Source organism: Thauera sp. 28 (assembly GCF_000310145.2).
GTDB lineage: Bacteria > Pseudomonadota > Gammaproteobacteria > Burkholderiales > Rhodocyclaceae > Thauera > Thauera mechernichensis.
Genome location: NZ_AMXA01000011.1, coordinates 1 through 57,671 on the forward strand (window position 1 = coordinate 1; position 57,671 = coordinate 57,671).

Consider the following 57,671-nt stretch of genomic DNA (forward strand, 5'->3'; position numbering starts at 1 on the left):
CGGCTGGCGCCGCTCCTACGGGGGACCCCCGCGGCGGCTGGCTTTGCTGTAGGAGCGGCGCCAGCCGCGAGCTGTTGAAGTCAATGCGTTCATCATTCAAGCTCAAGCGACGAGGCTTCCCCGCCGGCCCTTACCGGAACTCGGCCAGCGCCGTGTGCTCTACCGCTAGTCTCTTCTGTGAGCTGCTCATCATGTCCCCGACGATCCGCGCCAGCGCCCTCATTCTTACCGCTGGCCTTCTGGCACTGGCCTCCTCCGCAGCCCTTGCTCAGCCGGATGGTTCATGCCTTGCACCCGGCGCCTGGACCAGGCTCGATGCCGCACAGCCCGAGCGGGCCGAGTCGAGCGCGCTGCTTGCTGCCATGGCGCGGCGCGATGTCGTGCTGCTGGGCGAGCAGCACGACGACATGGATCATCACCGGTGGCAGTTGCACACGCTTGCAGCGCTGCATGCGCAGCGGCCGCACATGGTGATCGGCTTCGAGATGTTCCCGCGCCGGGTACAGCCGGTGCTTGACCGCTGGGTAGCGGGCGAACTGAGCGAAGCCGAGTTCCTGACGGCGTCCGACTGGGGCAAGGTGTGGAGCATGCCGGCCGAGCTCTACCTGCCGCTGTTCCATTTCGCGCGCCTGCATCGAATCCCGATGGTGGCGCTCAATGTCGAGGCCGCCTTGACACGCAACGTGGCGCAGAAGGGCTGGAATGCAGTACCCGAGGCCGAGCGCGAGGGCGTGGGCACGCCTGCGCCCGCCTCACGCGACTACGAGGACTTCCTGTACGAGATCCATCGCCAGCATGCCGGCATGCGCGGCCACGGTCCGCGCACGAGCAGCCGGCGCGATGCCGCTTTCCGCAACTTTGTCGACTCCCAGCTCACCTGGGATCGCGCAATGGCGGAGGCCTTGGCGGCGGCGCGCAAGGCCCACACCAAGCCGGATGGCGACAGCCCGCTGGCGGTGGGCATCATGGGCAGCGGTCATGTCCGCTTCGGGCATGGCGTCGCGCACCAGCTCGATGATCTGGGCGTGGGCTCGATAGGGCAATTGCTACCGATGCCGGCAAGCACCGATTGCCGGCTCCTGGCGCCGCGCCTGGCTGACGCCGTGTTCGCGGTACCCGACGCTGTCCAGGCGCCACCGCCCCCGCCGCGGCTTGGTGTGTCGCTGGATGAGCAGGCCGACGGGGTGCGTATCGCCGAGGTCAGCGCCGGCAGCCTGGCTGAACGCAGTGGGCTGCTGAACGGTGATGTCATTACCGAAGCCGCCGGTGCGCCGGTCAGGCGCAACATCCACCTGATTGCTGCCGTGCGCCAGCAACCGCCGGGCACCTGGCTGCCGCTCAAGCTCAGGCGCGGCGATGAGGTGCTGGAGTTGGTGGTCCGCTTCCCGGCGCAGGCGCGCTGAGGGCGTGGCGGTGCAGGTCGCGCGCGCCCTGTGGCTGCTTGTGCTGGGCTGGTTGCTGGTCGCGCCTCTTGCGGCATCGGCGGCCACTGGCACCGCCGCGCTGCGTGACGGTCAGCGCGGCAGCGAGGCCGATGCCTTCGAACTTAGGCTGGATGTCCGCCTCGATCCGGCGGCGCGCATGCTCGTCGTGCGTGCGGAGGTGCAGCCTGCCGAGCGCGACTTTCGCTTCGTGCTTCATGAGAGCCTGATGCCGCGGGCTGCAAGTGCGGCAGGCAGACCGTTGAAGCTGCAGCCCGCCGGGCAGCGCGGCAGCCTGCGAGGGTGGCGGGTACAGGTGCCCGACGGTGCGCCCCTGAGCATCGAGTACTCGGGCACGCTCGCTGTGCTCGAAAGGGGCCGCGACCATCGCGGCGTGCTGCAGGGCATGCCCCCAATGGCGGCGCCCGAGGGCAGTTTCCTGCCCGCCGGCAGCGCCTGGTATCCGCGCCCTGCCGAGCTGTTCTCCTACCGGGTCGAGTTGTCCGTGCCTGGAGAGCAGCGTGCACTTGTCGCCGGGCGTCTGGTGGAGGAGGCGCTGCCCTCGGCTGCCGACCCGCGCTACCGCGCCGTTTTCGAGTTCGACCAGCGCAGCGACGGTATCGACCTGATGGCCGGGCCTTGGGCAGTGCGCGAGCACAAGCATGTACAGGCTGATGGCAGGCCCCTGCGCCTGCGCACCTATTTCCCGCACGCGCTCGACACCGAGACGGGGCTGGCGGAAGGCTACCTCGCCGACAGCCTGCGCTACATCGAGCACTACAGCGAGCGTATCGGCGCCTATCCCTTCACCGAGTTCTCGGTGGTTGCAAGCCCGCTGCCGACCGGTTTCGGCATGCCGACGCTGACCTACATCGGCGAGCAGGTGCTGCGCCTGCCGTTCATCCGTGCCACCTCGCTCGGCCATGAGGTGCTGCACAACTGGTGGGGCAACGGCGTGCTGGTGGATTACATGCGCGGCAACTGGTCCGAGGGGCTGACGACCTTCATGGCCGACTACGCCTACAAGGAGGCCGAGTCCGCTGAGGCGGCGCGCGAGATGCGCCTGGGCTGGCTGCGCGACTTCGCCGCGGTGCCGGCCGGTGGGCACCAGCCATTGGCGGCCTTCCGGTCGCGCACCCATGCTGCGGCGGCGGCGGTGGGCTATGGCAAGGCGGCGATGGTGTTCGTGATGCTGCGTGACCGACTGGGCGAGGAGGTATTCGAACGTGGCATTCGCCTGTTCTGGGCGCAGCAGCGTTTCCGCATTGCCGGCTGGGCTGAGCTGCAGGCGGCGTTCGAGCAGGTGTCGGGGGAGAGCCTGGAGGGCTTCTTCCGCCAGTGGGTCGCCTTGCCCGGCGGGCCGCAGGTGCGCGTCGTCGCGGCGAGCATCGTCGATGCTGGGGGTGGGCAGGCGAGGGCGGATGATGGCTTGGCGGGCGGCCGTTCTCAGGATACGTCCGGGGCTCGGGTGCGGATCAGCCTGGCGCAGGACGAGCCCCTGCATACGCTTGACTTGCCGCTCGTGGTCCACGGCGAGTCCGCGCGCGAGATGCGCTGGGTGAGGCTGGAGGCTGCGTCGGCCGATGTCGAACTTGACTTCGACTTCGAGCCGGTGCAGCTGCATCTCGACCCCGAGTTGCGGGTTTGGCGCCTGCCCGAGGCCGAGCAATTGCCACCGATCCTGCGCCAATGGGTGCTGGCGCGCTCGCCACACCTGGTGATTGCCGATGCGCAAGCCGATATGGTGCAGGCGGCCAGCGCGCTGGCGCAGCGCATCTTCGAGCGCTCGCCCAAGGCGTCCGGGGTAGAAGCGTTGACGCGTGGTCGCGAGCCGGTGTTGCTCGTCGGCAGTCATGACGCCATCGATGCCGTGCTCGCCGATCACGGCCTGCCTGCCCGGCCGGAGGCCTTGCGGGGCAGGGGAACTGCCCAGGTATGGACGCTGGCGCAAGGCGACGGCCCGCCGCTGGCGGTGGTGTCGGCGCAGGATCCCGCCGCACTCGAGGCCCTGTTGCGTCCGTTGCCGCATTACGGCGGCCAGAGCTGGCTTGTCTTCGAAGGCAGCCGTGTCGTGGCGCGCGGCGTGTGGGATGCACCTGGCCGGGCGGTGGCGGTCGGGCGCTGATATAGACTGCCATGTGCGCTTGCCCGTCCCTCGGCCGGTAATGTCCCGCATGCCTCACCGCTCTTGACCCTTCTGCGCACCATGCGCCCCTTTCGACAGCAACGGAATGTCCATGCGCCGCTCCATTCTCTCCTCCGCCCTGAGCCTCTGCTTGCTCTCCACCGCTACCCCCGCGCTTGCTGACGAGGCTGCCTTTGCCGCCTGCCTCTCGGGCTTGCGTGCCGAGGCGGCCGCAAAAGGGGTGAGTCGCACAACCTTTGATGCGCACGCTGCGGGGCTGGCACCGGACATGGCGGTGCTCGGCTTCCTCGACGCTCAACCCGAGTTCATCACCCCGATCTGGGACTACATGGCTGGCCTGGTGGATGAGGAGCGCGTGGCCGACGGCCGCGCCATGCTCGCCGAATGGCGTGCGGTGCTCGCACGCGTCGAGGCCGAGTATGCGGTTGATGCCGCTACCGTCGTTGCGGTGTGGGGGGTGGAGAGCAACTACGGACGCAACTTCGGCAGCCGGCCGCTGCTGACCTCGCTGTCGACGCTGTCCTGCTTCGGCCGTCGGCAGGCCTTCTTCCGCGGCGAGTTCTTCACCACGCTCAAGATCATCCAGGATGGCCACGTTGCGCCCGAGCGCCTCACCGGCTCGTGGGCCGGTGCGTTTGGCCACACCCAGTTCATGCCCAGCACCTTCATGCGTCTGGCGGTGGATTTCGATGGCGACGGACGCCGCGACCTGGTCGATAGCGTGCCCGATGCGCTCGCCTCGACGGCCAACTTCCTCAAGCGCGCGGGCTGGCGCAGCGACCAGCCCTGGGGCTTCGAGGTGAGCCTGCCGCGCGGCTTCGACACCGCGGGCGCGGGCCGGCGCAACAAGCAGCCGATGAGCGACTGGGCGGCTCGCGGCGTAAGGCGGGTCGATGGTTCGCCGTTGCCAGCCGGCGCAACCCCGGTCGGCCTGCTGCTGCCTGCGGGGCAGCCTGGGCCGGCCTTCCTGGTGACGCGTAATTTCGATGCGCTGTATTCCTACAACGCCGCCGAGAGCTATGGACTGGCGATCGCCCATCTCTCCGACCGGCTGCGCGGCGCGGGCAGTTTCGTGACGGCGTGGCCGACCGATGATCCTGGACTGTCGCGTGCCGAGCGTCGCGAACTGCAGCAACTGCTGATCGAGCGTGGGCATGACATCGGTGCCGCCGATGGCATGATCGGCGCACGCACCCGCGAGGCCCTGAAGCTGGAGCAACTGCGACTGGGGCTGACGGCAGACGGTCGTGCCGGCCAGCGTGCGCTGGTCGCGCTGCGCGCGCAGGCCGGGCGCCAGTAGGTGCTGGTGATGGAATGCTGATCGCTGAGCCGGAGCAGGGCCCTCGGCCCGTCAGGGCCGTCGTAGGGGGCGTTGCCGGCTCGACCGGTGGCGATCGCGCCGGCTGAGGGTCAGGCTGTTGCCTGCCGACGCTGGGCGCGGGCGACGCGCTGAGCTTCGTCGCGTGTCTCGGCCAGCACTTCCTGAACATAGTCGAGATGGGCGCAGGCGATCTGGCGTGCATCCTCGGCACGGCGGTCCATGATTGCCCGGTACAGGGTGCGGTGCTGGTCGAGCAGGGCGTCGCGGATGTCGCTGCCCAGGGGGATCATGCCGCCGATGTTGGTCACCACGTTGCGCTCGAGCAGGTCGAACAGACTGCGGATGGTGTGCAGCAGCACTGCGTTGTGGCTGGCTTCGGCGATGGCAAGGTGAAAGTGGGCGTCAGCCGCGCCTTCTTCGGCGCGACTGACCCGGCCCTTGCGCAGGTAGCAGTCCTGTACGCGCTCGAATGCCGCGCTCAGCCGCTCGCGGTCGGGCTCGGTGGCGCGCAGCGCCGCATAGTAGGCGCAGGAACCCTCCAGCGTGTGACGGAATTCGATCAGGTCGCGCTGCGCCTCCGGGTTGCGCTCCAGCAGATCGTTCATCGGGTCACGGAATGAGGAGCCCAGCGTCTCGCTGACGAAGGTGCCCCCGCCATGGCGGCTGGTGAGCAGGCCGCGCGCGATCAACTTCTGCAGTGCCTCGCGTACCGACGGCCGCGACACGCCGAACTGCTCGGCCAGCGCACGTTCGGCCGGCAGGCGCTCGCCGGGGCGCAGGCTGCCCTCGAGGATCAGGGTCTCGATGCGGTCGATGATGTCGTCGGCGAGGCGGCGTTGCTGCAGGGGGGTGGCTTTCATGGATCCTTCTCCGAGGGCCGGCACGCACTGAGTGTTTGGTCGGCGGCTGGAATCTAGCTGCTGTGGCTGCTGCCGGCAAGCGGTGGATGAACAGCTGCGGCTGCCGCAGGCAGGTCGAGCTGGCGCCCCCTTATGCATGTATCCGAAAAATTGATGTTTTTGATTGACAGCACTCCAGGGCACCCTTAGTCTAGCTCAGCAATTGGTATAGTGGTCTGACCAATTTAGCGATCATGAGTCCTCTTTGAATCCTTGCTGGAGACTTCTATGTCCGGTCTGGTCCTTGTGAATGTGGCGGGTGCAAACAACCTGCCGTTGCGGGCGGGGTGCTGAGATGCAATCCGGAACGCTCGCGCTGCTCGCGTTTTCCCCGATCCTGCTGGCTGCCATCCTCCTTGTCGGTTTGCGCTGGCCAGCGCGGCGCGCCATGCCGGTCGTGTATGTGCTGACGGCAGGTATCGGTCTGTTCGTGTGGGAGATGAGTTTCAACCGCATCCTGGCGTCGACGCTGCAGGGGCTGATCATCACCATCGGTGTGCTGTGGATCATCTTCGGCGCCATCCTGTTGCTCAATACGCTGAAGTACTCGGGGGCGATCTCGACGATCCGTTCCGGCTTTGCCACCATCAGCCCCGACCGCCGCATTCAGGCCATCATCATCGCCTGGCTGTTCGGCTGCTTCATCGAGGGGGCGTCGGGCTTCGGCACGCCGGCCGCCATCGCCGCGCCGCTGCTCGTTGCGCTCGGCTTCCCAGCCCTGGCGGCGGTGTTGCTCGGCATGCTTGTGCAGAGCACGCCGGTGTCCTTCGGCGCGGTCGGCACGCCGATCATCATCGGCGTCAATAGCGGCCTGGACACGGCGACGATCGGTGCGCAGCTGGTCGAGCGCGGTTCGAGCTGGGAGGTGTTCCTGCAGCTGGTGACCAGCAACGTGGCGATCATCCACGCCATCGTCGGTACGGTGATGCCGCTGATCATGGCGATGATGCTGACGCGCTTCTTCGGTAAGGAGAAGAGCTGGAAGGCCGGGCTGGAAGTGTTGCCGTTCGCGCTCTTCGCCGGCTTTGCATTCACCATTCCCTACGCCATCACTGGTGTGTTCCTCGGCCCCGAGTTCCCCTCGCTGCTGGGTGGCCTGGTGGGCCTGGCGATCGTCACCTCGGCGGCGCGGTTTGGCTTTCTGGTGCCGAAGAAGGCCTGGGATTTTGCCGAGCCCAAGGACTGGCCGAGCGAGTGGATGGGCAGTGTCGAGATGAAGCTGGACCAGCTGCCGCGCCATCAGCAGATCGGCATCGTGCGTGCCTGGCTGCCCTATGTGCTGGTGGGTGCGCTGCTCGTCGCCAGCCGCGTCATGCCCGAGTTTGGTAATGCGCTCAAGGCTGTGGTGCTGAGCTTCCCCAATCTGCTTGGCGAGAAGGGCATCAGCGCCAACTTCCAGCCCTTGTATCTGCCGGGTGGCATCCTGGTTGCGGTGGTGCTGGCCACGGTCGCGCTGCACGGCATGCATGCGCGCTCGCTGGCCAAGGCGGTGGGTGAGTCGTCGCGGGTGCTGCTCGGTGCCGGCTTCGTGCTGCTATTTACGGTGCCGATGGTGCGCATCCTGATCAATTCGGGCGTCAATGCCGCCGAGCTGCCAAGCATGCCGATCGCGATGGCGCAGTGGGTGGCCGACAGCGTGGGCGGGGTGTATCCGCTGCTGGCGCCGGCCGTGGGGGCGCTGGGCGCCTTCATCGCGGGCTCGAATACCGTGAGCAACATGATGCTCAGCCAGTTCCAGTTCGGTGTCGCCAGCACGCTCGGCATCTCCGGCGCGGTGATCGTGGCCGTCCAGGCGATTGGCGCTGCTGCAGGCAACATGGTGGCGATCCACAATGTGGTGGCGGCCTCGGCAACGGTGGGTCTGCTCGGCCGCGAGGGTGCGATCCTGCGCAAGACGTTCTGGCCGACGGTGTACTACGTGCTGATGACGGGCGTGGTGGCGATGATTGCCATCTATGTGCTCGGTGTCACCGATCCGCTGGTCGTGCAATAGAGCGGCAAGTAGGTAATAGCAGCAGTCGCGGGGCGACCCGCGCTGCTGCAGAATGAAGACGTAATCCCCAAGGAGACGATTCGCATGAGTCACGCTTCTTCCGTGGCGCCGAACGCCACACGGACGGCCCCGGCGATCGAGCCGCCGCGCCAGTACCCCGACAAGCCCGCGGACGTGTTCCTGTTCGGCACCTGCGTGCTGGACCTGTTCTTCCCTGATGCCGGCATGGATGCGATCCGCCTGCTCGAGCGCGAGGGCATCAGGGTGCACTTTCCTCAGGCGCAAAGCTGTTGCGGGCAGCCGGCCTATACCTCCGGCTATACCGACGAGGCGCGCGTGGTGGCGCGTGCTCAACTGGCCCTGTTTGCCGGCGACTGGCCGGTGGTCGTGCCATCGGGCTCCTGTGCAGGGATGTTCCGCCACCACTACTTCGAATTGTTCAAGGACGAGCCACAGACCTTGAAGCAGGTCGAGTCGCTGGCTGCGCGTACCTTCGAACTGGCCGAGTTCCTGTTGAACGTGTGTCGCGTGCAACTGCACGACAGCGGCGCTCCGGTGAAGGTCGCGCTCCATACATCGTGCAGTGCGCGGCGCGAGATGAATACCCACGTGCATGGCCGTGCGTTGCTGGGGCAGCTCGCCGCTGTCGAGCGCGTCGATCATGACCACGAGAGCGAGTGCTGCGGCTTCGGCGGCGCCTTCAGCGTGCGCATGCCGGATATTTCCGGAGCGATGGTCAAGGACAAGACTGCGGCGCTCAAGGGCTCCGGTGCGGCCGAGGTGGTAAGCGCGGACTGTGGCTGCCTGCTCAACATCAATGGTTGCTTCGAGAAGCAGGGAGAGCGCCTCCGCGGTGAGCACCTGGCCAGCTTCCTGCTGCGTCGCACCGGCGGGCACAAGGGAGACGGGCGATGAGCGCGATGACCGACGTGCCTGCCGTGCCGATCGCCTTCAAGCGCAACGCGCGCGAGGCGCTTGCCGACCCGCAGCTAAGACGCAACTTCCGTGGCGCGATGGACTTCCTGATGGACAAGCGCCGCGTCCAGTTCCCTGATGGCGACGAGCTTGAGCGTTTGCGCGCATTCGGCAACCGCGTGCGCGCGCGGGCGCTGTCCAAGTTGCCCGAGTTGCTCGAGCGGCTGGATGCAAACCTGAGCCGCAACGGCGTGAAGGTGCACTGGGCCGAGACGGTAGAGGAGGCCAACGCCATCGTCCACCGCATCGTCGAGCAGCACGCGGCGAAGAAGGTGATCAAGGGCAAGTCCATGGTCAGCGAGGAAATGGAGATGAACCATTACCTCGGCGAGCGCGGGGTGGATTGCCTCGAGTCCGACATGGGCGAGTTCATCGTGCAGCTGCGCGAGGAGAAGCCCTCGCACATCATCATGCCGGCGATCCACCTCAACGTTGGCCAGGTGGCTTCGCTGTTCCACGACAAGCTCGAAGTGGATTACACCGAGGACGTCGACCGCCTGATCCAGATCGGTCGCGAGACGCTGCGGCGCAACTTCTTCGAAGCAGACATCGGTGTTTCGGGGGTGAACTTCGCCGTCGCCGAGACCGGCACTCTGCTGCTGGTCGAGAACGAGGGCAATGGCCGCATGTCGACCACCGTACCGCCGGTGCACATCGCGGTCACCGGCATCGAGAAGGTGGTGGAGAACCTGCGCGATGTCATCCCGCTGCTGTCGCTGCTGACACGCTCCGCGACCGGCCAGGCGATCACGACCTACGTCAACATGATCTCAGGCCCGCGCAAGGCCGACGAACTGGACGGCCCGCAGGAAGTGCACCTGGTGCTGCTCGACAACGGCCGTAGCCAGGCCTTCGCCGACGGTGAGCTGCGTCAGACGCTCAACTGCATCCGCTGCGGAGCGTGCATGAACCACTGCCCGGTCTACACCCGCATCGGCGGTCACGCCTACGGGACGGTATACCCGGGCCCCATCGGCAAGATCGTCACCCCGCACATGCTGGGCCTCGACACCACGCGCGACCTGCCCACGGCGTCGTCGATGTGCGGCGCCTGCGGCGAGGTCTGCCCGGTGAAGATTCCGATTCCCGCGCTGCTGCGCCGATTGCGCGAGGAGGCGGTGCGTGCGCCTGAGGCGGTACCGCATCACATGCGTGGGCAGGGCAGCAAGTACTCGAAGAAGGAGGCGATGCTCTGGAAGGCCTGGCGCAAGCTCAACACCTCGCCCGCGCTCTATCGTGCCTTCAGCTTCGCGGGCACACGCTTGAGCGCGCTGATGCCCTCGAACATCGGCCCGTGGACCGAACACCGCAGCGCGCCCAAGCCTGCCGCGCGCAGCCTGCACGAGCTCGCCCGCGAGCATCTGGGAGAAGATTGAATGAGCGCCAAGGACAGGATTCTTGCCAAGCTGCGCGGCAGCCTCGTTGGCACCACCCCGGTCGCGGACGACTACGACGCTGGCCTGCTGACCGAGCCCTGGCGCTACGCGGCCGACGATCGTATCGCTCGCCTGCGCAGCATGTTGGAGGCCGTGCATGGCGAGACACAGCTGACGACCCAGGCCGACTGGCCGCAACGCGCACTGGAAGCACTGGCTGCGCGCAATATCGGCGAGTTGCTGGTTTCTCCGGACACTGCGCATGGCCAGCAGCTGGCAGCGCATGTCGCCGCCAGTGCTGCGGGTCTGCGCCTGAAGGCCTACCACCAGCCCGTCGAGGCGTGGAAGGAGGAGCTCTTCTTCCGCACGCCCGCCTCGCTCACCGGCACACTGGGCGGTATCGCCGCCACAGGCAGCCTGGTGCTGTGGCCGACGCCGCAGGAACCGCGGCTGATGAGCCTGGTCCCGCCCCTGCACATTGCCTTGCTCAAGGCCAGCGAGGTGCGCGACAACCTGTATGAGCTGATGCATGCACAGCACTGGGCGTCGGGGATGCCGACCAACGCCTTGCTGGTGTCGGGGCCCTCGAAGACGGCCGATATCCAGCAAACGCTCGCCTACGGTGCCCATGGCCCCAAGGAACTGCTGGTGCTCATCCTCGAGGACGCCTGAGCCGTTCGCCGACCTTGCTGTGCAGTAGACCGGGCCACGATACGCGCACGCGCGCATGTCGTGGCCCGTTTTCATGGCGTGGGCTCGCCGTGCCTTCGTTCAGCCCGGCCGGCGGGTGTGGAGCAGGTAATTGACGTCAGTGTCGCGACCGAGTGAGTACACCTTGGTGAGCGGGGTGTAGCTCATGCCGATCAGTTCCTGCGTGTCCAGGCGAGCCTGGCGGCAGTAGCGGGTGAGTTCGGACGGCTTGATGAATTTGGCGTACTCGTGCGTCCCGGCAGGGAGCAGCTTGAGCACGTATTCCGCGCCGATGATTGCAAACACATAAGACTTGAGGTTGCGGTTGAGCGTGGAGAAGAAGACGTGGCCGCCGGGCTTGACCAGGCGCGCGCAGGCGGCGATGGTGCTGGCCGGGTCAGGGACGTGCTCGAGCATTTCCATGCAGGTCACGACGTCGAAGGCGGCAGGGTTTTCGTCGGCGAAGGCTTCCGCGCTGACCAGTCGGTAATCGACCTTGTGGCCACTCTCGAACAGGTGCAGCCGTGCCACGCTGAGCGCCTTTTCGGACAGGTCGATGCCGGTTACGTCCGCACCGACGGCGCTCATGCTTTCGGCGAGGATGCCGCCACCGCAGCCGACATCGAGCACCTTTTTGCCCGCGAGCGCGGCCTTGCCGTCTATCCAGCCCAGGCGCAACGGGTTTATCTCGTGCAAGGGGCGAAACTCGGAGGCCGGGTCCCACCAGCGGTGGGCAAGTTCGCTGAATTTCTGCAGTTCGGCGGGGTCGGCGTTAAGGGTGCTCATGATCTAAGGCCAGCTTGATGAGGGTGCAGGATGGACCGTGGCGCTCGATGGGCGTTCCGGCGTGCCGTCCAAATGAAAAAGCCCCGCCGAGGCAGGGCTTTTCGGACATCGGGCTCGTGATTACTTGGAGCCGATGACTTCCACTTCCACGCGACGATCCGGCTGCAGGCAGGAGATCAGCGCAGCACGGCCACGAACGTTGTCGCACTGGTTGCCGGTGACGGGCTGGGTCTTGCCCTTGCCTTCGGTGTAGATGCGGTTGGCGTCGACACCCTGGGCGACCAGGTAGGTCTTGACGGCAGCGGCACGGCGCTCCGACAGACGCTGGTTGTAGGCGGCCGAGCCGATGCGGTCGGTGTGGCCGACTGCAAGGATCACTTCCAGCTTGAGCGACTTGGCCTGGGCGGCGAGGTCGTTCAGGCGGGCCTGGCCTTCGGGCTTGAGCACGGCCTTGTCGAAGTCGAACAGAGCGTCAGCCGACAGCTTGATCTTGTCAGCGGTGGGCTTCGGAGCCGGAGCCGGGGCGGCAGCAGCGACCGGAGCGGCGCACTTGTCGGCGGGGACGATGTCGGAGTCGCAGGCGCAGCCGACCGGGAACTCGCCAGCAAGGGCGGTCGAGGCGGCAGCCGGGCTCCAGTAGCCGGTACGCCAGCACAGGCCGGCACCGCTGCGGGCGACGACGTTGCGCGCGTCGATCACGTAAGGGATTTCGCCCTTGCCAGCCACGACGACGTCGGCAGCCTGCGCGAAGGCGCTGGGAGCGGACACGCCGAGGGAGGCGATGGCGGCCAGCATGAGCACTTGCTTCTTGGTTTGTTTGATCATGGTTTCCTCTTTGATGGGCGAGTCGCCGGAGTTTCCACAGGACGGATTGAAAACGTGCGTTAAGCCGCTTTCGCGTTGGTTTGCACCAGTGTATCCAGTTCAATTACCGAACCTAGTTTGCCACACCGACGCGATACGCAGCAATTCGCTGTCTCTAATATGCAACAGCTGAACGCCTTTGTCCACGCGGGTTTCTCCGTTTACCCAGACGTGGGAGACGTTCTCCCGACCGGCGACATAGACCAGATGCGAGATCGGGTCGAAGCACGGCCGGCAGTGCAGGCCGCCAAGGTCCACCGCACACAGGTCGGCTGCCTTGCCCGGCTCGATCGAGCCGATACGGTCCGCCATGCCGAGCGCATCGGCTCCGCCCAGTGTGGCCATATGCAGTGCGGCGTGGGCGGGGACTGCGCTCGCATCCAGGCTGCCTACCTTGGCAAGCAGGGCGGCATGGCGCATCTCCTGGAAAAGGTCGAGTCGGTTGTTGCTCGCTGCGCCATCCGTGCCCAGGCCGACACGGATGCCTGCTTCGAGCAGGCGGGGAATGGGGGCAATGCCGCTGGCCAGCTTCATGTTCGAGGTCGGGCAGTGGGCGACACTGCAGTTGTGGCGCGCGAGCAGTTCGATGTCGGCGTCGTCAAGATGCACCGCATGCACACCGATGAGGTTCTCGCCGAGCAGCCCCAGCCGGGCCAGGCGGGCGAGCGGGCGCAGGCCGTGCGTCGTGATCGAGTCGGCGATCTCGCCCGCGGTCTCGTGCACATGGATGTGGATTGGTAGTTCGAGCTCCTCGGCAAGGGCGAGCGCGCGTGCGAAGCTCCTGTCGCTGACCGTGTAGGGCGCGTGAGGGGCGATGGCGAAGTCGATCAGCGGCTCGCGTTGCCAGCGGTCGCGTGCGGCAAGGCCCTTGCGCAGGTAGTCGTCGGCGTCGCTCGCGTAAGGGGTGGGGAACTCGAGCATGACGATGCCGACCACCGCTCGGATGCCCGCGGTGGCAAAGGCCTCGGCGGCGGCTTCGGGGTGGAAGTACATGTCGTTGCACGTGGTGATGCCGCCGCGCAGCATCTCGGCGGCGGCGAGCAGGCTGCCGTCATGCACGAAGGCGGCCGAAACGTGGCGCGACTCGGTCGGCCAGATCGCCTCCTGGAGCCAGCGCATGAGCGGCAGGTCATCGGCCAGTCCGCGCATCAGGTTCATCGCTGCATGGGTATGCAGATTGACCAGGCCGGGCATGAGTACATGGTCCGGCAGGTCGAACACCTTGCGGGCGGCGAGCCTTCCGCGTGCGTCCGCGCTGGGAAGGATGTCGGTGATCCGGCCTTTCGAGACGACGACAGTGTGGTCATCGAGGACGACGCCCGCCGGTTGGACGGGGATGACCCAGCGTGCGTGGATGAGCAGGTCGGCAATCTCGTTCAAGATGGAGCTCCGCAATGTCCCGGTCGATCAGGTGGCGTACCGGGCAGGTTGTCGCAAGGGTTGGGCGGCGAATGCATCGACCATTATTAGCATGGGCGTTCGTGGCCAACAACACGACCGCTGGCCCTGTGGCCAGGGGGATGTGAGAAATGCGCCGGCGGTTCGCCCGCAGCGCATCGCTTCATGCAACAATTCGGCCATTCCTATTGGACTGATGGCGGCTCTGCGGCCACCGCGAATGTATGAACGCGACTCCAAGCCGGATCGGCAAATACAGGATCATCAAGGAGGTCGGACGTGGTGCTACCGCGATCGTCTACCTCGCCGAGTCTGACGACCGGCCCGAGCCTGTCGCCGTCAAGCATGTGCGTTTCGATGACAAGGTCAAGGACGAGGCGAAGTGGAACCGCCGCCTGGTCAAGCTGCTCAGGGCCGAGCAGGTGGTGTCGAGCCGTCTGAACCACCCCAACATCATCCGCATCCACGATGCTTCGATCGAGCCGACACAGGCCTATGTGGTGATGGAGTACTTTCCGGGTGGCTCGCTGGAGCGCTACTGCAGCTTCGACAAGCTGCTGCCGATACACCGCACGATCGGCATCGTCTTCAAGTGCTGCATGGCGCTCGATCATGCCTACCGGCAGGGCATCGTGCATCGCGACATCAAGCCGGCCAACATCCTCGTCGACGACGAGGACAACGTGAAGATCACCGACTTCGGGCTTGCGCTCAACATCAACAAGAAGCTCGATACCGACTCGACCTTCATCATGGGTGTGGGCTCGCCGGCCTACATGAGCCCGGAGCAGATCAAGGGCTACCCGCTCAACCAGAAGACCGACCTCTATTCGCTGGGCGTCCTGCTTTTCCATCTGCTCACGGGCCGATTGCCTTTCCGCGCCAGCAACCCTGCCCAGTTGGTGTACAAGATCATCAATGCCGATCCGCCCTCGGTGTCGCAACTCAATCCGGATGTGCCCGAGCAGATGGACGCGGTGATCCGCAAGGCGCTGGAGAAGGATCTGTACTCACGCTATCGCAATGGCGCCGAGTTCGCGAAGGATCTTGCTGCGGTGCGCTACCAGATCCTCGATGAGGACCAGGCTCCGCTTGACCAGGCCCGTTTTGCACGCTTGCGCAAGCTCGCGTTCTTCACCGAGTTCGAGGACATCGACCTGTGGGAGGTGATGCGCATCTGCGCGTGGCGCAAGGTCGGGCCGCAGGTCGCCTTGATGCGCGAGGGCGACAACGACCAGCGCTTCGGGATCGTCCTCGAGGGCAAGGTCGAGCTGTCGATCGAGGGGCGCCGCGTCATGCAACTCGGGCCGGGCGAGGTGTTCGGGGTGCAGGCCTGGCTCGACCAGCTCGAGCGCAGGCACATGATGACCGTTGTGTCGGTCGGCGAGCTGAGCTATCTGGAGGTCAACCCGGCTGCACTCGCGCTCGCCAGCGAGGAGGTGCTCGAACGCTTCCGCCGCGAGATCTCGACCGTGGTGGTGCGGCGCCTGGCACAGGTTTCGCGTGAGCTTTCCGCGACTGCGCCCGCCGCGCTGCGCGCGGAACACACCGCAACGGGTTTCGATCTGCAACTGCTCGATAACTGAAGGCCTGCCAGGCCAGGCCAGGCCGGGCAGCGGCCCTGCCTAGCGGGCCGCGCCGAGCGCGCGTGCCCTGGTGGCGCTGGCTTCGCGCGCGGCCGCGTCAGGCGCCTGGATCTCGAGCCAGTGGCCGAGATGGCGACAGGTGAGTTCGGAGAGGGCCTGCATCCATTCATGACGCTCGTTGAGGCAGGGAATGTAGTGGAACACCTTGCCGCCTTTCTCGAGGAAGGCCTCCTTGCACTCCATGGCGATTTCCTCGAGCGTTTCCAGACAGTCGGCGACAAAGCCGGGGCACATCACATCGACGCGTCCGACGCCTTGGGCAGCAAGCGCCTCGAGTGTCGGCTGGGTGTAGGGCTTGAGCCACTCGGCCTTGCCGAAACGGGACTGGAAGGTGACCAGTACGCGCTCGGGTGCGACGCCCAGGCCTTCGGCCACGAGGCGGCCGGTCTTGTGGCATTCGCAGTGGTAGGGATCGCCGAGGTCGAGGGAGCGCCGTGGTACGCCATGGAAACTCAGCAGGAGTCGATCTGGTTCGCCATGGACAGCCCAGTGCTCGCGTACGCTCGCGACCAGGGCTGCAATGTAGCCGGGATCGTCCTGGAAGCTGCGCACGAAGCGGATCTCTGGCTGGTTGCGCCAGTGCGCGAGGCAGCGCCCGACCTCGTCAATGACGGTCGCCGTCGTGCTGGCCGAGTACTGCGGGTACATCGGCACCACCAGGATGCGCGTACAGCCGCGGCTGCGCATGCCGTTGAGCGTGTCGGCGATGGAGGGCTTGCCGTAGCGCATGGCGTAGGCGATGTCGAGTTCGCCATGGCCGGCCTTGAGCAGGTAGCCTGCCAGCAGCTTGGCCTGGCGTTCGGTGTGGACTTTCAGCGGTGAGCCTTCGTCCATCCACACGCTCGCGTACTTGCGCGCCGAGGCCTTGGGACGGGTGTTGAGGATGATGCCGTTGAGGATCGGCCACCAGATCAGGCGCGGGATCTCGACCACGCGCGGGTCGGACAGGAACTGCTTTAGGTAGGGGCGTAGTGCGGCAGCGGTGGGGGCGTCGGGTGTGCCGAGGTTTACCAGCAGCACGCCGGTGCGGGTTTCGGAGCCGTGCTTGAACGGCGGTTCGGTCCAGTAACGAGACATCGGGGTCCTTGTCGGCGGGCGGGCGAGCCGGGCCGAAGGCCGGCTACGGCCCATCAATGGTTCGAAGACAGGGCGTTCGAGAGCAGTCGTGCCGTGATGTCGACGATCGGAATCACGCGGTCGTAGGCCATGCGGGTGGGGCCGATGACCCCGAGCGAGCCCACGATGCGGCCGTCGACCTCGTAGGGTGCGGTGATCACGCTGCAGCCGTCGAGCGGGGCCAGGCCGGATTCGTCGCCAATGAAGATCTGGACGCCGTCGGCACGGTTGGAAAGGTCCAGCAGCTGGATCAGGCCGGTGCGCTGCTCGAACAGCTTGAACAGTTCGCGCAAGCGGGACATGTTTGACGACAGGTCCTCGAAGTCGAGCAGGTTGGTCTCACCCGAAATCACGTAGCTCGAAGCGTTCTCTTCTGCAGCCTCGGTGCCGGCATCCACGGTCGCCGTCATCAGTTCGGTCATGTCGCTGCGCAACTGGCGCAGTTCCTCACCAAGGCGGCGGCGGATCTCGTCGAAGCCAAGGCCGGCGAAGTGTTCGTTGAGGTAGCTTGCGGCCGCGCTGAGTTCGGCGCCGCTGTAGCCGCGACGGGTGACCAGAATCCGGTTCTGGACGTCGCCGGCGGTGGTGACGATGATGAGCAGGATGCGCGTCTCGGCCAGGCTGACGAACTCGAACTGGCGGATGCGGATGGCTTCCTTGCGCGGCGCCACGACGATGCCCGCGAACTGGGTGAGTTCGGACAACAGGTGCGAGGCGGAGTTGATCAGGCGCTGGGGCTGGTCGGGCAGGAACTGGCCCTCAAGGGCGCGCACGCGGGCGTTCTCGAGCGGCTGCACCGTGAGCAGCGAGTCGACGAAGAAGCGGTAACCGCGTGCGGTGGGGATGCGCCCGGCAGAAGTGTGCGGACTGGCGATGAGGCCCATCTCCTCGAGATCGCTCATCACGTTGCGAACCGTGGCCGGCGACAGGTCGAGACCTGAGAAGCGGGACAGTGCGCGCGAACCGACCGGCAGACCGTCCGCAATATAGCGTTCGATCAGGGTCTTGAGCAGGATCTGGGAGCGGGCGTCGAGGGCGTTCATTTCAGTCGAGAACTATACTTCGAAATGCACCGGAATGCCGCGTGCAGGCGCACTGAGAGGGGTATCTTCCATGTCGGGTGTTGTCGGCGGCTTGCATGAATGTGGTTTAATCCGCGCTCATGAGCTTCAGCTTCCAGACCATCGCCCTGATTGGCAAATACCAGAGCGCCGACGTTGCCGAGTCGGTGACTTCGATTGCGCGTTTTCTACGTGAGCGCGGGCTCAAGGTACTGATCGAGCAAGGCACGGCAAGTTTCATCGGCGGCACGCCCGACTTTCCGGTCGCCAGCTATGAACATATCGGTGCAGAGGCCGATCTGGCCGTGGTCATCGGCGGCGATGGCAGCATGCTGCACAGTGCGCGCCGGCTGATCGAGCACGGCGTTCCGCTGGTGGGGGTCAATCTCGGGCGCCTCGGCTTCCTGACCGACATCTCGCGCACCGACGCTTGCGAGCGCCTCGGCGAGATGCTCGATGGCCGCTTCAGCGAGGAAACCCGCTTCATGCTCGACGCCGAGGTGCTGCGCGCGGGCGAACGCGTGTTCCACACCCTGGCGCTCAACGATGTCGTGGTGAACAAGGGCGACCTGGGGCGCATGATCGAATTCGATCTCTCCATCGACGGTGAGTTCGTCTACACCCAGCGCTCGGACGGCATGATCGTGTCGACACCGACAGGGTCGACCGCCTATGTCCTCTCCGCCAATGGTCCGATCCTGCATCCGAGCGTGGGCGGGATCGCCCTCGTGCCCCTGTGTCCGCATGCGCTCACGGCGCGTCCGATCACCATCCCCGATACCTGCCGGATCGACATCGACCTCTTGCCGCACCAGGATGCGCGCGTGCATTTCGACGGCCAGACGCGTTTCGATCTGCGCTCAGGGGATCGTGTGCGCCTGACGCGATCGTCGCGCGCGCTGCGTCTGCTGCATCCGGAGGGGTACAGCTATTTTGCGATGTTGCGCGAGAAGCTGCACTGGAGTGCTTCGCCCAGACACAACTGATTCCCCGCGGTGGTCGTGACCTTGTGGCCAGTGAGCGCCCGGGCTGCGCCGGGTCGAGCACGCTGCCGTGGGTTGTTTCCACCGCGCCTTGCCTTCGACTGATCGATTCCCATGCTGCGTAATCTGACCATCCGCGACTTCGTAATCGTCGATCGCCTCGAGCTGGAGTTCGAGGCCGGTTTCGGCGCCCTGACCGGGGAGACCGGCGCCGGTAAGTCGATCTTGCTCGACGCGCTGGGGCTCGCCCTCGGCGGCCGTGGCGAAGCGGCGATGGTGCGGCAGGGCTGCGAGCGTGCGGAGGTGAGCGCGGAGTTCGACCTGCCTGCTGCCGGCGAACTGCTTGACTGGCTGCGCGAGCAGGCCTTGCCCACTGACGATGGGGCGTTGATCCTTCGTCGCACGCTTGATGCGGGCGGGCGCAGCCGGGCCTGGATCAATGGCAGCAGCGTCACGCTCGCGCAGTTGCGCTGCGCGGGAGAGTGGCTTGCCGACATCCATGGCCAGCATGCGCATCATGCGTTGCTGCGCGCCGATGCTCAGCGCGCGTTGCTCGATGCCCATGCGGGCGCGTTGCCACTGGCGTCCGAGGTCGCCAGGTGTCATCGCGAATGGCAGCGCCTCGTGCGGCTGCGGCGCGAGGCCGAAGCCGACTCGGAGAACTCGGCGCGCGAGCGCGAGCTGCTCGCCTGGCAGTTGCGCGAGCTTGACGACTTGGGCTTCGACCCCGCCGAGTGGCAGGAGATCAATGCCGAGCACGGCCGTCTTGCGCATGCAGCCGGCCTCATCGAGGGGGCGGAGGAGACCTTGGTGGCGCTCGCCGAGGGGGATGGCGCGGTGTGTTCGGTGCTGCGCCACGTCGATGCTCGTATTGCAGCGCTGGCCGACTACGATCCGACGCTCGCCGACGTGCGCGACCTTCTTGCTGCGGCCGCGATCCAGGCCGACGAGGCGCTGCATGCGCTGCGCCGCTACCGCGACCGTCTCGATCTCGACCCCGGCCGCCTTGCCGAGGTGGAGCAACGCATCGCTGCCGTGCTGGATATGGCGCGCAAGCACAGGGTCGCGCCCGAGGCGCTCGGTGAGCTCAGGCAGCAATGGCAGGCAAGACTGGAGGCGCTCGAGGCAAGTGCCGATCCGCAGCGCATGGCTGTTGCGGAGGCCGAGGCGCGCAGGCGCTTCGATGCCGCAGCCGCCGAGTTGTCCGCCTGCCGGGCACCGGCCGCGCAGAGATTGTCGGCGGAGATTACCGAGGCGATGCAGACCCTGGCGATGGCCGGGGGACGGTTCGAGGTCGCCCTCGAGGCCTGCGAGCCTTCCGCGAACGGTGTGGAAACTGTCGAGTTCCGTGTTGCGGCCAACCCGGGGCAGGCCCTGCGCAGCCTGGCCAAGGTCGCTTCAGGCGGCGAATTGTCCCGTATCGGGCTGGCGATTCAGGTCATGACCAGCCGTGATTCGGCAGTGCCGACACTCATCTTCGACGAGGTGGATGTCGGTATCGGCGGTCGCGTCGCGGAAATCGTGGGCACCTTGCTGGCGCGCCTTGGCGCCGATCGCCAGGTGCTGTGCGTGACCCACCTTCCGCAGGTGGCGGCGTGTGCGGACTGGCAGTGGCGCATCGCCAAGCGCGAACATGATGGCGCTACCGTCAGCGAGGTGGTGGCGCTGGGGGCGAGCGAGCGGGTTGAGGAGATCGCGCGCATGCTCGGCGGGGTGAATATAACGGCCACCACCCGAGAGCACGCGGCAGAAATGTTGAGCCGCAGCTAGGTGCCTGCAGGCACCTGGCGTCAGGTTTCGCGGTTGGGGCAGTTCTCGCGCTTGCAGTCGGCGTACAGGTAGAGCGCATGTTCTCGGATGGAGAAGCCGCGTTCTTCGGCGACCTTGTTCTGCCGGCGTTCGATCTCCGGGTCGAAGAATTCCTCGACCTTGCCGCACTGCATGCACACCAGGTGGTCGTGATGGCCGCCCTCGTTGAGCTCGAACACGGCCTTGCCCGACTCGAAGTAATGGCGCTCGAGGAGTCCGGCCTGTTCGAACTGGGTGAGAACGCGATAAACCGTGGCAAGCCCGATGTCCATGCCTTCGTTCATCAGCGAGCGGTAGACGTCTTCCGCGGTGAGGTGGCGCTGATCCGAGCTCTGGAAGAGATCGAGGATCTTCAGGCGGGGGTAGGTCGCCTTGAGGCCGATGCTTTTGAGGTTCTTCGAGTTGTCGGACATGGGAGCCTGAATTGCGTGCAAGTGGAAGAGAGATTGGCCCGGAGTCTGTGTGCGTCGCGGAGCATGCATGCCGCAAGTGTGCGGGCCGGTATCCGGGGTGCAGGCTTGCGCAGGGGCGGAACCCGAAGGTCTTCATGCGCCAGCGCCTCGGCAACACGGCGTATGTTATATTTTTTACCCCCTTCTGAGAACCGCGACCCGGTCGCGTCAGGCTTGAAATCATCCATGCGTTCCTACATCGCTGCGGTAACCGTCACTGCCGTCCTGCTTGGCGGCTGCTCTCTAGACTCCGCGATCGGAGTCGTAGACCCGTATCGGATCGACATCCGTCAGGGTAATTACGTCGATCAGGACATGCTTGCCCAGCTGCGCAAGGGCATGTCGCGCGAGCAGGTGCGCTTCGTCCTGGGGTCGCCGCTGGTCGCGGACGTGTTCCGCAATGACCGCTGGGACTACGTCTATCACCACCGTTCGGGTCGTGCTGCGCCCCAGCAGCGCGTGATCTCGGTGTTCTTCGTCAATGATGTGCTCGACCGCGTCGAAGGTGATGTGCAGGCCGCCGATGCGACGGGCGAGGGCGCGCAGCCGTCGACGCGTGTCCGTGTCGTCGAGGTGCCAGGGCCTGCCCGGCGCGACTGAATACCGCTCAGCCCGGCGAGCGCGCACGACGCGGCGCCGGCTAGCGCTCATATCATCTATTCCAGGATTGCAACAGAATGTCCGATGTCAGGGTTGCCATTGCCGGTGCCTCCGGCCGCATGGGGCGCATGCTGATCGAGGCGGCGCTCAAGGAGGAGGGGGTCGTGCTCGCCTCGGCCTTCGACCGTCCGCAGACCCCCTTCATCGGCCGTGACGCCGGTGAGATGGCCGGGATCAACACCGGGGTGCAGATCAACGATGACGCGGCTGCAGCCATCGCTGCGGCCGATTGCGTCATCGACTTCACGCGCCCGGAGGGTACGCTCGTTCATCTCGCCCTCGCGCGTGAGCTGGGCAAGGCCGTCGTGATCGGTACCACCGGGTTCGACGCTGCCGGCAAGGCGGCCATTGCCGAAGTTGCGCAGCAGGTTCCGGTCGTGTTCGCGCCCAACATGGCGGTCGGCGTCAACGCCGTTTTCAAGCTGCTCGAGGTCGCTGCGCGCATTCTCGACGAAGGTTACGACGTGGAAGTGATCGAGGCGCATCATCGCTTCAAGGTCGATGCCCCGTCGGGTACCGCCCTGCGCATGGGTGAGGTCGTTGCCCGCGAACTGGGTCGCAATCTGGATGCGTGTGCGATCTACGGCCGCGAGGGCTATACCGGAGAGCGCAAGCCCGAGACGATCGGCTTTTCCACCATCCGTGGCGGTGATGTCGTCGGCGACCATACCGTGCTGTTTGCCGGCCTCGGTGAACGTATCGAGATCACCCACAAGTCGGGCAGTCGCATGCCCTACGCCACTGGTGCAATGCGCGCCGCGCGCTTCCTTGGCGGCCGTTCGTCGGGTCTGTTCGACATGCAGGATGTTCTCGGTCTGCGTTGAGCGGCAGGACTGCTGATGAGCGCAGATCCGCAACTTGACCGCGATGAGGCGCTGGCCCAGTTGCGGCGGGTTCGCGCGCAGCTCGAACTGATCGAGCGCCATACGGGCGCGAGCGTGTGGGAGCTCGATCTACAAAATGACAGCATTGATTTCGACCGCGGCCTGTCGGTCGTACTCGGGCATGGTCCCGGGGTGGCGCTGGACTGGTTGAAGCTGGTCAACGAGGAAGACCGCTCGCTGCTGCATCGCCGCCTCGTCGATCATCTGCGTGGTGTCACGCCAGAGTTTCGTGCGGAGATCAGAGCGTTGTCGGCCGCGGGTGAGTGGCGTTGCCTCGAGATCGAGGGCGAGGCTTTCGATCGTGCTGCAGACGGGCGCTGGTTGCGCGTGGTCGGCACGCTTCGCGATGTCAGCGCGCGCAAGCGGCGAGAGCTCGAGTTGCTCGAGGCCAAGGAGGCGGCGGAGGCCGCCAGTCGGGCCAAGGGCGACTTCCTCGCCAACATGAGTCACGAGATCCGCACGCCGATGAACGGCATCATCGGCATGACCGAGCTTCTTCTCGATTCGGGCATCGTCGGCGAGCAGCGCGAGTATCTTGAGACGGTGAGGACGTCGGCGCAGGCGCTGCTCACGATCATCAACGACATCCTTGATTTTTCGCGCATCGAGGCTGGTCGGCTCAATGTCGAGGCAATCGACTACTCGGTCGTTGCGGTGGTCTCCGAGACGGTGCGCAGCCTTGGCCTGCGGGCGAGCCAGAAAGGGCTGGAGTTGTTCTACGAGATTGCGCCCGATGTGCCGGCCGTTCTCAGAGGGGATCCTACCCGTCTGCGTCAGATCCTCACCAACCTCATCGGCAATGCGATCAAGTTTACCGACGCGGGCGAAGTTGAGGTCAGCGTCGGTCGTGCCCACGATGCCGCAGGTGCAGCAGTGCTGGCCGTGGCTGTTCGTGACACCGGCTGTGGTATTCCGGCGGACAAACTGGAATCGATCTTTGGTGTGTTCTCGCAGGCCGATACGTCGACAACGAGAAAGTACGGCGGCACCGGTCTTGGCCTGGCGATCACCCGTCAATTGCTCGACTTGATGCACGGCCGGATCGAGGTCGAGAGCACGCCAGGGGGCGGTAGCGTGTTTCGCTTCACGCTGCCGCTGGAAGTCGTGGCGGGGCCGACTCCGCTGGACGCCACTGCATTACGGGCCACGCGGGTGCTGGTGGCCGCGCGCAACGAGGCGTTCTCGGCATCGATCTGCCGCCAGCTGAGCGCGTTCGGTGCGCGTGCCGAACGCGTTGCCGGCAGCGGGGATGTCCTTGCAGCGCTGGTGGCGGCCCGCGATGGCTCGGAGCCATACGACTTCCTTATCATGGATGCCAGCCTTCCCGATCCGGCAGGCTTTGCCCTGGCTCAGCGCTTTGCCGATGCAGATTCGCGCCTCGATCGCATCGTCATGATGATGGCGAGCCATTCGCAGCGCAATGATGCAGCCCGCTGCGCGGAGATAGGACTGAACTCGAGGCTCGTGAAACCCTTCTCCCAGGAAGATCTGCTCGATGTCTTGCGGATGGCGCGCGCGGGCGGCGAGGCTGTGGACGTGCAGGGCTCGGTGTTGATGGCGAACCTGCGTTTCGACCTGGGTGAGGGTGTTGGCGCCGAGCCGGTGGGTGGAGGACGGCGGCTGGAGGTGCTGGTGGTGGAGGACAACCCGGTGAACCAGACCGTCGCTCAGCGCATGCTGGAACGCGCTGGCCATTCGGTCACGCTCGCCAATAACGGCGAGGAGGCGCTCGAAGCCTTCGATCAGGGGCGCTTCGACCTCATCCTGATGGACGTCCAGATGCCGGTGATGGGCGGCCTCGAGGCAACGCAGGCCATTCGCGCGCGCGAGGCCCGTCGCAGCTGGGTCGTGCAGGGTGACTGGCGGCCGATGCCGATCATTGCCATGACTGCGCATGCGATGGAGGGCGACCGGCAGCGTTGCCTGGACGCCGGTATGGACGACTATGTCTCGAAGCCGGTTCATCCCCACGAGCTGCTGGCCGCGATCGAGCGCGCCTGTGGTGAGCGCGCAGGGGGCGAAGCGGATGAAGAGGCCGACGTCAGCCTGCTCGAGCTCGGCGAGGCGGGGCGCAGGCAGATCGCCTGCCTGGACGAGGCACGTGCGATGTTCGACGGTGACGAGGATATCGTCCGCCAGTTGGTCGACGTCTTTCTCCGCGATCACGAGCGCACGGTGGTCGAATTGCAGCGCGCATCATCGGCGATGGACTACGCCCAGCTCGCCGAGATCGGTCACGCGGTCAAGGGGTCGGTGGGCTTGTTCTCTGCCAATCGGGCGGTCGAGGCTGCACGCAAGCTCGAGTCGCTCGCGCGTGCCAGCGATCCAGAGGCGGCGACCTCGCAGGCGCGCATCCTCATTTCCGAACTCGGCTTGCTCGCGCGCGTGTTGCGTAACGACTCGGCGTAGGGGGCTGGCCATCCCGGACGGCTTGCTCGGGTGTCGAATCCATCGTGGGGTTTGCCTTCAAAGGCCCAAAAATATACAATTTCGCAGTTTTCATCGACCCGGGCATGAAAGGTTTCTTCCCCGAATCAAACACTTTCGTCTGCGGTGCGGCCGCGGATCGGTTGTCGTCGTGATTGACGACCATCGTTCGGGTCATGGCGAATTGGAGCCAGGTGGCGATGACTGCCGGCTCAACAAGCGGGATTGGCCCCGAGGCCTGTCCCGCTTTTTGTACGTCTTGCTTTTTCTCGTATCGGGGCGCGCCATGCGTGTCCCGGATCTACAAGCTGAATCCAGGAGCTTCTCGTGAGTGCATACCCGTCCGCCCTTCTTGCGCTTGCCGACGGAACGATCTTCCACGGCAAGGGTATCGGCGCGGTTGGCAGCACGGTTGGCGAGGTCGTGTTCAACACATCGATGTCGGGTTACCAGGAAATCCTGACCGACCCGAGCTATTCCCGCCAGATCGTCACGCTGACCTACCCGCACATCGGTAATACCGGTGTCAATGCCGAGGACGTCGAGTCCACCCGCGTCCACGCAGCCGGCCTCGTCATTCGCGACCTGCCGCTGCTGCCCTCCAACTTCCGCATGACGCAACGTCTGGACGCCTACCTGCGCGCCGAGAACATCGTCGCGATCGCCGGGCTCGATACCCGCAAGCTCACCCGCGTGCTGCGTGAGAAGGGGGCGCAGGCCGGCTGCATCGCCACTGCCGCAGACGGCGAGGCGCTGAATGCAGATGCCGCCATCGCCCAGGCGCGCGCGTTCCCGGGCCTGGCCGGCATGGACCTGGCCAAGGTCGTGAGCGCGACCGAGTCGTACGACTGGAAGCAGGCCGAGTGGAAGCTTGACCAGGGCTACGTCGATCAGGCCGAGCCGCGCTTCCACGTCGTCGCCTACGATTTCGGCGTCAAGTTCAACATCCTGCGCATGCTGGCCGAACGTGGCTGCCGCCTGACCGTGGTGCCGGCGCAGACGCCGGCCAGCGACGTGCTGGCGCTCAAGCCTGATGGGGTGTTCCTGTCAAACGGCCCCGGTGACCCCGAGCCGTGCGACTACGCCATCGAGGCCATCCGCGAGATCGTCGCCACGCGCACGCCCACCTTCGGCATCTGTCTTGGCCATCAGCTGCTGGCGCTCGCCTCCGGGGCGAAGACCATGAAGATGACCACCGGCCACCATGGTGCGAACCATCCAGTGAAGGACCTCGACACCGGCAAGGTGCTGATCACCAGCCAGAACCATGGCTTCGCCGTCGATCCGTCGACGATGCCGGCGAACCTGAGGGTGACGCACGTGTCGCTGTTCGACGGCACCAACCAGGGTATCGCGCGCACCGATGTGCCGGCCTTCTCCTTCCAGGGACACCCGGAAGCCAGCCCCGGTCCGCACGACGTCGCCTATCTGTTCGACCGCTTCATCGGTCTGATGGAAGCCGCCAAGTAAGCCGTCACCGGGCAGGCCACGGCCTGCCGCTACTGTTTTGGACGCGCGCGCATCCTGCGCGCCGTCGAGGAATCATCGAGGCAAGACAATGCCGAAACGTACAGACATCAAGAGCATCCTGATCATCGGCGCAGGCCCGATCATCATCGGCCAGGCCTGCGAGTTCGACTACTCCGGCGCCCAGGCCTGCAAGGCCCTGCGCGAGGAAGGCTTCCGCGTCATCCTGGTCAACTCGAACCCGGCCACGATCATGACCGATCCCGAGACGGCCGATGTCACCTACATCGAGCCGATCACCTGGCAGGTCGTCGAGCGCATCATCGAGAAGGAGCGCCCCGACGCCATTCTGCCGACCATGGGTGGACAGACGGCGCTCAACTGCGCGCTCGACCTCGGCCGCCACGGCGTGCTGGCCAAGTACGGCGTGGAACTGATCGGCGCCTCCGAGGAGGCCATCGACAAGGCCGAGGACCGTCTCAAGTTCAAGGACGCGATGACCAAGATCGGTCTCGGCTCGGCACGCTCGGGCATCGCCCACAGCATGGAAGAGGCGCTGCAGGTGCAGGGCGGCATCGGTTTCCCGGTCATCATCCGCCCGAGCTTCACGCTCGGCGGTACCGGCGGCGGCATCGCCTACAACATGGAAGAGTTCCACGAGATCTGCAAGCGCGGTCTCGAGGCCAGCCCGACCAACGAACTGCTGATCGAAGAGTCGCTGCTCGGCTGGAAGGAATACGAGATGGAAGTCGTGCGCGACCGCGCCGACAACTGCATCATCGTGTGCTCGATCGAGAACCTCGACCCGATGGGCGTGCACACCGGCGACTCGATCACCGTCGCGCCGTCGCAAACGCTGACCGACAAGGAATACCAGATCATGCGCAACGCCTCGATCGCGGTGCTGCGCGAGATCGGGGTGGATACCGGGGGCTCGAACGTGCAGTTCGCCATCAACCCCCAGGACGGTCGCATGATCGTCATCGAGATGAACCCGCGTGTGTCGCGTTCGTCGGCGCTGGCGTCCAAGGCCACCGGTTTCCCGATCGCCAAGGTCGCGGCCAAGCTGGCGGTGGGCTATACGCTCGACGAGCTCAAGAACGACATCACCGGCGGCGCCACGCCAGCCTCGTTTGAGCCTTCGATCGACTACGTCGTCACCAAGATTCCGCGTTTCGCCTTCGAGAAGTTCCCCCAGGCCAACGACCGCCTCACCACCCAGATGAAGTCGGTGGGCGAGGTCATGGCCATGGGCCGCAGCTTCCAGGAGTCCTTCCAGAAGGCTCTGCGCGGCCTCGAAGTGGGCGCCTACGGCCTGGACGAGATCGAGGCCGACAGCGCAGACCTCGAGCACGAACTCTCCAGCGCCGGCCCGCAGCGCATCTGGTACGTCGGCCAGGCCTTCCGTGAGGGCATGAGCCTCGAGCAGGTGCACAACCTCACCAAGATCGACCCCTGGTTCCTCGCCCAGATCGAGGACATCGTGCTGTCCGAGAAGGCGCTTGCCGGCCGCTCGCTGAAGGCGATCCAGGCTGCCGAACTGCGCGACCTGAAGCGCAAGGGCTTCTCCGACCGCCGCCTGGCCAAGCTGCTCAACGCCGACGAGACCGCGGTGCGCCTGCATCGCCACGCGCTCGGCGTGCGCCCGGTATTCAAGCGCGTCGACACCTGCGCGGCAGAGTTCGCCACCTCGACCGCCTACATGTACTCCTCCTACGAGGACGAGTGCGAGGCGCGTCCGACCGACAAGAAGAAGATCATGGTGCTTGGCGGCGGTCCGAACCGCATCGGCCAGGGCATCGAGTTCGACTATTGCTGCGTGCATGCCGCGCTCGCCCTGCGCGAGGATGGCTATGAAACCATCATGGTCAACTGCAACCCGGAGACCGTGTCCACCGACTACGACACTTCGGACCGCCTGTACTTCGAGCCGATCACGCTCGAGGACCTGCTCGAGATCGTGCACATCGAGAAGCCGGTCGGCGTGATCGTGCAGTTCGGCGGTCAGACGCCGCTCAAGCGCGCCCAGGCGCTGCAGGACAACGGCGTGCCCATCATCGGTACCAGCCCCGACATGATCGACGCTGCCGAGGACCGCGAGCGCTTCCAGAAGCTGCTCAACGACCTTGGCCTGCGTCAGCCGCCCAACCGTACCGCGCGTACGCCCGAAGAGGCCGTGCGCCTCGCGGCCGAGATCGGCTACCCGCTCGTGGTGCGCCCGTCCTACGTGCTGGGTGGCCGCGCGATGGAGATCGTGCACGAGCAGAAGGATCTCGAGCGCTACATGCGCGAGGCGGTCAAGGTGTCCAACGAGTCGCCGGTGCTGCTCGACCGCTTCCTCAATGACGCCACCGAGGTGGACGTCGATGCGCTGTCCGACGGTAAGCAGGTGATGATCGGCGGCATCATGGAACACATCGAGCAGGCCGGCGTGCACTCGGGTGACTCCGCGTGCTCGCTGCCGCCCTACACGCTGTCGGCCAAATTGCAGGACGAGCTGCGCCGCCAGACCGAGGCGATGGCGCGCGCGCTCAACGTCGTCGGCCTGATGAACGTGCAGTTTGCGATCCAGGGCGAGGGCGACAACGCGGTGGTGTATGTGCTGGAGGTGAATCCGCGCGCCTCGCGTACGGTGCCCTTCGTGTCCAAGGCCTGCTCGTTGCCGCTGGCGAAGATCGCGGCGCGCTGCATGGCGGGCCAGAGCCTGGTCAGCCAGGGCGTCACCGGCGAGATCGTGCCGCCTTACTACTCGGTCAAGGAGGCGGTGTTCCCCTTCGTCAAGTTCCCGGGCGTGGATACCATCCTCGGGCCGGAGATGAAGTCCACCGGCGAGGTCATGGGCGTCGGCCGCAGCTTCGCCGAGGCCTTCGTCAAGAGCCAGATCGGCGCGGGCGTCAAGCTGCCGACCAGCGGCGCGGTGTTCATCAGTGTCAAGCCGAGCGACCGCCCTGTCGCGGTGGAAGTGGCACGCGAGCTGCACGACCTTGGCTTCACCCTGGTTGCCACGCGCGGCACCGCTTCGGTAATCGAGGCCGCAGGCATCCCGGTTGCTGTGGTCAATAAGGTCAACGAGGGGCGTCCGCACATCGTGGACATGATCAAGAACGAAGAGATCGTCATGGTCATCAACACGGTCGAGGAGAAGCGCCAGGCGATCACCGATTCGCGCTCGATCCGTACCAGCGCGCTGGCCGCCAAGCTGTCGATCTTCACCACGATCGAGGGCGCTCGCGCCGCGTGCATGGGCATGCGCCATCTCGCTGGCGGGCTCGATGTCTATTCCGTGCAGGATCTGCACACCGAGCTGAAGCAGCAAGCATGAACAAGACTCCGTTGACCGTCGCAGGTGCAGAGAAGCTGCGCGCCGAACTGCACCGCCTGAAGACCGTGGACCGTCCGAACGTGATTGCGGCGATCGCCGAAGCGCGCTCGCATGGCGACTTGTCCGAAAACGCCGAGTACGAGGCTGCCAAGGACCGCCAGGGCTTCATCGAAGGCCGCATCATGGAGGTCGAGGCCAAGCTCGCCAATGCCCAGATCATCGACCCCAAGCTGCTCGATGCCGATGGCCGTTGCGTGTTCGGTGCCACGGTCGAGCTCGAGGACATGGATGCCGGGCAGGTCGTGACCTACCAGATCGTCGGTGACGACGAGGCTGATATCAAGGAGAACAAGATCTCGATCAGCTCGCCGATCGCGCGTGCGCTGATTGGCAAGTTCGCCGGCGATATTGCGGAGGTTCAGGCACCGGGCGGCGTGCGCGAATTCGAGATCATCGACGTACGCTACGTCTGATTGTCGCCGGACGTGAAGAAGGCGGTGCAATGCACCGCCTTCTCGCGTGGCCGGCTCAGGCGTGGCGCCGATCACGGCGCCATACTTCAGCGGCCGCGTGCCCCAGTTGTACGGCCGCGTGCAGCCGGCGCGCGGGCGGGTGAACGACGGGTTTCTGCGCTTGCCTTGGCAAGGGCGGCGCGGCGCGCAGCGGCGGCGAAGGCCGCGGCGGACTTGGCGGTCGCGGCCCGGGCGGGTTTCTTTTCGGGTGCTGCAGCGGGCTTGTCTTGCTCACGGCGTTCGCGCCAGACGACGAGGATGCTGCCGATGTGCTGCACAGCCTGGGCTTCCAGGCTCGCACACAGCGCTTGCATGAGGGCGTCACGCTGTTCGCGTTCGGTGCCCTGGACCTTGACCTTGATGAGTTCGTGCGCCTGCAGCGCGCGTTCGATCTCGGCGAGGACGGCAGGCGTAAGGCCGTTACCGGCGATGGTGACCACCGGGTTGAGGTGATGGGCGCGGGCGCGCAGGTCGCGGCGCTGCGCCGGGGTAAGCTCGGTCATTGAGATTCTCTGGATACTTGAAGCATCGGGAACCGGATTCTACTCCGACGAAGGCCTAGCGGCCGTGTGGAAATGCCCCTTAGTGGCGGATGGAGCGATGAAAAAGAACAAGACGAGCCGGGCCTGGGTCCATGACCATGTGAATGATCCCTACGTCCAGCGGGCGCAGGCAGATGGTTACCGCGCTCGCGCGGCTTACAAGCTGCTCGAGATCGACGAACGCGACCACCTCCTGCGCCCCGGCGCAGTCGTGGTCGATCTAGGCGCGGCGCCGGGCTCGTGGTGCCAAGTGGCGGTCAAGCGCTGCGGGCCGAAGGCGAGGGTGTTCGCGCTCGATCTGCTGCCGATGGAGCCTGTTGCGGGCGTTGATTTCATCCTTGGCGACTTCACCGAGGATAGCGTGCTCGAACTGCTCGAGGCCCGTCTCGAGGGCGCGCGGGTCGACGTCGTGCTCTCGGACATGGCGCCCAACCTGTCGGGTGTTGCAACCGTTGACCAGGCGCGCTCGATCCATCTGTGCGAACTGGCACTCGATTTCGCGGCGCGGCATCTCAAGCCGGGGGGGCAGTTTGTCGTAAAGGTTTTCCAGGGCGAGGGCTTCATGGACTTTCGCAAGCAGATGGAGGGCGCATTTGCGTCGGTCCAGGTGCGCAAGCCGAAGGCCTCGAGGGACCGCAGTGCCGAGGTTTATCTCGTCGGCAAGGGGCCGCAGACAGCCTGACCGGCATGCCGGCGCGGGGATTGCCTTTGCCAATCGCCGTCATTGGTTTGCCGGTGGGAACGTTCACCACTAGAATCGGTCTGTCGCGTACATGGCCGGAATGGCTTTCGGGGAATAGAAAGTTGAACAATCTCTTCAAGAATCTCGCGATCTGGATGGTTATCGGCGTCGTGCTGATGACGGTATTCAACCAGTTCAATGCGCGCCAGGCTCCCATGAACACCATGGAGTACTCCCAGTTCCTGGAAGAAGCCAAGGCGGGACGCATCACGAGAGCGACGGTGGACGGTCGTGTGCTCAAGGCAACCACGCAGGAAGGACGCACCATCACGGTCTATACGCCGGGCGTGCAGGATATCTGGATGGTGTCCGACCTCATGCGCTACGGCGTGCAGGTCAACGCCTCCAAGCCCGACGAGGAGCAGTCCTTCCTTGCGAGCGTGTTCGTCTCCTGGTTCCCGATGCTGCTGCTGATCGGCGTATGGATCTTCTTCATGCGTCAGATGCAGGGCGGGGGCAAGGGCGGTGCGTTCTCCTTCGGCAAGAGCAAGGCGCGCATGCTCGACGAGTCGGCCAACTCCATCACCTTTGCCGACGTCGCCGGTTGCGACGAGGCCAAGGAAGAGGTCTTCGAGCTGGTCGAATTTCTGCGTGACCCCTCCAAGTTCCAGAAGCTCGGCGGACGCATCCCCAAGGGGGTGCTCATGGTGGGCTCGCCGGGTACCGGCAAGACCTTGCTCGCCAAAGCGATCGCGGGCGAAGCCAAGGTGCCGTTCTTCTCCATCTCCGGCTCGGACTTCGTCGAGATGTTCGTCGGTGTGGGTGCGGCACGTGTGCGCGATATGTTCGAGCAGGCCAAGAAGCACGCCCCCTGCATCATCTTCATCGACGAGATCGATGCCGTTGGACGCCAGCGCGGTGCTGGCCTGGGTGGTGGCAACGACGAGCGCGAACAGACCCTCAACCAGCTGCTGGTCGAGATGGACGGCTTCGAAGGCCAGACCGGCGTCATCGTGATCGCGGCCACCAACCGGCCTGATGTGCTCGATCCCGCGCTGCTGCGCCCGGGGCGCTTCGACCGCCAGGTCGTCGTTTCGCTGCCCGATATCCGTGGTCGCGAGCAAATCCTCAAGGTGCACATGCGCAAGGTGCCGATTGCACCCGATGTTGACCCGCAGGTGCTGGCGCGTGGAACGCCAGGTTTTGCCGGCGCCGACCTCGCCAACCTGGTCAATGAGGCAGCACTGTTCGCTGCGCGCGGCAACAAGCGCCTGGTCGACATGGACGACTTTGAACGCGCCAAGGACAAGATCATGATGGGCGCCGAGCGCCGCTCGGTGGTCATGCCCGAAGAGGAGCGCCGCAACACGGCCTACCACGAGTCGGGCCATGCGGTGGTTGCCCGCCTGCTCGACAAGACCGATCCGGTGCACAAGGTCACGATCATTCCGCGCGGTCGTGCACTGGGCGTGACCATGCAGCTGCCCACCGAAGATCGCTACAGTCAGGACCGCGAGCGTCTGCTGCAGACCATTGCGGTGCTGTTCGGCGGTCGAATCGCCGAAGAGATCTTCATGAAGCAGATGACCACTGGCGCGTCGAACGACTTTGCACGTGCCACCGACCTGGCGCGTCGCATGGTCACGCAGTGGGGCATGTCCGACAATCTCGGACCGATGGTGTATGGCGAGGAGGAAGGCGAGATCTTCCTTGGCCGCCAGGTCACCACGCACCGCAACGTGTCCGAAGCAACGATGCAGAAGGTCGACGCCGAGATCCGTCGCATCATCGATCAGCAGTACGGTCTGGCCCGGCGTCTGATCGAAGACAACAGCGACAAGGTCGAGGCCATGACCAAGGCGCTGCTCGAGTGGGAGACCATCGACGCCGACCAGGTCAACGACATCATGGACGGTCGCCCGCCGCGTCCGCCCAAGCCGGTTGCGGCACCGGCGCCCCGTCCCAAGGACGATGCGCCGGGTGCAGCACCCAACGCGGCTGCGCCTGCTGCTTGAGCGTATACGTCTTATTGCTTGCGGGCCTCTGGGCCCGTCCCCTTAAAGGGCCGGTCGATCCGGCCCTTTTTCATGATGGGCCGATGAAGATGCAGCCCATTCCGATTCCTCCGTTGCCGAGTGAGTGTTCATGAGCATCCTGCAATGCGGTCGCTTCCGCCTCGATCTTGCCCAGCCCAAGGTGATGGCGATCATCAACCTGACCGATGACTCGTTTTCGGGCGATGGCGTGCATGGCGACGTTGCCGCCGCTCTTGGTCGCGCCGAGCGAGCGATCGAGGAGGGGGCCGACATGCTCGACATTGGCGCCGAGTCCTCGCGCCCGGGTGCCGAACCGGTGACCGAGGCGCAGGAACTGGAGCGTGTGGTGCGCTTCGTCGAGCACGCGCGCGGCTGGCAGGTGCCATTGTCGATCGACACCCTGAAGCCCGCAGTGATGCGCGAGGCACTTGCGGCCGGCGCAGACATGATCAACGACATCAACGCCTTTCGTGCCCCTGGCGCGATCGATGCCGTGGCTGCCGGCGACGCAGCCGTGTGCGTGATGCACATGCAGGGCGAGCCGCGCACCATGCAGCTCGACCCGCGCTACGACGATGTCGTGGGCGAGGTGGCGGCCTTTCTCGATGAACGGGTGGCGGCGCTTCAGTCTGCGGGCGTCGATCGCGGGCGCATTGTCCTCGACCCCGGTTTCGGCTTCGGCAAGCGCACGGTGCATAACTACACCTTGCTGCGCGAACTCGCCCGCTTCGGCGCGGGCGGGCTGCCTGTGCTGGCGGGCATGTCGCGCAAGTCGATGCTGGGTGCCGTCACGGGGCGTGAGGTCGGCGAGCGCACGGCAGCGAGTGTGGCCGCGGCCCTGATCGCGGTACAGCGTGGGGCGGGCATCGTGCGTGTACATGACGTTGCGCCCACGGTGGACGTCCTCAAGGTATGGCAGGCGGTGTCGGCAGTGTCATAATCGCGCTTTCGTCTAGTTCACGGGAGCAGGGATGGGGCGCAAGTATTTCGGTACCGATGGGGTGCGCGGCCGCGTGGGTGAGGAGCCGATCACACCCGAGTTCGTGATGCGCCTGGGTTACGCCGCGGGCGTGACTCTGGTGGCGCGGGAAAAGCTGCCTGCGGGAGAGCACCCCGCAGTGCTGATCGGCAAGGACACGCGCGTCTCGGGCTATATGCTCGAAGCGGCGCTCGAGGCCGGTTTTGCCGCGGCGGGGGTCAACGTGATGCTCGCCGGGCCCATCCCGACGCCTGCCGTGGCCTACCTCACCCGCGCCCTGCGGTTGCAGGCCGGGGTCGTCATCTCCGCTTCGCATAACCCCTTCTACGATAACGGCATCAAGTTCTTCTCCGCTGGTGGTACGAAGCTGCCGGATGCGGTAGAGGCCGAGATCGAAGCCCACCTTGACGAACCGATGGGCTGCGTGGATTCGGCGCAGCTCGGGCGCGCGCGCCGGGTGGAGGATGCGGCAGGGCGCTACATCGAGTTCTGCAAGAGCACCTTTCCCAACGAGCTCGACCTGCGCGGCCTGCGCATCGCGGTCGATTGCGCACACGGCGCTGCCTACCACATTGCGCCCAAGGTGTTGCACGAGCTTGGCGCCGAAGTGTTGCCCGTCGGGGTGGAGCCCAACGGGCTCAACATCAATGACGGCGTGGGTGCGACCCGTCCGGAGAATCTGCGCAGCGCAGTGCTGGCACAGGGAGCGGACCTCGGCATCGCGCTCGATGGCGATGCAGACCGCCTGATGATGGTCGATGCGCGCGGCGAGATCTACGACGGCGACAAGCTGCTCTACGTGATCGCGCGAGCGCGCCATGCCGAAGACCGGCTCGATGGTGTGGTCGGTACGCTGATGAGCAATCTCGGCTTCGAGCACGCAATCGGCCGCCTCGGTGCCCCCTTCGCCCGCGCAAAGGTGGGCGACCGCTATGTGCTCGAGCTCTTGCACGAGCGCGGCTGGAAACTCGGCGGCGAGAACTCGGGCCATATCATCTGTCTCGATCGCCACACCACGGGCGATGGCATGGTCTCCGCCCTGCAGGTGTTGGCCGCGCTCAAGCAGCGCGGAGAGACGCTGGCTGATGCCTGCGCCGACCTGGTGTTCTACCCCCAGCGCCTCATCAACGTGCGCATGGCAGCGGGTTTCGACTGGCAGGCCGACGCCACGATTGCACGTGCGCGCGACGACGCCGAGCGCGAGCTGGGCGAGAGCGGGCGAGTTTTGCTGCGCCCCTCGGGCACCGAACCGCTGCTGCGAGTGATGGTGGAGGGGTGTGACGGGGCGCAGGTGGACCGCCTTGCCAAGTCCATCGCCTCGGCGGTTGAGCACGCGATCGGTTGATCGCCGATTATTTTTCTTGCGCCGCAGCATGCGGCGTCGCCAAGCAAGGGCTTGCTGCGGAATCGCGGCAAGCCCTTGTCACATATGAGGTTCAGGTTCTCAAGTCGAGGGGTTTAATGTCATCTGGAAGTATTGCAGATGCTGCCCCTGCGATTGTTTCGTGACGTTTAACAGAACTGTCATCTTGGGTCCTGATAATCCAGTCCGTTCCCCGTGTGACTGGGGCACCGGCCCGCAGTGGCAAGATGAATTCACGAATCTGGAGAGTCTGTACATGTTCAAGAAGAGCCTGATCGCAACCGCCGTCGTGGCCATGACCGCCTCGGTCGCCGCGCCTGCCATGGCACGCGACAACCTGCAGATCGCAGGTTCGTCCACCGTCCTGCCCTTCGCCAGCATCGTGGCGGAAGAGTTCGGCAGCGCTTTCCCGCAGTTCAAGACGCCGGTGGTCGGTTCCGGTGGTTCGGGTGGCGGCTTGCGCCAGTTCTGTCAGGGTGTTGGCGTCAATACCATCGACATCGCCAACTCCTCGCGTCCGATCCGCCCCGCCGAGGTCGAGAGCTGCCAGAAGGCCGGTGTCGCCAAGATCATCGAAGTCCAGTTCGGTTACGACGGCATCGTGTTCGCTTCGCGCGCCGACAAGGGCAGCTTCGCGCTCACGCCGCAGCAGGTCTTCCTGGCTGCCGCAGCCCAGGTGCCGGTTGGTGGCAAGATGGTCGCCAACCCCAACACGCGTTGGTCGCAGATCGACAGCGCACTGCCCGACCAGGAAATCGTGCTGGTGATTCCGGCCTCCAACCACGGTACGCGTGAAGTCTTCGAAGAGAAGGTCACCCACCCGGGCTGCGAATCGCTCGCCGAGGTGAAGGCGCTCGACAAGGATGCACAGAAGACCTTCTGCAACACGCTGCGCCAGGATGGCCGCATCATCGAGATCGCCGGCGACTACACCGAGACGCTGGCCCGCCTGCAGGCTCAGGCCGATGCTGTCGGCGTGTTCGGCCTGTCCTTCTACGACCAGAACCGCGACCGCCTGAAGGTGGCGACGGTCAATGGCGTCACCCCGAGCCTGCAGACGATCGCCAGCGGCGAGTACCCGGTTTCGCGCCCGCTGTTCTTCTATGTCAAGGGCGAGCATCTGGGTGTCGTTCCCGGCCTCAAGGAGTACGCCGAGTTCTTCCTCAGCGAGGACGTGTCGGGCGCAGGCAGCAAGCTCGAAGGTGCTGGCCTGATCCCGCTCAGCGATGAGGAGCGTGCCCGCATCCTCGCCGACGTGCGTGCTGAGAAAGTCGTCAAGTGATGCACCTCGGGGGCGTCGCCAGTGTGCTGACGCCCCCGGCTTGAGTAAATGATGCCCGGCCCCGTGAAACGAAACCTGTTTCCGGGGCTTTAATCCAGGGCATCGGCTGCGGAGAAAACATGGATAACTGGATCATGATCGGTGCGCTGCTGTTGCTGATGGGCTTCGCCTATCAGTTCGGCGTCCTGCGCAGCCGTTCGGTGGCGGCTGGTGGCGCGGTGAGGATGCACTCCCGTCCCGGCTATTACGGCTTGCTGGTCGCGCTGTGGTGCGGACTGCCTGCGCTGGCGGTGTTCCTGCTGTGGTCCATGATCGAGCCGAGCATGATCCGGTCAGTGGTGATCGAGCAGTTGCCGCCCGAGGTGGCTGCACTCGACGGCAACCAGATCAACGTCATCCTGCGCCGGGTGGAGTCGATTGCGAGCGGCTTTGGGGTCTCGGATCAGCCTGCTGCCTACGAGCTTGCGGCGGCTGCGCGTGTGAGTGAACTCCAGGGTACGGGCCGCATGTCCATGATCGCCCTGATGGCGGCGCTCGCAGTCGGAGGGCTGGTCTTTACGCTCCGTCGCATCTCGCCGGCGCTGCGCGCGCGCAACAAGGTCGAGAGTGTCGTACAGACGCTGCTGATCATCTGCTCGACCATCGCCATCCTGACCACCATCGGCATCGTGCTGTCGATGCTGGGCGAAGCGATGCGCTTCTTCCAGTTCGTCAATCCGGTCGACTTCTTCTTCGGCACGGTGTGGAATCCGCGCTTCTCCACGGTTGGCAGTGGGGATCAGGGCCAGTTCGGGCTGCTGCCCTTGCTGTGGGGCACGATCATGGTCAGCATCGTCGCGCTGCTGATTGCGGTGCCGATCGGCCTCATGACCGCCATCTACATGGCCGAATACGCGCCGGGCTGGCTGCGCTCGGTCGCCAAGCCGGTGATCGAGGTGCTGGCGGGCATTCCGACCATCGTCTACGGCTTCTTCGCCCTTGTTACCGTCGGCCCCTTCTTCCACGGCCTCGGCCTCGCGGTCGGCCTCGATGTCCGCGCCACCAGCGCGCTGACCGCCGGTGTGGTGATGGGCATCATGATCATCCCCTTCGTGTCCTCGCTGTCGGACGACATCATCACCCAGGTCCCGCGCGCGATGCGCGACGGCTCGCTGGGCCTGGGCGCCACCAAGTCCGAGACGATCCGCAACGTGGTGCTGCCGGCAGCCTTGCCAGGCATCGTCGGCGCCTTTCTGCTTGCCGCCAGCCGCGCCATCGGCGAGACCATGATCGTGGTGCTCGCTGCCGGCAACAGCCCGGTGCTGCATGCGAACCCCTTCGAAGCGGTGTCGACGGTCACCGTGACCATCGTCAATCAGCTTACCGGCGACCTCGATTTCGCCAGCCCGCAGTCCCTGGTCGCCTTCGCTCTGGGTCTGACGCTGTTCGTCATCACGCTGGCGTTGAACGTCGTCGCGCTCTATATCGTGCGCAAGTATCGCGAGCAATATGAATGAGTGATCAAGCCGTGACCCACGACACCCCCCACGCTCCTCCGCAGTCCGGCCGACAGCGGACGCCGCAGCATGAGTTGGTTAAAAAATCGCTCGGGCGCCGCCATGCCGCTGAAATGCGCTTCCGTGCGGCCGGCATGTCGGCGGTGCTGTTCGGCCTGGCCATGGTGGCCCTGCTGTTCGTTACCATCTTCGCCAAGGGCATCCCGGCGTTCTGGCAGGCAACCTTCAATATCCCCGTCTATTTCGACCCGGAGATCGTCAAGGTCGAGCCGCGTCCGCAGGCGCAGCCCGGCGAGACGCCCGCACAGTTGCGCGACCGCGACCTTGCCTGGCAGACCCAGGTGACCATGGTCAACTGGAACCGCGTCATCGAGAATGCGCTGATCGAGCACCTTCCCGAGGCCGCCTCCAAGCGTCCTCTGGTGCGCCGGCTGGTGACGAGCGGAGAGCGTTTCGGTTTGCGCGACATGTTTGTCGCCAATCCTGAGCTGCTCGGTCAGCGGGTCACCCTGCGCCTGCTCGCCGATGCCAACGTGGATGTCTGGCTCAAGGGCAACATCGACCGTGACCTGCCCGACAGCCAGCAGCAGTTGCCGCCCGAGGTGCGCCAGTGGGCCGACGCGCTCTACGAGCGCGGCGTGATCGAGATGAAGTTCAGCACCTCGCTGTTCATGAACCCGGACTCGCGCAGTTCCCTGGCCTCTGCGGGTCTTGCCGGGGCGATCATGGGCTCGCTGTACATGATGCTGATCGTGATCCTGATTGCCGTGCCGGTCGGTGTGGCGAGTGCCATCTATCTTGAGGAGTACGCGCCGCGCAACAAGTTCACCGATCTCATCGAGGTGAACATCAACAACCTCGCAGCTGTGCCCTCGATCATCTTTGGCTTGCTCGGCGCGGCAGTGTTCATCAACTGGTTCAAGATGCCGCTGTCGGCGCCCATCGTTGGCGGCCTGGTGCTGTCGCTGATGACCCTGCCGACGGTGATCATCGCCACGCGCTCGACCCTGAAGGCGATTCCGCCGTCGATCCGCCAGGCGGCGCTCGGCATCGGCGCCTCGAAGACACAGACGATCTTCCACCACGTGCTGCCGCTGGCGCTCCCGGGCATCCTCACCGGCGCGATCATCGGTGTCGCCCAGGCCATCGGCGAGACCGCACCGCTGCTGCTCATCGGCATGAGCGCCTTCGTCGCATCGGTGCCGGCGACGCCCTTCGATCAGGCTACCGCGCTGCCGGTGCAGATCTACCTGTGGCAGGGCAACGAACTGCGTAACTTCTTCGAAGCACGAACCTCCGCGGCGATCGTTGTCCTGCTCGCGGTGATGATCAGCATGAACGCGCTGGCGATCCTCCTGCGCAAACGGTTCGAACAAAGGTGGTGATGATGAAAATGGAATCGAATGTACTGCGCCAGGCGCCCGCTGCCGTCGGTGAAGCGGCAAAGTCGGCTGAGACGCCGGCAGTGAAGATGCAGGCGCGTGACGCCCGTGTGTTCTACGGCGACAAGGAAGCGCTGCACGGCGTCAATCTCGATGTCTACGAGAAGGAAGTGCTTGCCTTCATCGGCCCCTCGGGCTGCGGCAAGTCGACCTTCCTGCGCTGCTTGAACCGCATGAACGACACCATCGATGGCTGCCGGGTAACCGGCAAGATCGAGCTCGACGGCGAAGACATCTACGACCGCTCTCTGGACGTGGTGCTTCTGCGCGCGCGCGTCGGTATGGTGTTCCAGAAGCCCAACCCGTTTCCCAAGTCCATCTACGAGAACATCGCCTATGGCCCGCGCCTGCATGGCCTGGCCGCATCCAAGAGCGAGCTCAATGACATCGTAGAGAGCAGCCTGCGGCGGGCTGGCCTGTGGGAAGAGGTCAAGGACCGCCTCGACCAGCCCGGTACGGGTCTCTCCGGTGGCCAGCAGCAACGCCTGTGCATCGCGCGTGCGGTAGCGGTGAGCCCCGAGGTCATCCTGATGGACGAACCTTGTTCGGCGCTGGACCCGATCGCGACTGCGAAGGTCGAACAGCTCATCACCGAGCTGGCCTCGAACTACACCATCGTCATCGTCACCCACAACATGCAGCAGGCGGCGCGCGTCTCCAGCCGCACGGCCTTCTTCCATCTGGGGGACCTGGTTGAGGTCGGGAAGACAGAGGTGATCTTTACCTCCCCCAAGGACACACGCACCGAGGACTACATCACCGGCCGTTTCGGTTGACACGAGCAAGAGATCTCAGGAAGAACGCATGGCAAACGAAGAGTGCTTCAACGTCCTTTTCTTGTGCTCGGGCAATTCCGCGCGCTCGATTTTCGCCGAAGCCATCCTGAACCAGGAGGGCAGGGGACGCTTCAGGGCGTGGTCTGCGGGTAGTGAGCCCAAAGGAGAGATTCATCCGCGCGCGCTGGAACTGCTGCAGAAGACGAACTACCCTACGGCTGAGTTGCGTTCAAAGAGCTGGGACGAGTTCTCCGGTGGCGAGGCGCCCGAGATGGACTTCGTGATCACGGTTTGCGATAGAGCGGCGCAGGAAGTGTGTCCGGTATGGCCCGGGCAGCCGATGTCGGCGCATTGGGGGGTTCCCGATCCAGTGGTGGTCGAAGGCAGCGCCGCAGAAAAGCAACTGGCATTCGTGGAGGCCTACCGGATGCTCCGCAACCGAATCGCGGTGTTCGTGAACCTGCCGATTGCGAGTCTCGATCGGCTCAGCCTGAAGAAGCGGATGGACGAGATCGGGCAGATCGGGTTCGAGGATCCGCGCGTCGGTGCGATCGACGACGAGCGCGCAGGCTGAGCTAGGGGCAGGCCCATGCTGGGCCGCCGGGGGCTTGAATACAAGAGGGGGCGCCGCGGCGCCCCTTCGTGCTGTGCGGGTGGCTCAGTGCCCGAAGCGATCGGCGTCGAACATCTCGGGGTCGGGGCGGTCGAGCCTGCCCAGCGCCGCCATCTCGTCATCGCTGAGAGCGAAGTCGAAGATGGCCAAGTTCTGCGCCATGCGCGTCGGGTTGGAGGATTTTGGCGTGGCGACGAAGCCCTGCTGCACCAGCCAGCGCAGCACGATCTGCGCACTCGTGCGACCGTGACGCTCGGCGATCGCGGTGATCGCCGGGTCGGCCAGCATGGCGTTGCCGCAGCCCAGCGGGCGCCAGGCGCCGGTGACGATGCCGCGCTCGCGGTGGAGGGCGACCAGGTCGTCGCGCAGGTGGTAGGGGTCGAGCTGGATCTGGTTGAGGTGCGGCACCAGGCCGAGGTCGAACAGGCGCTGCAGGTGGGCGGGCTTGAAGTTGGAGGTGCCGATTGCACGCACGACACCAGCCTCGAGCAGCTTCACGAGGCCCTGGAAAGCTTCGAGGTAGCGGTCCTGGTCAGGGTTGGGCCAGTGCACGAGCAGCAGGTCGATGTAGTCCAGCCCGAGGCGTTTCAGGCTGGCCTCGCAGGCTTGACGGGCGCCGTCCACGCTGTGCCACTTGCGATTGAACTTGGTGGTAACGAACACCTCGCGGCGCGTGACGCCCGAGTTGCGGATGCCTTCGCCGACGCCGCGCTCGTTCTCGTAGTTCTCGGCGGTGTCGATATGGCGGTAGCCCATCTGCAGCGCGGCGGCCACGGTGACGGCGCACTCGGCATCGTTCATCGGCCAGGTTCCGAGTCCAAGCTGTGGAATCTGCACGCCATTGAACAGACTGAGGCAGGGCGCGGGCTGGATGCGTTGGGTCATGGTCTCGTTCTCTGAGATCGTTGGCGCGGAGCGCCGGGGGGAGTGGCGTCGAGCATAACGCAGGGCTGTCCGCTGCCGCCAGCCGTGGTGGCGTGTGCCGCCATGTGAATGTGATTAACACATCCGCAGCGTCCATTCGCAATTCTCCGGCCGGTGTTAACCGTGGGTGTGGAAGATGATCCTCAGCAAAGGCACTCGCCAAGCGAGGCCTTACGCAAACCAGATCCGCTCGAGGAGAATCGTCATGTCGCTCAGCCGCCGCGCCTTCCTGAAATCCACCGCCGCCATCGCCATTGCCACGGGTGGCCTCAAGCTTTTCGGCGTCAACGAGGTGTTCGGTTCGGACACCATACTGATTCCGCACGCCTCGCACTACGGCCCCTTCAAGGCGGTGGTCAAGAACGGCGTGCTGATCGGCGTGCAGCCGCTGAAGGATTTCGACCCCATGCCCACGCAGATGCTGCTCGAGGGCGTACTCAGTCGCACCTACCACCCGACCCGCGTGCAGTACCCGATGGTGCGTCGCTCCTACCTCGCCAATCCACGCGGTGACACCAAGCCCCACCTGCGCGGCAAGGAGCCGTTCGTGCGCGTGTCCTGGGAAGATGCGCTGGCCCTGGTGGCCGACGCCAGCCTGCGCACGATCGAAGAGCACGGCAACGATGCGCTCTTCAGTTCCTCCTATGGCGGCTGGTCGCACGCCGGCGTGCTGCGCCCGCAAGTGCTGCAAGGTCGCCTGTTCGGTCTCATCGGCGGCCACAGCGTGACCACCGGCGACTACTCGGGCGGCGCTTCGCAGATCAGCCTGCCTCACATCATCGGCGACATGGAGGTGTATTCGCCGCAGACCTCGTGGGAGGTGATCCGCGACCACACCGAGGTGTTCGTGCTGGTCGGCTGCGACCCGTGGAAGAACAACCGCATCGAATACACGGTGGCCGACCACCAGATGTATTCGCGCTGGGAGGCGATCCGCGATGCCGGCGTGAAGTTCGTGTCGATCAACCCGCAGCGCACCACCACCGATGAGGCCATGCGCGCGGAGTGGGTGAAGATCATCCCCAACACCGATACCGCGTTGTTCCTGGCGATGTGCTGGCATGTGTATACGACCGGCAAGTACGACAAGGCCTACCTGGACAAATACACCGTCGGCTTCGAGAAATTCCTGCCCTACCTGCTGGGCAAGGACGCCGACGGAACCCCGCCCAAGACCCCGGAATGGGCCGAGAAGATCACCGGCATCCCGGCGGCCAAGATCGTCGAGATGGCCGATCTGTTCGCCAGCAAGCGTACCGAGTTTGCCGGTGCCTGGTCGCTGCAGCGCGCCCACCACGGCGAGATGAGCCACTGGGCGATCATCGCCTTCGCCGCCATGACCGGCAAGATCGGCAAGCCAGGCGAAGGCGTCGGCTTCTCGTGGCACTACGGCGGTGGCGGCATGCCGGTGTCGGGCAAGCGCGGTGCAGTCGGCATTCCGCAGGGGCGCAACCCGGCCAAGGGGCGCTGCCCGGCCTCGCGCATCTCGGAAATGCTGCTCAACCCGGGCAAGGCCTATACCCGCGACGGCCAGCACTTCGAATACCCCGATGTGCACATGATCTACAACGCCGGCAACAACTTCGTCCATCACCAGCAGAACACCAACGAGCTGATCGAGGCGATGGCGAAGAAGGTGCACACCGTGGTCAATCAGGACCCGTGGTGGTGCGCGTCCTCGCGTTATGCCGACATCGTGCTGCCGGCCACCAGCCACCTCGAGCGCGACGACATCAGCACGGGCGGCACCTACAGCAACGACAAGATCTGGGCGATGCGTCAGGTGATCCAGCCCTACGGCGAGAGCCTGGACGACTTCGAGATCTTCCGCCGCCTGGCCGAGCTCTTCGGTGTCGAGTACGGCTTCACCGAAGGCCTGACCGTGATGGACATTGTCAAGAACAGCTATGCCAACACCGACGCCACGATCCCGTTCGAGGCGTTCTGGGAAGCCGGTGTTGCCGAGATGGAGGTGCCCGAGTCCGCACGCGGCTGGGTGCGCCATGGTGACTTCTACACCGATCCGCAGAAGAGCCCGCTGCACACCGCATCGGGCAAGATTGAACTCTACTGCGAGAGCTTTGCCCGCTTCGGTACCGAGGAATGTCCGCCGATCCCGAAGTATCTCGAGCCCGCGGAGTTTCTCGGCAACGCCAAGCCCGGCCAGGTGCACGTGGTCAGCCCGCACCCCTACATGCGCGTGCATTCGCAGATGGCCAACGCCGAGTGTGCCAAGCATCTAAACATCGACGGCCGGGAGTTCGCTCTGGTCAGCGAGGAGGATGCCCGTGAGCGCGGCATCAAGGACGGCGACCTGATCGAGGTCTACAACGACCGCGGCGCGCTGATCGTCGGCGCCCGCGTGTCGCCCAACATCATGAAGGGTGTCATCAGCATCTACGAAGGGGCCTGGCTGTCGAAAGACAGCAAGGGCCGTTGCAACAGCGGGGCGATCAACGTGCTCACCACCAGCGTGGCAGCGAGCGATCTCAGCCAGGCGACCAGCGCCAACACCTGCCTGGCGTCCTTCCGCAAATGCACCGACGTCGAGGGGCCGAACCGTGCGTACGAGCCACCCCTGGTCGAAAACGCCTCCGGCCGCATCGATGCCGCAGCCTTCAGCCTCACCGAGCGTGCAGCCAAGGCCAAGGCCTCGGCCACCGCAGGCATGACGCCGGGCGAGAAGCTGTTCTACGAGCGTTGCACACTGTGCCATGTGCCGCGCGAGCCGGGCGACTTCACGGTCAAGCAGTGGCAGGGCATCACCGAGAGCATGTTCCCGCGCGCCGGCCTGACCGAGGACGAACGCAAGCTGGTGCTGGACTTCCTGCACAAGAACGCGCGCGCCGATTGAGCGCGTGAGCCTGATGGCACGCCCGGGTGTGCAGCCAGGGCGTGCATCTGCGAGACGCCGGTAGTGGCCTATGGCCGGGCCGGCGTCGTCGTACGAGGCTTCTCCTGCTCGACGGGGATAACCTCGTAGATGGGGACGAAACCGGCTGGCGGCAGCATCCAGTCGAGCGGATACTGAGCCAGATTATCCGCATCCAGGCGTTCAACCCTGGGGCCCAGGTAGGGTTCGACAGCCCGGCCTTCGAGCAGGTGCAGGGCCTGGCGCACGGCCAGGCGACCCTGCAGCACCGGGAAATCGCTTACCGATACACGGATGCGACCGCGTGCGAGGCCGCTGTGCACGCCCGGCGTGATGTAGGAGGCGATGATGCCGACGCTGTCCTCGCGGCCACGTCGGCGCAGTTCGGCAATTGCCGCCTCGGCCATCGGCGCGTTGCCCACCAGATAGTCGAGCCGGGGGTGAGCGTCGAGCACCGCCTCGATCAGCTGACGCTGAATGGAGCGCCCCGTGTCGCCGCCGCTAACGACCACGATGCGCACCGCGCTGCCGTCGAGGGCGGCGCGAAAGCCACGGTCGACGAAGTTGACCCAACTCGCTTCGAGCGGCCCGGGGAGCCAGGCCACGGTCGCCTCCGCACTGCCCGCCGGGTGGCGTTCGGCCAACCAACGGCCGATCTGCCAGCCGAGCTGGTACCAGGGCACGCCCACCCGGCTGCGCACCACGCTGGCATCGATGTCATTCACCAACCCCAGTACGGGGTGCTGCGCCGCATAAGGGCGGAGCAGGTCGTTGAGGCCGGCAAAGCTCACCGTGCCGACCAGCAGCGCATCGGTGCGCGTGTCGGCGATGCAGTCCGAAACGCCCGCGCGCTGGCTTTCGAGATTCTCGTAGCCCTTGCCCATCAACACTCGCAAGCCCAGCCCGAGCGCGCGTGCTTCATCGACCATGCCGTAATTCACCGCCAGCCAATAGCTGTCCTTCAGATGCGGGTACACCGCACACAAGGTCCACGGCCGTGATGCGGGGATGCGCGGCAGCTGTGGCGGCGCGCGGGTGGATTCTGGGGCGCCAATATCCAGGCGGGCTGGGCCATCACCCTCCCAGCGCTCGAGCGCCCATTCCATGCCGTTTGACGCCGATGCGGCCGGCACCGGGGCGAGGGACAGCAGCGCGGCGAGGATCGGTGCGCATAGTGCGCACATGGACATGCTGCCCGTGCTCCGGTGCCGGTAAGATGAAACCATGTCTTTACTGCTCGTCGCATGAATGTAAGGCGGTTGGTCGTGCTCCAGCGCCCGGACGCGCGAGCGTGTGATGGCCACCTTCTGCCGTCCTTCCCCACCGCCCGCGCTTGCCCTGACTATGGACGCCTCATCTTACGTCAAAGCCCCGCCCCGACGCCGCTTCGGCCTGCGTGAGCGCCTGCTGCTCGGGCTGCTGCTGGCTGCGCTAGGCACCGTGATGGTTGCCGTGGTGGGCTGGGTCAGTTTCCAGCGCGTGGTGGCAAGCCAGCAGGCCATCGTACGCGATACCTTGCCGGCGGCTGACGCACTGCATGAGACGGTGCGCGGCAACGCCCGCTTGGCAGCGCTGGCGCCGCGCCTGGGGCGTGTCGAGTCGAGGGATGAGCTGGCGCAACTGCAGGCAGCGCTGGAGAAGGATCTTGCCCTAGTGCGTGAGCGCCTGGACAGCCTGTCGGCCGCCCACGTCGAGGCCGAGTTGCGCAGCCGCCTGATGGCCACCGCCAGCCGTCTTGCCGAACGCCTGCGCACAATGGCCGATACGGTCGGTGCACGCCTGCTGCTGCGTGAGGCCAGCGTGGCAGAGGGTCAGCGCCTGCGCGTCCAGGTCGATGCACTCGACGCGCTGGCCCGCACGCAGTCCGACAACGCTACGGCCTTGCTCGTGTCCACGCTGACTGTGCTGCTGCAGGACGGGGAGGCGTCCTCTGCTGCGATTGAGGCTGTGCGGCCGGGTGCTCGTGACCGCCTGCTTGATCTGGACCTCGATGCACTCGAGCGCATGCACGAGCTCGTGCTCGCTGCCCATGCGCTCGGGGGCTTGCTTGACCGGCTCGATGAGGTGGACGGCGAAGACCGCCTGCGGGCCGCACGCCAGGCCTTCGACGCCGAACGGGTGTTGCTCGGGCGGCGCCTGCGTGATATCGCCGACCCAGCGGGCAGGGCCGAGGGTGAGATGCTGCATGCAGGCCTGGGGGCTGCGTTGGCGCCGGCGGGTGCTTTCGCCCTGCGCGGGCAGGAGATCGCGCTGCGCAGCAGCGCCGAGGGTCTGCAGGCCGAGATCGGTCAGCTCACCACCGAGCTCGACGCCCTCGCCGGCGAGCTGATTCACCGTGGCGGCCGTCTGCTCGCCGCCGCTGGTCTTGCCGCCGAGCGCAGCGCCACCTCCGGCCTGGTGGCGTTCGGTGCCATTGGCGGCGCGCTGCTGCTGGTCACGGCGCTCGTCATCATCCATGTCCTGCGTCGCCACACGCTCGGCCGCCTGCTGGCTTTGGAGGAGGCGACCCTGGCGCTGGCCGCGGGCCGGCGCGACGTCGTCATCGACACCGCCGGCGATGACGAAATCGCTTCGCTGTCGCGTGCCCTGGTGCACTTTCGCAACGATGCCCTCGAGCGCGATCGCCTCGCCGAGGCCTTGCGCGAGCAGCAGCAGGCGCTGGAGCGGCAGGTCGCGGAGCGCACTGCCGAGCTGCGCAGCAGCAATGCCGCACTGGCAATCGAGACGGCGGAGCACGCCAGTGCCCGCACTGCGGCGGAGCGTGCCGACCGCGCCAAGACAGCCTTCCTCGGCACGGTCAGCCATGAGCTGCGGACCCCGATGGCGGGCATTCTCGGCCTGCTCGAACTGCTCGAGGATAGTCCCTTGCAGCCCGAGCAGCACCAGTATGCGGTGCAGATGCGCGCCGCCGCGGTGCTGTTGCTCGAGCTGCTCGAGGATATGCTCGATTTCGCTCGCATCGAGGCCGGCGGCGTGCATGTGGAGCGTAGCGTCTTCAGCCTTCGCGACACCGTCAACGATGTGTTCGCGGTACAGGGCACGCGCGCAGCGGTACGCGGGCTCGCATTGGTGGCGGACATCGCCCCCGCCGTGCCGGATCTGTTGCACGGCGACCGCCGCAAGCTCAGCCAGATCCTGCTCAACCTGGTTGGCAATGCGATCAAGTTCAGCGACAAGGGAGCCGTAACGGTGCACATCACCTGTGGCGCTCGTCCGGACACCTTGTTCTTTGCGGTGCAGGACCATGGCATCGGCATCGATCCCGAGCGCCAGCGCGAGGTGTTCGACCCCTTCGTGCAGGTGCGCGACAGTGGTCGCCACGATGCCGGCACCGGGCTTGGACTGGCGGTGTGCAAGCGTCTGGTCGAGGCGATGGGCGGGCAGATCGGCCTGCAGAGCAGACTGGGCGAGGGGACGACGGTCCACTTTGAGCTGTACTTCGAGCGCCAGGTTGGAGTGGATGAGGTGCAAGCGCAGGGGGAGCAGGGCGAGCGTGCAGGGGAAGACAATGTGCAGGCCGCCAACGCATCCACCCCGTACGCCCTGCCGACGCGTCAGCGCGTGCTGGTGGTGGAGGACGACGCGGTCAACCGGATGGTGATCGAGCGTTTTCTCGAGGCGCTGGAGCAAGAGGTGCTGAGCGCGCCCGATATCCACCACGCGCTGGAGATCGCGGCGAGCCAGCCGCTTGCGCTCGCGCTCATCGACATGAACCTGCCCGATGGCGATGGGCGCGAACTGCTCGCCCGTTTGCGCAGCTCGCCGGCCACGCGTGACCTGCCGGCGGTGCTGATGTCTGCCCATGTACCCGCCCAAGAAGTGCAAGCCCTGCTGCGGGCGGGCTTCGCCGCCTTTCTGCCGAAGCCCTTCTCGCGGGCGCAGTTGCGTAGTTTGCTGAGCGGACTGCTCCATGGTGCGGCACCGGTTGCTCCTGTACGGGCGGTGATGGCAGACAGTGAGGTGCAGTCCGCGCTGGACCCGACTGCGGCGGTATCGGCTTGGGTGGATCTGGCGTTCCTGCGCAGCGAGCAGGCGGCCCTGGGTACTGCGGCGGTTGCCGACATCGCCGCAGTGTTCGAGCGCCAGGGCGACACCCTGCTGGCTGAACTCGAGCAAGCGGCAGCGCAGGGCGACGCCATGGGATGCGCGCGCCACGCGCACAAGTTGCGCGGCGCGGCGCAAAGCATTGGGCTGGTTCGCCTTGGCGAACTGGCAGCAGACTTCGAGTTGGAGTGCAAGGCTGGTGGCGAACCGCTTGGCCTGGGTGTCGCCAGCCTGGCGGACGCTTACCAATGCTCGTTGCGGGCGCTGCACCAGGTGTTGGGCAGTGGTGGCTGAAGGGCGGCAGGCGGCCACGAGCGCTGGCCTGAAGGCCGGGAATGGCTTCTCAATGGCGCACTGATGACCTTGTGCATCGAGGGTACGACCCAGATAAGCCTGAGCGCACCCAGGATGCGTAGCGACCGCAGCGCCCGCGGTTGCTCAGGAAGCCGGTTTTGACTTGTGCGCGGCGTGCCACAAGCTGGCGAATACCGAGCAGGCGAGGATGGTGGCGACCACCGATAGCGATACCAGCACCGGGATCTTGATCCACTCGACGATCAGCATCTTGGTGCCAATGAAGACCAGGATCGCGGCCAGGCCGTACTTGAGCAGCTCGAAGCGGTCACCGAGGTCGGCGAGCAGGAAGTACATCGCGCGCAGCCCAAGGATGGCGAACAGGTTCGAAGTCAGCACGATGAAGGGGTCGGTAGTGATCGCGAAGATCGCGGGGATGCTGTCGACGGCGAAGATCACATCGGAGATCTCGACCAGCACCAGCGCGAGGAAGAGCGGTGTCATCATGCGCACGCCGTCGCGCACTACGAAGAAGCGTTCCCCCTCGAGCTTTTCGGTAACCGGATAGTGGTTGCGGATCCAGCGGATGAAGGGGTTCTTGTCCAGGTCGGGGTCATGTTCGGCGAACCACACCATCTTGATGCCGGTGGCGATCAGGAAGACACCGAAGATGTACAGGATCCAGTGGAACTCGCTGATCAGCCAGCTGCCGGCGAAGATCATGATCGTGCGCAGCACGATCGCGCCGACGATGCCATACAGCAGCACACGGCGCTGCAGTTCGAGCGGCACCGCAAAAAAGCTGAAGATCATCATCCACACGAAGACGTTGTCGACCGCGAGCGACTTCTCCACCAGGTAACCGGTGACGAAGGCGGTCGTCTGCTCGTTGGCGATGGCGCGGCCGAATGCGCCGTCCAGGTACCACCACAAGCCGCCTGCGAAGAGCATCGCCATGGTGACCCAGGCCAGCGACCAGCCGGCCGCCTCCTTGAGCGATACTCGATGCTGCTTGCCGCCGCCGAAGGCGACCAGATCCACCAGCAGCATCGTCACCACGATGGTGGCGAACGCCACCCACATCCACCACGTACCGATCGAGTCCACCGCGCACTCCGCAAAAAACGAAAAAGGGCCTGTTCCCGAAGGACACAGACCCTTGCGTGCTGTCGCAGCACGGACCTTGCCCTTGGGCAAGGTCTCGCTTGCAACGGATTCGATCGTTGCCCCCGGCACCGGGAGACGGTCTGGAGACCGGTCTGCCGTGATGACGATGCCGGGGCGAAAAAGCTACTCCCCTTGATGGAGTGCGAGTGTATGCCGCGCCGCGGCGAAGTCAAGAGGTGGGTTGTGAGCGCTCAGGCACAGGGCGCTGACGTGACGTCTACCGCCAGCCGGTAGCCCTCGCCGCGTACGGTGGCAATCAGCGAGGGGGCACCGTCATCGCCCGTTCCGCCATCGAGCTTGCCGCGCAGGCGGCGGATCAGGACATCCACGGTGCGATCCTGCGGATCCCAGTCGCGACCGCTAACGGCGCGCGACAGGCGATCGCGGCTCAGTACCTCCTGGGGGTGGCGTGCGAGCAGCGCCAGTACCTCGAACTCACCCCGGGTGAGCGCGACTTCGTTCGCGTTGATATCGATGAGGCGGCGCTTTGCGAGATCCAGGGTCCAGCCGCCGAAGCACAGCGGGCGCGTGCTGGCCTCGGCTGTAGCTGCGTGTTCACCGCTGCGCCGCAGCAGGCTCTTCACCCGCGCCAGCAGTTCGCGCGGATTGAAGGGCTTGGTCACGTAGTCGTCGGCACCCACCTCGAGGCCGACGATCTTGTCTATGTCGTCATTGCGCGCGGTGACCAGAATGATGCCGATGCCGGCGTCGCGTGCACGCAGCGCTCGGGCAAGCGACAGGCCGTCCTGCCCAGGCAGGTTGATGTCGAGCAGCACCAGGTCGACTGCGTCGCGCGCGAGCGCAGCCCAGAAGCCTTCGCCGTCGTCGGCAGCGAGCACGCGATAGCCTTCCTGGCTGAAATAGGCCTTGAGCCTTGCCTGCGCGACGAGGTCGTCATCGACCACCAGGAGCGTGGGGACGCGGGCCTCACGCATGTTGGGCGGGGTCTGTCGCGCGCGCGCCACGGCGGTAGCGGTCGATCAAGGCCGTCGTGCTGGCGTCATGGGCGTTGATATCGGTGCTGCGATCCATGTCCTCGAGCACTCGCCCGGCGAGCTGCTTGCCCAGTTCGACGCCCCACTGATCGAAAGGATTGACTCCCCACACCACGCCTTGCACGAAGGTGCGATGTTCGTAGAGCGCGATCAGGGCGCCGAGGGTGCGAGGGTCGAGGCGATCGAGCAGCAGGGTGTTGCTCGGGCGGTTGCCGGCGAACACCCGATGCGGCAGCAGTGCGTCAATGCGTTCCTGCGGCAGGCCGGCGGCGTGCATCTCTGCGGCAGCCTCGGCTGCGCGCTTGCCACGCATCAGGGCTTCGGCCTGCGCCACCATGTTGGCGAAAGCGATGCGGTGTTGTGCGTGCAGATGGGCGGGGTGCTCGAGCACGCCGATGAAATCCACCGGCACCGGGCGCGTGCCCTGGTGCAGCATCTGGAAGTAGGCATGCTGGCCGTTGATGCCGGTCTCACCCCAGATCACCGGGCTGGTGTGGCAGCCGACCGCGTGTCCGTCCGATCGCACCGACTTGCCGTTGGATTCCATGTCGAGCTGCTGCAGGTAGGCGGGCAGCCGGTGCAGGCCCTGGTGGTAGGGGGCGATGAGCTGGGTGGGCGCGTCGAGGAAGTCGACATTCCAGATCCCGAGCAAGGCCAGGATGACGGGCAGGTTGTGCTCGAAGGGCGTGTCGCGGAAGTGCACGTCCATTGCGTGCGCGCCCGCAAGCAACTCGTCGAAGCGCTCGGCTCCGATCTGCAGCGCGAGCGGCAGGCCAATCGCACTCCACATCGAATAGCGCCCGCCCACCCAGTCCCAGAAGCCGAACATGTTGGCAGTGTCGATGCCGAAGCGTGCAACGGCCTCGGTGTTGGTCGACACGGCGACGAAGTGGCGGGCGATGGCCGCTTCGCTGCCCGCATGGCCGAGCAGCCAGCGCCGTGCGACATTGGCGTTGGTGAGGGTTTCCTGGGTGGTGAAGGTCTTGGAGGCGACGATGAACAGCGTCGTGCCTGGATCGAGCGTGCCCAGCAGGCGGTCGAGTGCGATGCCGTCGACGTTGGAAATGAAGTGCAGCCTCAGCTCGCGGTGGGCGAAGTCGCGCAGGGCCTCGCAGGCCATCTGCGGGCCGAGGTCGGAGCCGCCGATGCCGATGTTGACCACGTCGGTGATGCGACGGCCATCATGGCCGCGCCATCCGCCCTCGCGCACCGCCGTGCTGAAGCGGCGGACACGTTCGCGCACCGCGGTCACGTCCGCCACCACGTCGTCGCCGTCGACCATCAGCGTGCTGCCTGCCGGCATGCGCAGCGCCACGTGCAGCACCGCGCGCCCCTCGGTGCGGTTGATGCGTTCGCCGCCGAACATGGCTGCGCGCTGCTCGGCGACGCCGGCCTCGCGTGCGAGCTGGAAAAGCAGGGCCAGGGTGGGCGCATCGACACGGTTCTTGGCATAGTCGAGAAAGATGCCGCAGGCCTCGGTGTGCATGCGCTCGGCGCGCCCGGGGTCGGCAGCGAACTCATCGGCGATATGGCGCCCGGCCGCGGCCTCGCAGCAGGCCCGAAGAGCCTGCCAGGCGGGCAGCTGCGTGGTACTGGGGCGGGGCGCGGGTTGGTTCATTGCGGGCACTCGATCGGCCGTGACTGGGTGGGCGGCCATTCTATCGTCTATCCCGTACGCTTGAAATCGTCGCGTCCGCAACACTGGCCAGGGGGGCTTCAGCCCCCTTGCGGGTCCGCCATTCAGACTTCCTGCAGCTTGTCCTGGGTGCGGGTGTCGAAGTCGCTTGCGTCGTGGCGCTCGTGCAGCTGATGCGCCAGCGGGCCGGTGACGCGGTTGACCATGCGCCCGCGCTGCACCGCGGGGCGACGCGCGATCTCATCGGCCCAGCGCACGACATGGGTGTAGTCCTCGACCTGCAGGAACTCGCCCGCGTCGTAGAGCAGCCCCTTCGCCATCGCACCGTACCAGGGCCAGATCGCGATGTCGGCGATGGTGTAGTCGTCCCCGGCCACGAAGCGGCTTTCGGCCAGGCGGCGATCGAGCACGTCGAGCTGGCGCTTGACCTCCATCGAGAAGCGGTCGATGGCGTACTCGATCCGGGTTGGCGCATAGGCGTAGAAATGGCCGAAGCCACCACCGAGGTAGGGCGCGCTGCCGACCTGCCAGAACAGCCACGACAGGCACTCTGCGCGCTGTGCCGGCGCGGTGGGCAGGAAGGCGCCGAACTTCTCGGCCAGGTACATCAGGATGGCGCCGGACTCGAACACGCGGGTCGGCTGCGGGCTGCTGCAGTCGAGCAGGGCGGGGATCTTCGAGTTCGGATTCACGCCGACGAAGCCGCTGCCGAACTGGTCGCCCTCGTTGATGCGGATCAGCCAGGCGTCGTACTCCGCCCCGGCATGGCCGAGCGCGAGGAGTTCCTCGAGCATCACCGTCACCTTCACGCCATTGGGCGTGGCCAGCGAGTACAGCTGCAGCGGGTGCCGGCCGCGCGGCAGCTCGCGCTCATGCGTGGCGCCGGCGATCGGACGGTTGATGCTGGCGAAGTGTCCGCCATTGGGCTTGTTCCAGGTCCACACCCTGGGCGGGGTGTAAGTGTCGGCGTCGGTGTTGCTGAGGCCCTGACTTGGGGCTTGTGACTGCGAGTTGCTCATGATCGATCGTTCCCGGGCTCTCCGGCCAAGCCGTTCGCGGCATGATAGGCCATCTGGTGTGCGCCATGTCGGCCGCTAAATCTTCCGCTCAAGTGCGCCGCAGCGCTGCACTGAGCTGATCGATGACCTCGGCCCAGTCGGCGTCTTCTGCCAACTCGTCGCGCAGAAAGGCCGCCTGTGATTGCGTCCAGCATGGCGCGTCCGCCAACTTCACGAAGTCGGGCAGTGGGCTGTGAGCCCGGATGAAATCGGCGATCTCAGCGTCACTGTTTGGCAAGCCAAGTTGAGCGAATAGGTCCCTGAAGGCGTGGATACCGGTTTCCATGGTGAACTCCTTTTCGTTGAATCCTGTTGCAAGGATGACGATGAGCCGAAAGGCTGCGACAGCCGCGTTTTCCGCCATCAATGGTTGCGCTCGCCCGGCAGTCCTGCACAGCCGGGCATGCTCGGAAGCAGCCTTCGACCTTGCTGCGTGCGGGCACTCTGTCGGTGTGCACTACAGTACCGTCGATGACCACTTCCGGTGTCGACATCACGCCATAGTTCATGATTCTCTGTATGCCCTCAACCCTCTCGAGCGCGATCTGCTTGCCCTTGGCTCAGTCGTCGAAAGGCCCCCGGCCTCCAGGGCGGGCGAAGCCGCTGACGATCCAGGCCGTCGCGCTCGTGGTGTTGAGGCGAAAGTCCGGCGCCACGCGTACCTGGGCGACTTCATCGCCGGCTTCGTCGTACGCGCTCAGGGTTGCAAAGGGCTCGTACTCGTCCGGCGTGATGTCGAGGCGAACGTCCCATTGGGCGTCAAGTGCGAACACCGTGAGCGACTTGTGCAGCATTGCGTGGGCCTGCTGGGCATGGCGCTGCAGCACTTCGGTCGCGGTCTTGACCAGGGTGTTGAAGGCCGCCTGGTCGAGCGGCTTGGGGTTCTTCTTGTCACGCCCCATGGTCCATGGGCCGACCAGCGCCGGCTCGGCCTCGCCGTCCTTGAGCATCTCCACCGCCCAGCCGTCGTCGTCCTCGTTCTTGATCACGCGGGCGGTCCAGCCGTCGAGCTGCCACAGGCGGTCGCTGCGGATGGCGTCCGGGGTGTCGTCGGGAGCGGGGGCGATGGAGGGCAGGGGCTCGTTATCGGTCATGGCGGGTGTGGCCTCGTGGGGAATCAGTTGCAGGGGCAGCAGCGCAGCCTGGGGCGCATCGTCGGGCGCGGAGCGTGTCCGGACCGCTCGCCGAGGTAGTGCCTGACGCGCGGGCTGCGACTCGGTTGGGGCGGTCGGGACCGCGAACAGGGTCATCTGGTCGTGAGTCATCATCAGTCTTCCTGGGTGACTGATATTTTATACAGTTTAAGGAGTGGGGAACACCTCAGGTGTCCGTGCCGGATGCTGCGTCGTCGAGCGTCGCCGGGATGTCGCGCCGGTGCTTGCCGTCCGGCCCGTTCAGTTGGCGGCGAGTCGCTTCATGACTGCGTGCCAGCCATCGGTCGCTTCGCCGCCGCAATCGGCAAAGGCGCGGCCGAGCAGGTCGGTCTGGATCTCGGTGAGCTGGGCTTCGAGCGCCTGGCCTTGTGCGCTGAGCGACAACTGACGCACGCGGCGGTCTTCGGCGGCAGGCTCGGCACGGATCAGGTCGCGTTCGACGAGCTCGCGCAGCGGGGCGTTGAGGGCCTGCTTGCTGACACCCAGGGCGTCGATCAGGGCGCCGACGGAAATCCCGGGATTGCGGCCGATGAAGTAGAGCACGCGGTGATGAACGCGCCCAAGGCCACGCGCTTCCAGCAACTGGTCGGCGCCCGCGGTGAAGGCGCGGTAGGCGAAGTAGAAGCGCTCGATCGCGCGACGCGGGTCCTTGTCGTCGAATGCGTCGGTTGTTGATTGGTCAAGCATGTTGACATGATAGGCGGAGGTGCCTATCTTGGCAAAAGGTCAACAACATTGACGCTTAGCCATGAACAGCCGACAACAGCCTAAGCTTTCCGAGCGCGTGGATCGCCTCCAACCCTCTGCGATCCGCGAGATACTCGCCGTCATCGATCGTCCCGGCATGATCTCGTTCGCGGGCGGCCTGCCGTCGGCAGACAGCTTTCCCGATCTGTCGGGCATGCCATTGCCGCGCGAGGTGCTGCAGTACGGCCCAAGCGAAGGCGAGCCGGCGCTGCGCGAGCAGATCGCGGCCGAGGTCGCCGCCATCGGCCTGCGCTGCACGGCCGACCAGGTGCTCGTGCTGTCGGGATCGCAGCAGGGCATCGATCTGGTGGCAAAGCTCTTCATCGACCCGGGTACGACGGTGGCGGTGGAAGAGCCGACCTACCTCGCAGCGCTGCAAGTGTTCCGCTTCTTCGGAGCCCGTTTTGCGCCACTGCGCCCGCGGCAGGCGCTCGCTGGCCTCGACGCCGATGTGCCGCCCGCGCTGGCCTATGCGATCCCGAGTTTCCAGAACCCCACCGGCCATTGCTACGACGCCGCCGAGCGCGCTGTGCTCGCCCGCGCCTGCGACACCCTGGGCGTGCCGCTGTTCGAGGACGATCCGTATCGCGACCTGGCTTACGACGCCTGCGAGCGCACGCCGGTGTGCACTCATCTCGAGCGCGCACCGTGGATCTACCAGGGCTCCTTCTCCAAGACGCTGGCACCCGGCCTGCGCCTGGGCTATCTGGTGGCCGCGCCCGCGCTGGTGCCGCTGCTGGTGCGTCTGAAGCAGGCGGCCGACCTGCACAGCAACCGCGTCAGCCAGCATGTCGTGCTGGCGCAACTGCGCTCGCCCGACCGCGCAGAGCGCATGCAGCGGGTGGTGGACGCCTATCGGCGCAAGCGCGACTTCTTCGCCGCCGCGCTGCAGCGCCATTTCGGTGATCTCGCGCGTTGGCAGACGCCGCCTGGCGGTCTGTTCTTCTGGATTGACCTGCTGGCGCCGGTCGACACCCGTGCCTTGTTGCCCGCAGCGATCGAGCGCGGCGTGGCATTCATGCCGGGCGAGCTGTTCCATGCCGGCGAGCCAGCCGCGAACGGCAGCATGCGGCTCAACTTCAGCCATGCGGACGAGGCGGGCATCGAGCGCGGGCTGGCCGTGCTGGCCGAGCTTGTCCGGCGCGCGATTGAGCACCCGGAAGCCGGCAGGGTGGCGGCGCGTTGAGCACCAGCTCGTGCGCGGGTCTGCTGCAACTGCGCACGGAGCTGTCGTCTTCGCGATCGCGGTATTCTTGCGGAGACAAAAGACAGGAGCAATCTATGACCGAGGTCAGCGCGCAGGCCCTGAGCCCGCCTTGGGACGACGCCTCGATCACCGCGATCCGGCGCGACATGCTGCG

Annotated in this window: 47 protein-coding genes (1 of these 47 running past the window's edge); 29 read left to right on the forward strand and 18 right to left on the reverse strand. The window is 65.7% G+C overall.

Going from position 1 to position 57,671, the window contains the following annotated elements; translation table 11 throughout:
• Positions 1-191 precede the first annotated feature (191 nt).
• The 3 genes from C662_RS09725 (at position 192) to C662_RS09735 (ending at position 4,867) form a co-directional block, all read left to right on the forward strand.
• Entirely contained in the window at positions 192-1,403 is a 1,212-nt protein-coding gene (locus C662_RS09725; protein WP_037984404.1) for a ChaN family lipoprotein, read from the forward strand.
• A 4-nt stretch (positions 1,404-1,407) separates the two neighbouring features.
• Positions 1,408-3,546, forward strand: coding sequence for a M1 family metallopeptidase (locus C662_RS09730; RefSeq protein ID WP_002928081.1), 2,139 nt, complete (start codon positions 1,408-1,410; stop codon positions 3,544-3,546).
• Positions 3,547-3,652: 106 nt separating this feature from the next.
• Positions 3,653-4,867 carry a lytic murein transglycosylase gene (locus tag C662_RS09735; RefSeq protein WP_002928082.1) on the forward strand — a complete coding sequence of 405 codons (1,215 nt, stop codon included), beginning with the start codon at positions 3,653-3,655 and terminating at the stop codon, positions 4,865-4,867.
• A 110-nt stretch (positions 4,868-4,977) separates the two neighbouring features.
• Here the strand turns inward: C662_RS09735 and C662_RS09740 are convergent, their stop codons facing one another.
• Complete coding sequence (locus tag C662_RS09740; RefSeq protein ID WP_002928083.1) at positions 4,978-5,748, reverse strand: GntR family transcriptional regulator; 771 nt, start codon at positions 5,746-5,748, stop codon at positions 4,978-4,980.
• 334 nt (positions 5,749-6,082) lie between these two features.
• Between C662_RS09740 and C662_RS09745 the strand changes: the two genes are divergently transcribed.
• The 4 genes from C662_RS09745 (at position 6,083) to C662_RS09760 (ending at position 10,803) form a co-directional block, all read left to right on the forward strand.
• Positions 6,083-7,780 (forward strand): L-lactate permease, encoded by a 1,698-nt coding sequence (locus C662_RS09745; RefSeq protein ID WP_002928084.1) that lies wholly within the window; start codon positions 6,083-6,085, stop codon positions 7,778-7,780.
• An 84-nt stretch (positions 7,781-7,864) separates the two neighbouring features.
• Positions 7,865-8,695 (forward strand): (Fe-S)-binding protein, encoded by an 831-nt coding sequence (locus C662_RS09750; protein WP_002928086.1) that lies wholly within the window; start codon positions 7,865-7,867, stop codon positions 8,693-8,695.
• Positions 8,692-10,131, forward strand: coding sequence for a LutB/LldF family L-lactate oxidation iron-sulfur protein (locus C662_RS09755; protein WP_002928094.1), 1,440 nt, complete (start codon positions 8,692-8,694; stop codon positions 10,129-10,131). The genes C662_RS09750 and C662_RS09755 overlap by 4 nt, the downstream gene beginning before the upstream one ends.
• On the forward strand, positions 10,132-10,803 hold the full coding sequence (locus C662_RS09760) for a LutC/YkgG family protein (protein ID WP_002928095.1): 672 nt from the start codon (positions 10,132-10,134) through the stop codon (positions 10,801-10,803). It abuts the gene before it with no gap.
• Between the two features lie 99 nt (positions 10,804-10,902).
• Here C662_RS09760 and ubiG read toward each other — a convergent pair whose 3' ends face one another.
• From ubiG to C662_RS09775, 3 genes are all read right to left on the reverse strand, one after another.
• Positions 10,903-11,607, reverse strand: a complete 705-nt coding sequence (ubiG, locus tag C662_RS09765) for a bifunctional 2-polyprenyl-6-hydroxyphenol methylase/3-demethylubiquinol 3-O-methyltransferase UbiG (RefSeq protein ID WP_002928096.1) — start codon at positions 11,605-11,607, stop codon at positions 10,903-10,905.
• A gap of 120 nt (positions 11,608-11,727) precedes the next feature.
• Positions 11,728-12,432, reverse strand: coding sequence for an OmpA family protein (locus C662_RS09770; protein WP_002928097.1), 705 nt, complete (start codon positions 12,430-12,432; stop codon positions 11,728-11,730).
• 99 nt (positions 12,433-12,531) lie between these two features.
• Entirely contained in the window at positions 12,532-13,851 is a 1,320-nt protein-coding gene (locus tag C662_RS09775; protein ID WP_002928101.1) for a TRZ/ATZ family hydrolase, read from the reverse strand.
• A gap of 242 nt (positions 13,852-14,093) precedes the next feature.
• Between C662_RS09775 and C662_RS09780 the strand changes: the two genes are divergently transcribed.
• Positions 14,094-15,455: a serine/threonine protein kinase gene (locus C662_RS09780; RefSeq protein ID WP_002928104.1), complete on the forward strand. Its 1,362-nt coding sequence runs from the start codon at positions 14,094-14,096 to the stop codon at positions 15,453-15,455.
• Positions 15,456-15,494: 39 nt separating this feature from the next.
• On the opposite strand, the gene hemH is transcribed toward C662_RS09780, so the two are convergent.
• Positions 15,495-16,592: a ferrochelatase gene (gene hemH / locus C662_RS09785; protein ID WP_002928106.1), complete on the reverse strand. Its 1,098-nt coding sequence runs from the start codon at positions 16,590-16,592 to the stop codon at positions 15,495-15,497.
• A 53-nt stretch (positions 16,593-16,645) separates the two neighbouring features.
• Entirely contained in the window at positions 16,646-17,674 is a 1,029-nt protein-coding gene (gene hrcA / locus C662_RS09790; RefSeq protein ID WP_002928114.1) for a heat-inducible transcriptional repressor HrcA, read from the reverse strand.
• 119 nt (positions 17,675-17,793) lie between these two features.
• On the opposite strand from hrcA, the gene C662_RS09795 reads away from it, so the two are divergent.
• Positions 17,794-18,678 carry an NAD kinase gene (locus tag C662_RS09795; RefSeq protein ID WP_002928116.1) on the forward strand — a complete coding sequence of 295 codons (885 nt, stop codon included), beginning with the start codon at positions 17,794-17,796 and terminating at the stop codon, positions 18,676-18,678.
• Positions 18,679-18,789: 111 nt separating this feature from the next.
• Positions 18,790-20,445: a DNA repair protein RecN gene (gene recN, locus C662_RS09800; RefSeq protein ID WP_002928119.1), complete on the forward strand. Its 1,656-nt coding sequence runs from the start codon at positions 18,790-18,792 to the stop codon at positions 20,443-20,445.
• A 20-nt stretch (positions 20,446-20,465) separates the two neighbouring features.
• Here recN and fur read toward each other — a convergent pair whose 3' ends face one another.
• Complete coding sequence (gene fur / locus C662_RS09805; protein ID WP_002928122.1) at positions 20,466-20,897, reverse strand: ferric iron uptake transcriptional regulator; 432 nt, start codon at positions 20,895-20,897, stop codon at positions 20,466-20,468.
• A 225-nt stretch (positions 20,898-21,122) separates the two neighbouring features.
• Here fur and C662_RS09810 point away from each other — a divergent pair, with 225 nt between their 5' ends.
• The 6 genes from C662_RS09810 (at position 21,123) to greA (ending at position 30,169) form a co-directional block, all read left to right on the forward strand.
• Positions 21,123-21,536, forward strand: a complete 414-nt coding sequence (locus C662_RS09810) for an outer membrane protein assembly factor BamE (protein ID WP_002928127.1) — start codon at positions 21,123-21,125, stop codon at positions 21,534-21,536.
• A gap of 77 nt (positions 21,537-21,613) precedes the next feature.
• Positions 21,614-22,420 carry a 4-hydroxy-tetrahydrodipicolinate reductase gene (dapB, locus tag C662_RS09815; protein WP_002928128.1) on the forward strand — a complete coding sequence of 269 codons (807 nt, stop codon included), beginning with the start codon at positions 21,614-21,616 and terminating at the stop codon, positions 22,418-22,420.
• 15 nt (positions 22,421-22,435) lie between these two features.
• On the forward strand, positions 22,436-24,889 hold the full coding sequence (locus C662_RS09820) for a response regulator (RefSeq protein WP_002928133.1): 2,454 nt from the start codon (positions 22,436-22,438) through the stop codon (positions 24,887-24,889).
• Positions 24,890-25,234: 345 nt separating this feature from the next.
• Positions 25,235-26,377, forward strand: a complete 1,143-nt coding sequence (carA, locus tag C662_RS09825; RefSeq protein WP_002928134.1) for a glutamine-hydrolyzing carbamoyl-phosphate synthase small subunit — start codon at positions 25,235-25,237, stop codon at positions 26,375-26,377.
• Positions 26,378-26,465: 88 nt separating this feature from the next.
• The gene (carB, locus tag C662_RS09830) at positions 26,466-29,696 is read left to right on the forward strand and encodes a carbamoyl-phosphate synthase large subunit (protein WP_002928135.1); all 3,231 of its coding nucleotides are present in this window, start codon (positions 26,466-26,468) and stop codon (positions 29,694-29,696) included.
• The gene (gene greA / locus C662_RS09835) at positions 29,693-30,169 is read left to right on the forward strand and encodes a transcription elongation factor GreA (RefSeq protein WP_002928138.1); all 477 of its coding nucleotides are present in this window, start codon (positions 29,693-29,695) and stop codon (positions 30,167-30,169) included. Before carB ends, greA begins: the two co-directional genes overlap by 4 nt.
• 86 nt (positions 30,170-30,255) lie before the next feature.
• On the opposite strand, the gene yhbY is transcribed toward greA, so the two are convergent.
• A complete protein-coding gene (yhbY, locus tag C662_RS09840) occupies positions 30,256-30,711 on the reverse strand; it encodes a ribosome assembly RNA-binding protein YhbY (protein WP_002928139.1) in 456 nt (151 codons plus the stop codon).
• Positions 30,712-30,808: 97 nt separating this feature from the next.
• On the opposite strand from yhbY, the gene C662_RS09845 reads away from it, so the two are divergent.
• From C662_RS09845 to C662_RS09885, 9 genes are all read left to right on the forward strand, one after another.
• On the forward strand, positions 30,809-31,432 hold the full coding sequence (locus C662_RS09845) for an RlmE family RNA methyltransferase (RefSeq protein WP_002928141.1): 624 nt from the start codon (positions 30,809-30,811) through the stop codon (positions 31,430-31,432).
• A 122-nt stretch (positions 31,433-31,554) separates the two neighbouring features.
• Positions 31,555-33,447, forward strand: a complete 1,893-nt coding sequence (ftsH, locus tag C662_RS09850) for an ATP-dependent zinc metalloprotease FtsH (RefSeq protein ID WP_002928142.1) — start codon at positions 31,555-31,557, stop codon at positions 33,445-33,447.
• 130 nt (positions 33,448-33,577) lie between these two features.
• A complete protein-coding gene (folP, locus tag C662_RS09855) occupies positions 33,578-34,408 on the forward strand; it encodes a dihydropteroate synthase (RefSeq protein ID WP_002928143.1) in 831 nt (276 codons plus the stop codon).
• A 31-nt stretch (positions 34,409-34,439) separates the two neighbouring features.
• Entirely contained in the window at positions 34,440-35,792 is a 1,353-nt protein-coding gene (gene glmM / locus C662_RS09860) for a phosphoglucosamine mutase (RefSeq protein ID WP_002928147.1), read from the forward strand.
• A 274-nt stretch (positions 35,793-36,066) separates the two neighbouring features.
• Positions 36,067-37,092, forward strand: a complete 1,026-nt coding sequence (locus C662_RS09865) for a substrate-binding domain-containing protein (RefSeq protein ID WP_002928149.1) — start codon at positions 36,067-36,069, stop codon at positions 37,090-37,092.
• A 119-nt stretch (positions 37,093-37,211) separates the two neighbouring features.
• On the forward strand, positions 37,212-38,588 hold the full coding sequence (gene pstC, locus C662_RS09870; protein ID WP_002928151.1) for a phosphate ABC transporter permease subunit PstC: 1,377 nt from the start codon (positions 37,212-37,214) through the stop codon (positions 38,586-38,588).
• The gene (gene pstA / locus C662_RS09875) at positions 38,585-39,973 is read left to right on the forward strand and encodes a phosphate ABC transporter permease PstA (RefSeq protein WP_083485751.1); all 1,389 of its coding nucleotides are present in this window, start codon (positions 38,585-38,587) and stop codon (positions 39,971-39,973) included. The genes pstC and pstA overlap by 4 nt, the downstream gene beginning before the upstream one ends.
• The gene (pstB, locus tag C662_RS09880) at positions 39,973-40,806 is read left to right on the forward strand and encodes a phosphate ABC transporter ATP-binding protein PstB (protein WP_002928155.1); all 834 of its coding nucleotides are present in this window, start codon (positions 39,973-39,975) and stop codon (positions 40,804-40,806) included. The genes pstA and pstB overlap by 1 nt, the downstream gene beginning before the upstream one ends.
• 28 nt (positions 40,807-40,834) lie before the next feature.
• Positions 40,835-41,380, forward strand: coding sequence for an arsenate reductase ArsC (locus C662_RS09885; RefSeq protein WP_002928163.1), 546 nt, complete (start codon positions 40,835-40,837; stop codon positions 41,378-41,380).
• Between the two features lie 84 nt (positions 41,381-41,464).
• Here the strand turns inward: C662_RS09885 and C662_RS09890 are convergent, their stop codons facing one another.
• A complete protein-coding gene (locus tag C662_RS09890) occupies positions 41,465-42,304 on the reverse strand; it encodes an aldo/keto reductase (protein ID WP_002928166.1) in 840 nt (279 codons plus the stop codon).
• A 244-nt stretch (positions 42,305-42,548) separates the two neighbouring features.
• On the opposite strand from C662_RS09890, the gene C662_RS09895 reads away from it, so the two are divergent.
• Positions 42,549-45,197, forward strand: a complete 2,649-nt coding sequence (locus C662_RS09895; protein WP_002928168.1) for a molybdopterin-dependent oxidoreductase — start codon at positions 42,549-42,551, stop codon at positions 45,195-45,197.
• Positions 45,198-45,265: 68 nt separating this feature from the next.
• On the opposite strand, the gene torT is transcribed toward C662_RS09895, so the two are convergent.
• Positions 45,266-46,405, reverse strand: a complete 1,140-nt coding sequence (gene torT / locus C662_RS09900; RefSeq protein WP_002928170.1) for a TMAO reductase system periplasmic protein TorT — start codon at positions 46,403-46,405, stop codon at positions 45,266-45,268.
• A gap of 154 nt (positions 46,406-46,559) precedes the next feature.
• Between torT and C662_RS09905 the strand changes: the two genes are divergently transcribed.
• Positions 46,560-49,553 (forward strand): ATP-binding protein, encoded by a 2,994-nt coding sequence (locus C662_RS09905; RefSeq protein WP_002928172.1) that lies wholly within the window; start codon positions 46,560-46,562, stop codon positions 49,551-49,553.
• 144 nt (positions 49,554-49,697) lie between these two features.
• Here C662_RS09905 and C662_RS09910 read toward each other — a convergent pair whose 3' ends face one another.
• The 8 genes from C662_RS09910 to C662_RS09940 form a co-directional block, all read right to left on the reverse strand.
• Positions 49,698-50,660, reverse strand: a complete 963-nt coding sequence (locus C662_RS09910; protein WP_002928176.1) for a TerC family protein — start codon at positions 50,658-50,660, stop codon at positions 49,698-49,700.
• A gap of 251 nt (positions 50,661-50,911) precedes the next feature.
• Positions 50,912-51,655: a response regulator gene (locus C662_RS09915; RefSeq protein ID WP_037984425.1), complete on the reverse strand. Its 744-nt coding sequence runs from the start codon at positions 51,653-51,655 to the stop codon at positions 50,912-50,914.
• Positions 51,648-53,333 (reverse strand): glucose-6-phosphate isomerase, encoded by a 1,686-nt coding sequence (gene pgi, locus C662_RS09920; protein ID WP_002928182.1) that lies wholly within the window; start codon positions 53,331-53,333, stop codon positions 51,648-51,650. Before pgi ends, C662_RS09915 begins: the two co-directional genes overlap by 8 nt.
• Before the next feature lie 122 nt (positions 53,334-53,455).
• On the reverse strand, positions 53,456-54,370 hold the full coding sequence (yghU, locus tag C662_RS09925; RefSeq protein ID WP_002928184.1) for a glutathione-dependent disulfide-bond oxidoreductase: 915 nt from the start codon (positions 54,368-54,370) through the stop codon (positions 53,456-53,458).
• An 88-nt stretch (positions 54,371-54,458) separates the two neighbouring features.
• Positions 54,459-54,737 (reverse strand): DUF2789 domain-containing protein, encoded by a 279-nt coding sequence (locus tag C662_RS09930; RefSeq protein ID WP_332306956.1) that lies wholly within the window; start codon positions 54,735-54,737, stop codon positions 54,459-54,461.
• Positions 54,634-54,954: a thioredoxin family protein gene (locus C662_RS20520; RefSeq protein ID WP_269745235.1), complete on the reverse strand. Its 321-nt coding sequence runs from the start codon at positions 54,952-54,954 to the stop codon at positions 54,634-54,636. Before C662_RS20520 ends, C662_RS09930 begins: the two co-directional genes overlap by 104 nt.
• Positions 54,955-54,969: 15 nt before the next feature.
• On the reverse strand, positions 54,970-55,674 hold the full coding sequence (locus C662_RS09935) for a hypothetical protein (RefSeq protein ID WP_002928189.1): 705 nt from the start codon (positions 55,672-55,674) through the stop codon (positions 54,970-54,972).
• 129 nt (positions 55,675-55,803) lie between these two features.
• On the reverse strand, positions 55,804-56,250 hold the full coding sequence (locus tag C662_RS09940) for a MarR family winged helix-turn-helix transcriptional regulator (RefSeq protein ID WP_002928192.1): 447 nt from the start codon (positions 56,248-56,250) through the stop codon (positions 55,804-55,806).
• 61 nt (positions 56,251-56,311) lie between these two features.
• Here C662_RS09940 and C662_RS09945 point away from each other — a divergent pair, with 61 nt between their 5' ends.
• A complete protein-coding gene (locus tag C662_RS09945; RefSeq protein WP_037984416.1) occupies positions 56,312-57,496 on the forward strand; it encodes an aminotransferase-like domain-containing protein in 1,185 nt (394 codons plus the stop codon).
• Between the two features lie 95 nt (positions 57,497-57,591).
• Positions 57,592-57,671, forward strand: the beginning of a protein-coding gene (locus tag C662_RS09950) for a sigma-70 family RNA polymerase sigma factor (RefSeq protein WP_002928195.1). 532 nt of this gene lie beyond the right edge of the window; only the first 80 of its 612 coding nucleotides appear in the window; the start codon lies at positions 57,592-57,594; its stop codon lies beyond the right edge, outside the window.

Bases quoted from the DNA above. Each gene is read 5' to 3' on its own strand.
- C662_RS09735 (WP_002928082.1), top strand. From the start codon at position 3,653: ATGTCCATGCGCCGCTCCATTCTCTCCTCCGCCCTGAGCCTCTGCTTG.
- C662_RS09750 (WP_002928086.1), top strand. From the start codon at position 7,865: ATGAGTCACGCTTCTTCCGTGGCGCCGAACGCCACACGGACGGCCCCG.
- carB (WP_002928135.1), top strand. From the start codon at position 26,466: ATGCCGAAACGTACAGACATCAAGAGCATCCTGATCATCGGCGCAGGC.
- C662_RS09820 (WP_002928133.1), top strand. From the start codon at position 22,436: ATGAGCGCAGATCCGCAACTTGACCGCGATGAGGCGCTGGCCCAGTTG.
- hemH (WP_002928106.1), bottom strand. From the start codon at position 16,592: ATGTCTCGTTACTGGACCGAACCGCCGTTCAAGCACGGCTCCGAAACC.
- C662_RS09740 (WP_002928083.1), bottom strand. From the start codon at position 5,748: ATGAAAGCCACCCCCCTGCAGCAACGCCGCCTCGCCGACGACATCATC.
- folP (WP_002928143.1), top strand. From the start codon at position 33,578: ATGAGCATCCTGCAATGCGGTCGCTTCCGCCTCGATCTTGCCCAGCCC.
- C662_RS09780 (WP_002928104.1), top strand. From the start codon at position 14,094: ATGAACGCGACTCCAAGCCGGATCGGCAAATACAGGATCATCAAGGAG.
- fur (WP_002928122.1), bottom strand. From the start codon at position 20,897: ATGTCCGACAACTCGAAGAACCTCAAAAGCATCGGCCTCAAGGCGACC.
- greA (WP_002928138.1), top strand. From the start codon at position 29,693: ATGAACAAGACTCCGTTGACCGTCGCAGGTGCAGAGAAGCTGCGCGCC.
- C662_RS09760 (WP_002928095.1), top strand. From the start codon at position 10,132: ATGAGCGCCAAGGACAGGATTCTTGCCAAGCTGCGCGGCAGCCTCGTT.
- C662_RS09795 (WP_002928116.1), top strand. From the start codon at position 17,794: ATGAGCTTCAGCTTCCAGACCATCGCCCTGATTGGCAAATACCAGAGC.
- C662_RS09895 (WP_002928168.1), top strand. From the start codon at position 42,549: ATGTCGCTCAGCCGCCGCGCCTTCCTGAAATCCACCGCCGCCATCGCC.
- C662_RS09755 (WP_002928094.1), top strand. From the start codon at position 8,692: ATGAGCGCGATGACCGACGTGCCTGCCGTGCCGATCGCCTTCAAGCGC.
- pstA (WP_083485751.1), top strand. From the start codon at position 38,585: ATGAGTGATCAAGCCGTGACCCACGACACCCCCCACGCTCCTCCGCAG.
- C662_RS09810 (WP_002928127.1), top strand. From the start codon at position 21,123: ATGCGTTCCTACATCGCTGCGGTAACCGTCACTGCCGTCCTGCTTGGC.
- C662_RS09935 (WP_002928189.1), bottom strand. From the start codon at position 55,674: ATGACTCACGACCAGATGACCCTGTTCGCGGTCCCGACCGCCCCAACC.
- recN (WP_002928119.1), top strand. From the start codon at position 18,790: ATGCTGCGTAATCTGACCATCCGCGACTTCGTAATCGTCGATCGCCTC.
- C662_RS09945 (WP_037984416.1), top strand. From the start codon at position 56,312: ATGAACAGCCGACAACAGCCTAAGCTTTCCGAGCGCGTGGATCGCCTC.
- yhbY (WP_002928139.1), bottom strand. From the start codon at position 30,711: ATGACCGAGCTTACCCCGGCGCAGCGCCGCGACCTGCGCGCCCGCGCC.
- pstB (WP_002928155.1), top strand. From the start codon at position 39,973: ATGATGAAAATGGAATCGAATGTACTGCGCCAGGCGCCCGCTGCCGTC.
- yghU (WP_002928184.1), bottom strand. From the start codon at position 54,370: ATGAGCAACTCGCAGTCACAAGCCCCAAGTCAGGGCCTCAGCAACACC.
- C662_RS09905 (WP_002928172.1), top strand. From the start codon at position 46,560: ATGGACGCCTCATCTTACGTCAAAGCCCCGCCCCGACGCCGCTTCGGC.
- C662_RS09885 (WP_002928163.1), top strand. From the start codon at position 40,835: ATGGCAAACGAAGAGTGCTTCAACGTCCTTTTCTTGTGCTCGGGCAAT.
- glmM (WP_002928147.1), top strand. From the start codon at position 34,440: ATGGGGCGCAAGTATTTCGGTACCGATGGGGTGCGCGGCCGCGTGGGT.
- C662_RS09890 (WP_002928166.1), bottom strand. From the start codon at position 42,304: ATGACCCAACGCATCCAGCCCGCGCCCTGCCTCAGTCTGTTCAATGGC.
- C662_RS09745 (WP_002928084.1), top strand. From the start codon at position 6,083: ATGCAATCCGGAACGCTCGCGCTGCTCGCGTTTTCCCCGATCCTGCTG.
- C662_RS09845 (WP_002928141.1), top strand. From the start codon at position 30,809: ATGAAAAAGAACAAGACGAGCCGGGCCTGGGTCCATGACCATGTGAAT.
- torT (WP_002928170.1), bottom strand. From the start codon at position 46,405: ATGTCCATGTGCGCACTATGCGCACCGATCCTCGCCGCGCTGCTGTCC.
- C662_RS09865 (WP_002928149.1), top strand. From the start codon at position 36,067: ATGTTCAAGAAGAGCCTGATCGCAACCGCCGTCGTGGCCATGACCGCC.
- hrcA (WP_002928114.1), bottom strand. From the start codon at position 17,674: ATGAACGCCCTCGACGCCCGCTCCCAGATCCTGCTCAAGACCCTGATC.
- pgi (WP_002928182.1), bottom strand. From the start codon at position 53,333: ATGAACCAACCCGCGCCCCGCCCCAGTACCACGCAGCTGCCCGCCTGG.
- pstC (WP_002928151.1), top strand. From the start codon at position 37,212: ATGGATAACTGGATCATGATCGGTGCGCTGCTGTTGCTGATGGGCTTC.
- C662_RS09940 (WP_002928192.1), bottom strand. From the start codon at position 56,250: ATGCTTGACCAATCAACAACCGACGCATTCGACGACAAGGACCCGCGT.
- ubiG (WP_002928096.1), bottom strand. From the start codon at position 11,607: ATGAGCACCCTTAACGCCGACCCCGCCGAACTGCAGAAATTCAGCGAA.
- C662_RS09770 (WP_002928097.1), bottom strand. From the start codon at position 12,432: ATGATCAAACAAACCAAGAAGCAAGTGCTCATGCTGGCCGCCATCGCC.
- C662_RS09915 (WP_037984425.1), bottom strand. From the start codon at position 51,655: ATGCGTGAGGCCCGCGTCCCCACGCTCCTGGTGGTCGATGACGACCTC.
- dapB (WP_002928128.1), top strand. From the start codon at position 21,614: ATGTCCGATGTCAGGGTTGCCATTGCCGGTGCCTCCGGCCGCATGGGG.
- C662_RS09725 (WP_037984404.1), top strand. From the start codon at position 192: ATGTCCCCGACGATCCGCGCCAGCGCCCTCATTCTTACCGCTGGCCTT.